General features: G+C 38.9%; 46 protein-coding genes and 1 rRNA gene (1 of these 47 running past the window's edge). 13 read left to right on the forward strand and 34 right to left on the reverse strand.

Annotated features, from left to right (window positions below):
* Both dksA and gluQRS read left to right on the forward strand, forming a co-directional pair.
* Positions 1–441, forward strand: the 3' portion of a protein-coding gene (dksA, locus tag ACG916_RS07700; protein WP_336953641.1) for an RNA polymerase-binding protein DksA. Its footprint begins 84 nt before the window's first position; the window shows 441 of its 525 coding nt (coding positions 85–525); the start codon falls outside the window, past its left edge; it ends in the stop codon at positions 439–441.
* 4 nt (positions 442–445) lie between these two features.
* The gene (gluQRS, locus tag ACG916_RS07705; protein WP_336953640.1) at positions 446–1,360 is read left to right on the forward strand and encodes a tRNA glutamyl-Q(34) synthetase GluQRS; all 915 of its coding nucleotides are present in this window, start codon (positions 446–448) and stop codon (positions 1,358–1,360) included.
* Positions 1,361–1,409: 49 nt separating this feature from the next.
* Here gluQRS and ftsW read toward each other — a convergent pair whose 3' ends face one another.
* The 9 genes from ftsW to glnK form a co-directional block, all read right to left on the reverse strand.
* Positions 1,410–2,606, reverse strand: a complete 1,197-nt coding sequence (gene ftsW, locus ACG916_RS07710) for a putative lipid II flippase FtsW (RefSeq protein WP_419328005.1) — start codon at positions 2,604–2,606, stop codon at positions 1,410–1,412.
* A gap of 23 nt (positions 2,607–2,629) precedes the next feature.
* Positions 2,630–3,976 carry a UDP-N-acetylmuramoyl-L-alanine--D-glutamate ligase gene (murD, locus tag ACG916_RS07715; protein WP_336953638.1) on the reverse strand — a complete coding sequence of 449 codons (1,347 nt, stop codon included), beginning with the start codon at positions 3,974–3,976 and terminating at the stop codon, positions 2,630–2,632.
* 259 nt (positions 3,977–4,235) lie between these two features.
* Positions 4,236–4,781 carry a VTT domain-containing protein gene (locus ACG916_RS07720; RefSeq protein WP_004725292.1) on the reverse strand — a complete coding sequence of 182 codons (546 nt, stop codon included), beginning with the start codon at positions 4,779–4,781 and terminating at the stop codon, positions 4,236–4,238.
* 108 nt (positions 4,782–4,889) lie between these two features.
* Entirely contained in the window at positions 4,890–5,549 is a 660-nt protein-coding gene (locus tag ACG916_RS07725; RefSeq protein WP_336953637.1) for a riboflavin synthase, read from the reverse strand.
* A 92-nt stretch (positions 5,550–5,641) separates the two neighbouring features.
* Complete coding sequence (locus ACG916_RS07730; protein WP_419328006.1) at positions 5,642–6,946, reverse strand: DNA adenine methylase; 1,305 nt, start codon at positions 6,944–6,946, stop codon at positions 5,642–5,644.
* A complete protein-coding gene (gene ribD / locus ACG916_RS07735; protein WP_336953635.1) occupies positions 6,943–8,055 on the reverse strand; it encodes a bifunctional diaminohydroxyphosphoribosylaminopyrimidine deaminase/5-amino-6-(5-phosphoribosylamino)uracil reductase RibD in 1,113 nt (370 codons plus the stop codon). The genes ACG916_RS07730 and ribD overlap by 4 nt, the downstream gene beginning before the upstream one ends.
* Before the next feature lie 34 nt (positions 8,056–8,089).
* The gene (nrdR, locus tag ACG916_RS07740; RefSeq protein WP_004725286.1) at positions 8,090–8,554 is read right to left on the reverse strand and encodes a transcriptional regulator NrdR; all 465 of its coding nucleotides are present in this window, start codon (positions 8,552–8,554) and stop codon (positions 8,090–8,092) included.
* Positions 8,555–8,698: 144 nt separating this feature from the next.
* A complete protein-coding gene (locus tag ACG916_RS07745; RefSeq protein WP_419328007.1) occupies positions 8,699–10,105 on the reverse strand; it encodes an ammonium transporter in 1,407 nt (468 codons plus the stop codon).
* Positions 10,106–10,172: 67 nt separating this feature from the next.
* A complete protein-coding gene (glnK, locus tag ACG916_RS07750) occupies positions 10,173–10,511 on the reverse strand; it encodes a P-II family nitrogen regulator (protein ID WP_004725283.1) in 339 nt (112 codons plus the stop codon).
* Positions 10,512–10,802: 291 nt separating this feature from the next.
* Here glnK and ACG916_RS07755 point away from each other — a divergent pair, with 291 nt between their 5' ends.
* The 3 genes from ACG916_RS07755 to ACG916_RS07765 all read left to right on the forward strand — a co-directional run bounded on the left by ACG916_RS07755 (position 10,803) and on the right by ACG916_RS07765 (position 13,132).
* Positions 10,803–11,030: an accessory factor UbiK family protein gene (locus tag ACG916_RS07755; protein WP_419328008.1), complete on the forward strand. Its 228-nt coding sequence runs from the start codon at positions 10,803–10,805 to the stop codon at positions 11,028–11,030.
* 71 nt (positions 11,031–11,101) lie between these two features.
* Complete coding sequence (locus ACG916_RS07760) at positions 11,102–12,589, forward strand: YifB family Mg chelatase-like AAA ATPase (protein ID WP_419328009.1); 1,488 nt, start codon at positions 11,102–11,104, stop codon at positions 12,587–12,589.
* 33 nt (positions 12,590–12,622) lie between these two features.
* Positions 12,623–13,132 carry a GNAT family N-acetyltransferase gene (locus tag ACG916_RS07765; RefSeq protein ID WP_419328010.1) on the forward strand — a complete coding sequence of 170 codons (510 nt, stop codon included), beginning with the start codon at positions 12,623–12,625 and terminating at the stop codon, positions 13,130–13,132.
* A gap of 64 nt (positions 13,133–13,196) precedes the next feature.
* On the opposite strand, the gene ACG916_RS07770 is transcribed toward ACG916_RS07765, so the two are convergent.
* The 3 genes from ACG916_RS07770 to ACG916_RS07780 form a co-directional block, all read right to left on the reverse strand.
* Entirely contained in the window at positions 13,197–13,967 is a 771-nt protein-coding gene (locus ACG916_RS07770) for a TorF family putative porin (RefSeq protein ID WP_419330333.1), read from the reverse strand.
* Positions 13,964–14,203 (reverse strand): hypothetical protein, encoded by a 240-nt coding sequence (locus ACG916_RS07775; RefSeq protein ID WP_336953630.1) that lies wholly within the window; start codon positions 14,201–14,203, stop codon positions 13,964–13,966. Before ACG916_RS07775 ends, ACG916_RS07770 begins: the two co-directional genes overlap by 4 nt.
* 286 nt (positions 14,204–14,489) lie before the next feature.
* The gene (locus tag ACG916_RS07780) at positions 14,490–15,260 is read right to left on the reverse strand and encodes a TorF family putative porin (RefSeq protein ID WP_419330331.1); all 771 of its coding nucleotides are present in this window, start codon (positions 15,258–15,260) and stop codon (positions 14,490–14,492) included.
* Between the two features lie 311 nt (positions 15,261–15,571).
* Between ACG916_RS07780 and ACG916_RS07785 the strand changes: the two genes are divergently transcribed.
* Positions 15,572–16,897, forward strand: coding sequence for an OprD family outer membrane porin (locus ACG916_RS07785; RefSeq protein WP_336953628.1), 1,326 nt, complete (start codon positions 15,572–15,574; stop codon positions 16,895–16,897).
* Between the two features lie 100 nt (positions 16,898–16,997).
* Here the strand turns inward: ACG916_RS07785 and ppa are convergent, their stop codons facing one another.
* Together ppa and ACG916_RS07795 are read right to left on the reverse strand one after the other, a co-directional pair.
* On the reverse strand, positions 16,998–17,522 hold the full coding sequence (ppa, locus tag ACG916_RS07790) for an inorganic diphosphatase (RefSeq protein WP_151801800.1): 525 nt from the start codon (positions 17,520–17,522) through the stop codon (positions 16,998–17,000).
* Positions 17,523–17,643: 121 nt separating this feature from the next.
* Positions 17,644–18,042 (reverse strand): MAPEG family protein, encoded by a 399-nt coding sequence (locus ACG916_RS07795; RefSeq protein WP_419328013.1) that lies wholly within the window; start codon positions 18,040–18,042, stop codon positions 17,644–17,646.
* A 106-nt stretch (positions 18,043–18,148) separates the two neighbouring features.
* Between ACG916_RS07795 and ACG916_RS07800 the strand changes: the two genes are divergently transcribed.
* Positions 18,149–18,535, forward strand: coding sequence for a hypothetical protein (locus ACG916_RS07800; RefSeq protein WP_419328014.1), 387 nt, complete (start codon positions 18,149–18,151; stop codon positions 18,533–18,535).
* Between the two features lie 91 nt (positions 18,536–18,626).
* Here the strand turns inward: ACG916_RS07800 and ACG916_RS07805 are convergent, their stop codons facing one another.
* The 7 genes from ACG916_RS07805 to ACG916_RS07835 all read right to left on the reverse strand — a co-directional run bounded on the left by ACG916_RS07805 (position 18,627) and on the right by ACG916_RS07835 (position 28,279).
* Complete coding sequence (locus ACG916_RS07805) at positions 18,627–20,300, reverse strand: long-chain-fatty-acid--CoA ligase (protein WP_336953625.1); 1,674 nt, start codon at positions 20,298–20,300, stop codon at positions 18,627–18,629.
* Positions 20,301–20,449: 149 nt separating this feature from the next.
* A complete protein-coding gene (gene parC, locus ACG916_RS07810) occupies positions 20,450–22,669 on the reverse strand; it encodes a DNA topoisomerase IV subunit A (RefSeq protein ID WP_419328015.1) in 2,220 nt (739 codons plus the stop codon).
* A 731-nt stretch (positions 22,670–23,400) separates the two neighbouring features.
* Positions 23,401–24,720: a niacin transporter NiaP gene (niaP, locus tag ACG916_RS07815; RefSeq protein WP_419328016.1), complete on the reverse strand. Its 1,320-nt coding sequence runs from the start codon at positions 24,718–24,720 to the stop codon at positions 23,401–23,403.
* A 54-nt stretch (positions 24,721–24,774) separates the two neighbouring features.
* Positions 24,775–25,278, reverse strand: a complete 504-nt coding sequence (locus ACG916_RS07820) for a GNAT family N-acetyltransferase (protein ID WP_336953622.1) — start codon at positions 25,276–25,278, stop codon at positions 24,775–24,777.
* 61 nt (positions 25,279–25,339) lie between these two features.
* Entirely contained in the window at positions 25,340–25,984 is a 645-nt protein-coding gene (locus ACG916_RS07825; protein WP_004725253.1) for a trimeric intracellular cation channel family protein, read from the reverse strand.
* A gap of 61 nt (positions 25,985–26,045) precedes the next feature.
* On the reverse strand, positions 26,046–26,513 hold the full coding sequence (locus ACG916_RS07830) for a YchJ family protein (RefSeq protein WP_336953621.1): 468 nt from the start codon (positions 26,511–26,513) through the stop codon (positions 26,046–26,048).
* A gap of 182 nt (positions 26,514–26,695) precedes the next feature.
* Entirely contained in the window at positions 26,696–28,279 is a 1,584-nt protein-coding gene (locus ACG916_RS07835) for a TerC family protein (protein ID WP_419328017.1), read from the reverse strand.
* A gap of 373 nt (positions 28,280–28,652) precedes the next feature.
* Between ACG916_RS07835 and ACG916_RS07840 the strand changes: the two genes are divergently transcribed.
* Positions 28,653–29,285 (forward strand): LOG family protein, encoded by a 633-nt coding sequence (locus ACG916_RS07840; RefSeq protein WP_336953619.1) that lies wholly within the window; start codon positions 28,653–28,655, stop codon positions 29,283–29,285.
* 111 nt (positions 29,286–29,396) lie between these two features.
* On the opposite strand, the gene ACG916_RS07845 is transcribed toward ACG916_RS07840, so the two are convergent.
* Positions 29,397–29,750, reverse strand: coding sequence for a GlpM family protein (locus ACG916_RS07845; RefSeq protein WP_151801796.1), 354 nt, complete (start codon positions 29,748–29,750; stop codon positions 29,397–29,399).
* 100 nt (positions 29,751–29,850) lie between these two features.
* Entirely contained in the window at positions 29,851–30,615 is a 765-nt protein-coding gene (locus tag ACG916_RS07850; protein ID WP_419328018.1) for a hypothetical protein, read from the reverse strand.
* 479 nt (positions 30,616–31,094) lie between these two features.
* On the opposite strand from ACG916_RS07850, the gene uvrA reads away from it, so the two are divergent.
* Both uvrA and ACG916_RS07860 read left to right on the forward strand, forming a co-directional pair.
* A complete protein-coding gene (gene uvrA, locus ACG916_RS07855) occupies positions 31,095–33,926 on the forward strand; it encodes an excinuclease ABC subunit UvrA (protein WP_336953617.1) in 2,832 nt (943 codons plus the stop codon).
* Positions 33,927–34,180: 254 nt separating this feature from the next.
* Entirely contained in the window at positions 34,181–34,750 is a 570-nt protein-coding gene (locus tag ACG916_RS07860) for a hypothetical protein (protein ID WP_419330329.1), read from the forward strand.
* A gap of 71 nt (positions 34,751–34,821) precedes the next feature.
* Here the strand turns inward: ACG916_RS07860 and ACG916_RS07865 are convergent, their stop codons facing one another.
* The 3 genes from ACG916_RS07865 to ACG916_RS07875 form a co-directional block, all read right to left on the reverse strand.
* Positions 34,822–36,600, reverse strand: a complete 1,779-nt coding sequence (locus ACG916_RS07865; protein WP_419330327.1) for a P-loop NTPase fold protein — start codon at positions 36,598–36,600, stop codon at positions 34,822–34,824.
* A 26-nt stretch (positions 36,601–36,626) separates the two neighbouring features.
* Complete coding sequence (locus ACG916_RS07870; protein ID WP_004816502.1) at positions 36,627–38,339, reverse strand: GGDEF domain-containing protein; 1,713 nt, start codon at positions 38,337–38,339, stop codon at positions 36,627–36,629.
* 286 nt (positions 38,340–38,625) lie between these two features.
* A complete protein-coding gene (locus ACG916_RS07875) occupies positions 38,626–39,471 on the reverse strand; it encodes an OXA-274 family carbapenem-hydrolyzing class D beta-lactamase OXA-1474 (RefSeq protein ID WP_419330326.1) in 846 nt (281 codons plus the stop codon).
* Positions 39,472–40,349: 878 nt separating this feature from the next.
* On the opposite strand from ACG916_RS07875, the gene omp33-36 reads away from it, so the two are divergent.
* Positions 40,350–41,234 (forward strand): porin Omp33-36, encoded by an 885-nt coding sequence (gene omp33-36 / locus ACG916_RS07880; protein ID WP_034612715.1) that lies wholly within the window; start codon positions 40,350–40,352, stop codon positions 41,232–41,234.
* A 74-nt stretch (positions 41,235–41,308) separates the two neighbouring features.
* Here the strand turns inward: omp33-36 and ACG916_RS07885 are convergent, their stop codons facing one another.
* From ACG916_RS07885 to ACG916_RS07900, 4 genes are all read right to left on the reverse strand, one after another.
* Positions 41,309–43,276 (reverse strand): glycine betaine transporter, encoded by a 1,968-nt coding sequence (locus ACG916_RS07885; protein ID WP_056517627.1) that lies wholly within the window; start codon positions 43,274–43,276, stop codon positions 41,309–41,311.
* Between the two features lie 167 nt (positions 43,277–43,443).
* Positions 43,444–44,124, reverse strand: a complete 681-nt coding sequence (locus ACG916_RS07890; protein WP_105713783.1) for an ion channel — start codon at positions 44,122–44,124, stop codon at positions 43,444–43,446.
* A 218-nt stretch (positions 44,125–44,342) separates the two neighbouring features.
* A complete protein-coding gene (locus ACG916_RS07895; protein ID WP_004816490.1) occupies positions 44,343–46,058 on the reverse strand; it encodes a cation acetate symporter in 1,716 nt (571 codons plus the stop codon).
* Position 46,059: 1 nt separating this feature from the next.
* On the reverse strand, positions 46,060–46,392 hold the full coding sequence (locus tag ACG916_RS07900; protein WP_004725226.1) for a DUF485 domain-containing protein: 333 nt from the start codon (positions 46,390–46,392) through the stop codon (positions 46,060–46,062).
* Between the two features lie 185 nt (positions 46,393–46,577).
* On the opposite strand from ACG916_RS07900, the gene ACG916_RS07905 reads away from it, so the two are divergent.
* Positions 46,578–50,069, forward strand: a complete 3,492-nt coding sequence (locus ACG916_RS07905; RefSeq protein WP_034612729.1) for a PAS domain-containing hybrid sensor histidine kinase/response regulator — start codon at positions 46,578–46,580, stop codon at positions 50,067–50,069.
* A 441-nt stretch (positions 50,070–50,510) separates the two neighbouring features.
* Positions 50,511–51,278, forward strand: coding sequence for a hypothetical protein (locus tag ACG916_RS07910; RefSeq protein ID WP_034612732.1), 768 nt, complete (start codon positions 50,511–50,513; stop codon positions 51,276–51,278).
* Between the two features lie 278 nt (positions 51,279–51,556).
* On the opposite strand, the gene ACG916_RS07915 is transcribed toward ACG916_RS07910, so the two are convergent.
* From ACG916_RS07915 to rrf, 4 genes are all read right to left on the reverse strand, one after another.
* Positions 51,557–52,801: an esterase-like activity of phytase family protein gene (locus tag ACG916_RS07915; protein ID WP_151803310.1), complete on the reverse strand. Its 1,245-nt coding sequence runs from the start codon at positions 52,799–52,801 to the stop codon at positions 51,557–51,559.
* A gap of 227 nt (positions 52,802–53,028) precedes the next feature.
* Complete coding sequence (locus ACG916_RS07920) at positions 53,029–53,424, reverse strand: tautomerase family protein (RefSeq protein WP_419330323.1); 396 nt, start codon at positions 53,422–53,424, stop codon at positions 53,029–53,031.
* A gap of 138 nt (positions 53,425–53,562) precedes the next feature.
* A complete protein-coding gene (locus tag ACG916_RS07925) occupies positions 53,563–54,705 on the reverse strand; it encodes a PQQ-dependent sugar dehydrogenase (protein ID WP_419368155.1) in 1,143 nt (380 codons plus the stop codon).
* 451 nt (positions 54,706–55,156) lie between these two features.
* Positions 55,157–55,233: ribosomal RNA gene (gene rrf, locus ACG916_RS21770) — 5S ribosomal RNA — on the reverse strand; the annotation flags it as partial.

Genomic DNA, 55,233 nt, shown 5'->3' on the forward strand with positions numbered 1-55,233 from the left:
CCGAAGACCAATGAAAACGGTACTACAGCAAGTCTATTCGGTATCGAGCCTTATCAGCCAAAGAAAAATGAAGAATACATGTCTGAGGGGCAGCTCGAACATTTTCGTAAAATTTTGCTGGCATGGAAAGCTGAATTGATGTCGGAAGTGGATCGCACCCTAAATACAATGCAAGATGAATCTTCTTCTTTACCTGATGTAAATGACCGTGCTACGCAAGAAGAAGAGTTTGCCATTGAGTTACGTACCCGTGACCGTGAACGTAAACTTATTCGCAAAATAGAGCAATCTATTGAAGCGATTAAAAATGACGACTATGGTTTCTGTGAAACGTGTGGTATCGAAATTGGTTTACGCCGTTTAGAAGCACGACCAACCGCAACTTTATGTATCGATTGCAAAACCCTTGCTGAGATCAAAGAGAAGCAAAATAACGGTTAACGCTGTGTCAAATTCCTCCCCACCCCTCTCTTTTCCAAAGGGAGGGAGGAAGAATACTGTATACAAAGGACGGTTTGCACCTTCACCCACAGGGCCGTTACATTTTGGCTCCTTGGTGACTGCTGTTGCGAGTTATTGCGATGCTAAAGCTCATCATGGGCAATGGATCGTCCGAATAGAAGATACGGATATTCCACGTATTTATCCAGATAGTGAACAGCACATTTTAAAGTGTCTAGACGCTTTTGGTTTCCAATCTGATGTTGAAATCGTTTATCAAAGACATCGCTTAGACATTTACCAGTCAGTAATCGAACAACTCAAACAAAACAATTTAGTTTATGCTTGTGAATGTACCCGAAAAATATTAGGGTCAAATCATATCTACGCTGGAACTTGCCGAGACAAACAGCTCGACTTCGAAAACCAAGCCATTCGTTTAAAAGTGTCTGATCAAAATATTTGTTTCAATGATCGATTACAAGGGCAACATTGCGCTAATTTACACCACGATTTAGGTGATTTTGTTCTCACACGTCGTGACGGCATTATCAACTATCAATTGGCAGTCGTTGTCGATGATTATTTACAAGAGATCAGCCATGTGGTACGTGGTGCGGATTTATTGGATAATACTGAACGTCAAATTTGGCTAGGGCAGCTTTTAGGCTATCCCGCTCTTGAATATATGCACTTGCCGCTTGCAATGAATCATCTAGGGCAAAAACTCTCTAAACAGAACCATGCTCAAGCCCTTGATGTCAAACATGCGTCTGAATTGCTTTTAGAGGCGATTATAGCGCTTGGACAAGCGCCAGTGGACTTAGATCAGCCAGATAAAATGTTGGTTCAAGCCATCACTCAGTGGGATATTACAAGTATTCCCAAAGGAACAGAGATAAAAGCCATTTACCAATAAAAAAGCCACTTTTGATCAAATGGCTTTTTTATTCAAATTAAATAAATTGCTAAAAACTGGACTCTTCTCGCGCTGGATTAGCATCTTTGGTGGTTGCATCAATTTTAAGAATTAAACTGATCATCACCGCACACATAATTAAAGATGAACCACCATAACTAATAAATGGAAGCGTCAGCCCCTTGGTCGGTAACATTCCCATATTCATGCCTGCATTCACTAAGATCTGTAATAAGAAAATAATGCTAATCCCATAAGCCAAATAACCTGCTCGCAAATATTGATGATTGAGCGCACGTTGACCAATACGAATACAGCAAATCAACATCACAAACGAGAGCAACAAAACAGTCGAAATACCAAAGAAACCGAATTCTTCACCTAAAATTGCCAACATAAAGTCGGTATGTGCTTCTGGTAGATAAGACATTTTTTGAATACTATGTCCTAAGCCTACCCCAAACCATTCACCACGACCAAACGCCATCAATGCATTCGACAATTGATAACCTGAGCCTAAAGGATCAGCCCAAGGGTTTGAGAATGACATTAAGCGCTCATAACGATAAGGTTCAAACACGATCAATGATACAAATGCCACCAGAATCGCACCAAATGCAAAGCCAAACTGGATCATAGGCGCACCAGCCAAGAAGAATACACCCAGCATCGAAACTGCAATAACCACAGTTGCACCTAAATCAGGTTCTGCAATAATCAGTCCGACCGTCAGCAACATCACCACACCAAGACGTACCAAGCCCTTAATATTATTACGGACTTCTTCAGCACGGCGGACCACATAGTCCGCCGTGAATATCGCCATCATCACCTTGGCGACTTCGGTTGCCTGCAAGGTAAATCCCCCGACACGAATCCATCGTGTTGAGCCATTAACCTCAGTACCCACAACTAAAACGGCGAGCAATAAAGCAATGGTGATCAACCACAATGGAAAGGTATTTTTAAACCAAAGGTTGAGTGAAACTCGATAGGTAATTGCGGCCGCAACAAAAGCCACCACAATCGAAATTGCATGGCGAATCACATAGTGAAATTCGTTTTCATGCATTCTTTCTGCGTAAGGCATTGAAGCCGAAGCCACCATCACCGTTCCAATACATAACAATGATATGACGCAAAATATCAGTACATTACGTGGTGTAATCTCTGCCGGCAATTTTGGCATCCAACGATCATACACTTGGTTAATCTTACTTATAGTCGTCTGAGCTAACCCAGCCATACTTTATTTCCTTATGATTCTTTTTAGTTTAGAGCATTTACATATTCAACAAAGCGATGACCACGCTCAGGATAGCCTGTAAACATATCAAAGCTTGCACATGCAGGTGATAATAGCACTACATCTTGCGCATGCGTATGTTGTTGACAAAGTTCTACAGCTTGTTGCAAAGATGCTGCATGTAGAAGTTCTGTTGTCCCTGTAATGGCGTTTTCAATAATTGAGCTGTCTTCACCAATCAGTACTGCAACTTTGGCATATTTTTGCAGAGACTCACGTAGTGCAGTAAAATCCTGTCCTTTGCCCTGACCACCCAGAATAATCGCAACCTGACCATCTTGTGCTTCAATTGCAGCACCTAAGCCATCCAATGCAGCCAAAGTTGCACCGATATTGGTGCCTTTAGAATCATTATAATAACGCACACCATCGACTTCTTTAACGAATTCGCAACGATGCTCTAAACCTTTAAATGTTTTTAAGGTTTCAAGCATTTTGTCTATAGGCAAACCAATCGCTTCACCTAGAGCTAAACATGCCAAAGCATTGGCAACATTATGTGTCCCTTGAATATACATCTCTGAACTTTTGAGTAGACGTTCACGACCTCGCGCTAACCAAATCGTACCGTTATCTTCTCTTAGGATACCGTATTGTTTTAAATCAGGTGCATTGAGCCCAAAGCTTTGCATCGGTGTAACATCTGGCACCAATGGACGCGTCAATGAATCGTCACGGTTATATACGACTTTTTTCACACCTTGGAAAATACGATGTTTTGCCGCATGGTAACCTGCCATATCCCCATGACGGTCCAAGTGGTCTTCACTCATGTTCAAGACCACAGCCACTTCGGCATTTAAACTCGAGGTTGCTTCCAATTGAAAGCTGGAAAGCTCAAGGATATAAACATCTGGATCATCATGGGTTAAATCTAAAGCTGGGCGACCCAAGTTACCCCCTACCGCAACCTTTACTCCTGCTTCTTGCGCCATTAGGCCAATCAAAGTGGTCACGGTACTTTTTGCATTTGAGCCAGTAATCGCCACAATCGGTTTATCTGTAGCACGGCGGAGAATTTGAATTTCACTGATGACTGGAATGCCTTTTGCAATCGCAGCTTGAATTGCTGGTAACTGAGGATCTAACCCGGGACTAATGACGATCTCTTCAGCTTGCAAAAGTAAATCTTGATCGAGTTGACCAAAGCTGGTTTGAACTGCTGCTGGAATTTGCTCATGTCCTGGTGGAACTTCACGAGAATCTGTGACTGCAACACGGTAGCCATTTTCATGAAGAAAATTTACTGCTGAAACGCCTGAAATTCCAAGCCCAGCCACAACTTTTAACCCACCACGTTGTATTAACATTTTTGCTCACCAGCATTAAGATTTTAAAACTTGCAAAATGTTAGCACTTTGGCGATTTGAAAGCTTTTTCTGTTTTCACTTTCTAGATATTTTTTTGTGTCAGTGCGTAAAAATAGCAGCAAATTATTTTGATAAATACATCTGATTTTTTAAATAAAACCCCTCGTGATTTTATTCTATTCTCAACATGAATAAGCCGAATGTTGAGGATCCATATTCGGCTTATTCATCGGGGCAGTTTACGACTGTCTAAATCTGATTAAAATGAATCGAGCAGTAAAGATAATAAGTTACCCGCGCCATAACCCGCACCAAGCAATAGCGCAATCCAAATCCATCCACCTAAAATGTTATACAACATGAATACAGGCATTTTCATATGCCCTGCACCTGCTGCAAAAGGAGCAAAAGAACGAACAAAAGGCACAAAACGGGCAACGAGAATGGTTTTCCCGCCATGCTTTTCAAAATAATGATTGGTCTTTTTAATATATTCAGGCTTAAACCAACGTGAATGCGCATGGAAAAACTTAAAACCTAGCGCACGCCCAGTATAATAGTTAACCATATAACCCAAAATTGAAGCAATAATCAGCAACACACCCATATAGTGCAAATGCACAGATTCAGCGGTAGAACATAAAGCACCGACAGCAATCAATAAACTATCGCCAGGGAGAAAAAACATAAAGACTGAGCCAGTTTCTGCAAAAATGATTAGAAACAAAATGGCATAAATCCACAACCCGTAATTCTCTAAAAAAGTGGGCAATAATTGTTCTAAATGCAATAAAAATTCAAGCAATACTCAACTCTCTTACAGAAGAATTCACGATATATTAGCCTAATTTAATCATGTATATATTAAAAGGCCTAAATAAATTAGGCTTTTTTAATCGGGTTTTGTTTTTATTTATTTTAAAAAACCATTGGCTGCCAGAAATTCCATACTGAGTTTAGACTCTGCTTTTGGCTCAGCAGCTTTATCACCAAGTAACAATCTTTCTATATAACGTGCCAATACATCCACTTCTAAATTCACTTGAGAACCCACTTTCCACGTTCCAATATTGGTCCGTTCAGCAGTATGTGGAATTAAATTTAAACTTAATATATTTCCACGTAAATGGTTGATAGTAAGGCTAATCCCATCTACAGTCACAGAACCTTTTTCAGCCAAATATTTAGCAATTTCAACAGGTGCAGTGACTTCGAAATACAGTGAGCGAGCATCTGAACGTACTACGGTGATTTCACCCACAGCATCGACATGCCCACTGACGATATGTCCACCGAAGCGTGTTGTTGGCAACATTGCTTTTTCTACATTGACCGCCTGCCCCGCTTTCCAACTTGCTAAAGTCGAACGATTTAAACTTTCACGGGATACATCAGCAGCATACCAGTTGTTACCCCAGTCGATCACAGTTAAGCAGATCCCATTGGTCGCAATAGAGTCGCCCAAATGCACATCAGACATATCCAAGTCAGTCTGAATACGTAAGCGCACATCACCACCTACATTTTGTAAACTTTCGACTTTACCCAAACTTTCAATGATACCTGTGAACATAATTCTACCTACTGCTGCAGTGAGAGAAACTGATGAAGTTCAATCTTGTTTATTTTGCACTTGCTACATATTTTAAAGGCAAAGGCGAGTTGTTACCATAAGGCCAATTGCGTACTGACACCTGATGTATCCACACCACCCAATTCTGCAAAATGATAGAGTTGACCCAACAGCTGACGCAATGGTGGTCCGGACTTGGAATGAGTATCGGTGATCACAATAAACTCAAGAACACGTGCGCGCTCAGACTGACGTTGTTTACTGACACGATAGCGAGGCACATCCTGAGTCAATAAGGTGACTTTGCCACGTTTCAGATTAGCTGCCAATAAGTCTTTGGCTTCAATATTGCCATCAGTGGAGTAACTGGTGAGAATATAACGCGCATTAATGGTTTCCAGTAAATTCTCATAGGCTTCTTGTGCATACTTAGAGGAGTTATAAGGACTTGGACGTTCTTTACGCCATGCACGGTCAATCCCGCTTTTAAAACCTTTTGTATCCGGTGTAGGTAAATCAGTTTGATCCCAAAGTGTTAGCGAGTTGAGCACATGATAATTGCTACTATAGGCATGTTGGTTATACGGTGGATCTAGATAAGCCACATCAACTTCAAAACCACTCATCTGATTCGCCAAATGCTGTGCATCCACACACCACACTTCTGCCATAGGGGTTTTCTGTTGATTATGTCCTACTTCACTAAAGCGGCTGGGTGTTAGCCATAATAAAGATTCAATACGTTCTAACGCAGTTTGGGTTTTTCCACCCCAACCATGATGGAAGCTTTTAAATACACCGCTGGTATTGCTGACAAAACTTGCCGAATAGAGCAAAGGTGCCAATAACGCACTCATTTCTACATCGTCAATTGCACCCTGTGCTTGCCAAGTAGCTATTTGCTGGCGAATTGCATCTATGCGCATCCCATTGCGGCGTTTAAAAAATAAACGGTCTCGTGCAGGGTCATAAATTTCATCATTGCGCGGACAAAGGTTATGGGTAACCCATCCTTTCACTTCAGGCAAGCGGTTTAAATAATCGATGGCTTTCTGATACCCACCCAATTCTTTAAATGCAGGTGCATCTGTGCATGCCAAAATGGCATGATTTAATGCATGACTATAAGGTTCCCAGTCATTGGCAATCACCCTATAGCCATTTTGACGAGCTAAGCGCGAAACCACACCACTGCCAGCAAAAAAATCGGCAAAAATTGGGGCGCGTTTACCCTTAGGATTCAAAGTTCCTGTGATTTCAAGCGCTTCAAGAATCAGATGCAACAAACGGCGTTTGTTTCCTAAATAGGGAACTAACTGATGAAAAAGATATTCATCTGTTGTACGCGCAGCATGACGACGTTTATGGTAAACCGATGATGTTGACTCTGGATTCATACTGACTCTTGTGAAGGGATAAGTCTTAAGCGAATGTCATCACCAAACTGATGAACATCTTGTAACTTAAAACGTAATTGTTGTGCCATCGTTTCAAATTCGGCATTGAACATAGCACGTGCTGATTGTCCTAAAAAGGTCGGGGCAACATAACTGATTAATTCATCCACCAGATTTCCCTGCAAAAATGCAGTGGATAATGTCGCACCAGCTTCAACCAACACATCGTAAATTTGGAAATCTTTTAAAGTAGCAAGCAAATCTTTTAAAGATTGAACTTCTAATTGTACCACGCCCAGCTTAGCAAGTTCTTGACGAAATGGCCCCATGACCACCACTGTTTCAGGTGTGTTAAGAATTTGAGCATTGAGTGGCAAGCGACCTTGTCGGTCTAAAATCACGCGCTTAGGCTGTACAATCTTTGCAATATCAATATCGCCCAATGAACGTACATTTAATTGTGGGTCATCTGCCAAAATAGTATCAATCCCAGTAATCACTGCACCTGAAATGGCCCGCCAATGCTGAACATCTTGACGTGATTCGGCCCCAGTAATCCATTTAGACTCACCAGATGCCATTGCAGTACGGCCATCTAAACTGGAAGCAACTTTTAAACGAACATAAGGCAACCCTGTTGCCATTGCCTTTAAAAAGCCTTTATTGAGTTGTGCCGCTTGTTGCTCACAGATACCTGTTTCAACCTTAATCCCTGCCTGACGTAAGATATCAACACCTTTACCAGCCACCAAAGGATTTGGATCAGCACATGCAACAACAACCTTACTTACACCCGCTTCAACCAGCCCTTTGGCACAAGGTGGTGTACGGCCATAATGCGCACAAGGTTCCAATGTAACATAAGCAGTTGCACCTTTCGCAGACTCGCCTGCTTGACGCATTGCAAAAACTTCTGCGTGTGGTTGCCCAGCTCGAGGATGATAACCCTCTCCCACCCATTGTCCATCTTTTACAATGACACAACCGACGTTCGGGTTTGGTCGTGTGGAATATTGTCCAAGCTTCGCAAGCTCAATTGCTTTCTGCATCCAAACCTGATCTATGTTTAAACAATCTTCGGGTTTAGAGTTTGAATCAAACTCAGACATAAAATTCCTAATCAATAACGTTCAAAAAATAAAATTAGTGGTCTTGCCCACGATCTTGCATTTGTTCAATTTGATGACGAAAAGCATCGATATCTTGGAAATCCTGATACACCGATGCAAAACGCACATAAGCCACATGATCCAATGCAAACAAAGATTTCATGACGATTTCACCAATGGTGCGTGAACGTACATCACGTTCACCCAAACGGCGAATTTGTAATTGAATATCACTAATGACGGTTTCAATCTGTTCTTGAGTCACAGGTCTTTTTTGTAAGGCGTGCATTAAAGAACGTCGTAATTTTGCTTCATCAAATGGTTCATTTTTACCATCTGACTTGGTCACACGTGGCATCACCACCTCATAACTCTCAAATGTCGTAAAACGTTCGCCACAGCTGATACATTCACGACGTCGACGAATCTGGCTACCTTCAGCAGCCAAACGAGAGTCGATTACTTTACTATCTGCAGCATTGCAAAATGGACAGTGCATAGTGGTTTTATTGAACAAAATTCATGATTTCAGCTAGTGTAGCAAAAAAACCTGATTTTGTTGAGCCTTTCGCAAGATATGGAAAAAAAACAGCCCTTACGGACTGTTTTATACTATATATAGTTATTATTCAGATCTTATTAATTATTCGATACGTTCGCCATGTTGGCTTAAATCGAGCCCCATACGTTCATCATCAGATTCAACACGGATCCCAATCACAACATCGATGATTTTAAGCAAGATAAAAGTCACAATTGCTGAGTATGCGATGGTTGCTAACACACCTTCAACTTGCACCCATAATTGATGCATTACATCCGTTGGTGCTTTATCACCCATAATGAATGAGCTTGCAAATACAGCTGTTAAAATCGCACCAACAATACCGCCTACACCGTGTAAACCAAACGCATCCAATGAGTCGTCTGCTTTAAGGATACGTTTAAGACCAGAGATCCCCCAGAAGCATACTACACCACCGATTAAGCCCATGATCAACGCACCACTTACAGTCACAAAACCTGCCGCTGGCGTAATCACAACCAGACCAGCAACTGCACCCGATGCTGCACCCAATACTGAACCTTTACCACGAACAATTTTTTCAACCACTAACCAAGCAATTGCTGCAGCTGCTGCTGCAATTTGAGTCGTTACTAAAGCATACGCTGCTGAACCATTTGCACCCAAAGCAGAACCACCATTGAAACCAAACCAACCGACCCATACCAAGCTTGCACCCAATACAGTTAAGGTTAAGTTGTGTGGCGCCATAGATTCTTTGCCCAAGCCCATACGTTTACCCAGCAAATACGCAGCAACTAAACCTGCAACACCAGAGTTAATATGAACAACAGTACCACCCGCGAAATCAAGCGCACCATCATTCATTAACCAGCCACCGCCCCATACCCAGTGAGCAATTGGTGCATAAACAATAATGACCCAAATTGTAATGAACGTGATCCAAGCACTAAATTTCATACGATCAGCCACAGAACCACTGATGATGGCAACGGTAATGATCGCAAAAGTCATTTGGAAAATAACGAAAAGAATTTCTGGAATTGTGCCACTCAGCGCATCTGTTGTAATCCCAGATAACATGATTTTATCGAAACCACCAATAAAAGCATTACCAGAACCAAATGCAAGTGAATAACCAATGACCACCCATACGATGCTGACCACTGCTGCAGCAGTAAAGCTTTGCGCCATAGTAGCAAGCACATTTTTCTTACGCACCATACCGCCGTAGAATAATGCTAAACCGGGAATTGTCATCAGCAATACAAGTGCTGTAGATACAAGAATCCACGCTGTATCACCTGTATTTAAAGTTGGTTTTTCTACTTCTGCTGCTGGCGCAGCTGTGGCAGTCACCGTTTCAGGCGCAACGGTTGCCGATGTATCGGCGACTGTTGCAGTCACATCACTTGCCGTTGCAACAGCTGTAGATGCAGGCTCAGCTACGTTTTCTTCTGCCCACGCAACTGATCCGCCAAGAAGTGCGCCAGACAGGCTGAGCGCTAATAGCATTTTTTTCATTCGTATCCCCCAACCTAATTTTGTGAGTTATGTATTGATATACATAACCAGCAATCTTCGTGCCAAATTAAACAGCGTCTGGACCTGTTTCACCTGTACGAATACGAATTACTTGCTCTAAATTAGTCACGAAAATTTTTCCATCACCAATTTTGCCAGTGCTAGCAACGCGTGTAATAGATTCAATCACTGAATCTACCATGTCATCACTGATTGCGATTTCGATTTTCACTTTAGGCAGAAAATCAACAACATACTCAGCGCCACGATAAAGTTCAGTATGCCCCTTTTGACGACCAAAACCTTTAACTTCAGTTACGGTAATCCCTTGAACGCCTATATCAGACAGTGCTTCACGCACGTCATCTAATTTAAACGGTTTTACAATTGCAGTTACGAGCTTCATATTGTTTTCCTTCGGCTTATTTCACCAGTAAGGTTTTATGTTCAATTTTCATGCCAATCTTATTAATGGTTGGGGTGATTAATTCAATCAACATGCATTGCCTTTATAACCTATTGTATATACTTAGGTGAAGTTGCAACTTTAAAAAACACATAATATTGCGTGTTTTTTTAGATTTCATTGCTAAATTATAGGAGACATTATGCTTTAAGCAGCGGATAAAAAATTACTTAAATAAAATGAATACGCGATGTTACACTAGGCGAAGAGCATTACTAATTTGGATTCCTCATGATTGAAACATTATTACAAGCAATTTTAGAACAGGTCGATCAGCCTAAAAAAGATATAGAACATAATTTGCGCGCTTTGCTAAACGAAGCCATTTCTAAAATGGATATCGTTTCAAAAGACGAAATTGAACGCCAAAAGACTGCACTAAATAATGCCAATTTACGATTGACCGATTTACAAGAAAAGGTCAAAGCACTTGAGGTGCTGATTCAGGATAAAAAATAAACTAAATTTGCACTTTGTTGGTGCAAAAAATATAATAATGATTAAAAATAAAGCACCAGTGGAAAACAACAATGTCTTTAGCCAAAATTTATACCCGAGGCTTGCTCGGGCTGCATGCACCTTTAATTGAAGTTGAGGTCCATGTTAGTGCAGGGCTTCCTTCTTTAACAATTGTTGGCTTAGCTGAAGCAGCAGTTCGTGAAAGTAAGGATCGCGTTCGATCAGCCATCATTAACAGTGGCTATCAATTCCCAACCAAGCGCTTGACCATCAATCTCGCACCTGCGGACCTTCCCAAAGATGGCTCTCGTCTAGATCTGCCCATTGCACTGGGTATCTTAATTGCCACGGGACAACTTCCTGAAAATGTCACAGATCATTTTGAGTTTATTGGTGAATTAGCACTAGATGGACACTTAAGACCAATCACAGGGACCTTAACTATTGCGATGGCATGTCAGATGGCCAAACATCAATTGATGCTGCCACAGGAAAATGCCGCTGAAGCAGCGCAATTGCCTGAATTTCAAGTTTTTGCTGCTCAGCACTTAAAACAGGTATGTGAGCATTTCTTAAATCTACACAAAATTGAGGTCACTGCTACACAAAAAATACAGCAAAATAATGCCTACAAATTTGATTTATCGGATGTTAAAGGGCAATTACGCCCACGGCGTGCTTTAGAAATCTCAGCCGCAGGTGGACATTCTATTTTATTTAAAGGCCCGCCAGGTACCGGTAAAACCCTTTTAGCTTCTCGCTTACCGAGTATTTTGCCAGCCTTAAATCCACAAGAAAATCTTGAGGTTGCCAGTATTTATTCAATTGCAAAGGCAAAACATCATTTTGGACAACGTCCATTTCGCGCCCCTCACCATACTGCATCAGCGATCGCCCTCGTCGGTGGTGGTTCAAATCCAAAACCAGGAGAGATTACCCTGGCGCATTTAGGTGTGCTATTTTTAGATGAGTTGCCTGAGTTTGATAAAAAAGTACTCGAAGTTTTAAGACAACCACTTGAATCTAAAGAAATCGTTATTTCTAGAGCATCACGCCAAATTACATTTCCTGCAAACTTTCAATTGATTGCAGCAATGAATCCCTGTCCTTGTGGTTATGCTTTTAATCAGGACAGTCGATGCCAGTGTTCTGCTGAAGCAATTAAACGCTATCAAAATAGAATCTCAGGTCCATTATTAGATCGTATTGATTTACATATCGATGTGCCACCATTAAAGGCACAAGAGCTACAAGATCAGACACCTGTAGAAGATTCTACTACAGTACGAGAACGGGTGATTGATGCTTTTGACTTCCAAATCAAAAGACAAGGTCATTTAAATCACAGCTTATCGCCAAAAGACTTAGAAAAATATGCGGTTTTAGATGAAAAATCCAAGCAAATGCTCGAAATGGCACAACAACGTTTAAATTTATCTGCACGGGCGTATCATCGTATTTTACGTGTCTCAAGGACTATTGCAGATTTGGCTCAAAGTGAGCAAATCCAAAGTGCGCATTTAACTGAAGCCTTGTCATATCGTGGAACTCAATCTTAGAATCTAACCTATGACATTTAGAAAATATATAGCATGCTAAATTTAAGCCTACGCAACGAACATGCAGAAGACATTGAAAATATTTTCAATCTCACTCAACTGGCTTTTCTAAATGCAACGCATACCGACCATACTGAACACTTGATCGTCAATGCACTCAGGGATGCAAATCAATTAACTATTTCAGTTGTTGCTGAATTGGATCGACAGATTATTGGGCATGTGGCGATTTCACCTGTTGAAATTTCTTCTGGCGCACAACATTGGTATGGCTTAGGCCCAATTTCAGTTGCACCAGAATATCAACAACAAGGTGTTGGTAAAGCTTTAATCCAACACGCATTACAGCAGTTACAACAACTCAATGCAGCAGGATGTGTTGTGCTTGGAGATCCTGCCTATTATTCCAAATTTGGCTTTCAGCCACACGCCAGTTTGATTCTTGACGATGTGCCTGCTGAATATTTTCAAGTCCTTGCTTTTAACCAAAGCATTCCACATGGAACGGTAAAATATCATCCAGCATTTGAAGTGAAAGCCTAACTGATTTCAAAATCGCAAAAAATAAAGGTGACTCATGGTCACCTTTATTTATTTTAATTTGCTCTTAGAAAGCTTTAGTTAAAGTAAACACGGCACCTGTTTCAACACCACGTTTCACAGAATTAGTGAATCCATCAGTATCAATATTGGTTCCGACTGCAGCAAGTTCCGCAGTTACCCCAGGAATAGATTTAACCGCATAATTCACCCCAACTTTCCAGTCGACATAATTGTCTTTACCATCAGGTAATGCTTTTTCATCCATTGTAGTATAGCCAACATTAGCAAGCCCACCGAAACCAATATCACCAAATGGAGCTGAATAGCCAACGTTAAAATTCCAACTGTTGCCACCGACTGCTGCCCAGTCATTGGTATAGTTCACATTGGTCAATAGACTACTGCCTTTAATCAAGACGTCTGCAAATATTAATTTTGCATAAAACTCAGTCCAGTTAAAATCACTGCTTGCACTTGGATAATTATATTCAACAACACCAACATCCAAAGTTGGTTTAAAGGTTGGAGATAGCGCCAAGGCTGTTGTATAACCAATAGAAGGATCTAATTCTAAATGTGGATCAGATGAACCAAAATTCACATTTGAACCCCAAAGACCCGCATATAAACCAGAACTATGCGATAAGGTAAAACCCGCTTGTACTGCTGGGTCGCTTAATGTTTGAGTCATACCGCGGAAACGATAGTCACTCGTTACGGCAGCACTACCTGCAAAGCTTAAACCTAATTTTGACAGTGCGTTGTCTTCCGCCATTGCCATTGTTGCTGTAGACGATAGAACTGCCAATGTTAGTGCTTTAGTTGAGAATTTCATCTTGAGTGCTCCCCCATCATACGATGTTTATTTGTTATGCTAAAATTTGATGAACTCCCTAAGCAATTAGCAATTGCCATGCCAAAATGAAACTCAAGCTTTTTATAAAATTCAGAAATACATATTAATATTTTTATAATCAATGTTTTAGAATTAAAATATTGTGGATAATTTTTTTTATTCTTCAGCTGTTGAACATATGCTATTTCAAGCATCACTTGATGGAGCTGATTCATATTGACCTACTTTAAGCATGGTTTTAATGCAAAATAGTATGAAAAATCTGAGCGTAAATTTTCTATAAGGTGCTTTATTGTTGTCATAAAAAACGTATAAATATTACTTTATGCTTTTCATATCAGTTTATTGTAATGGTGCATATTGTTCTTTTGCTCAAAAAAAGCACACAGTTTTAAAAACGCCTAAAAAAAGTGCATTCCTTATCTTCGGTCATACACTTTGATAAAATAAGGAAGGCTAATTCTCAGGCATATTCTTCTTATTAAAAACTATAAGTTAATCTTAAAAACTATAAGCCAAACCAAATAACATATTGTCCTTATAACCTTCACCCAAACGATCTTTACCACCGATCACATAGTCTAATGAAGCAGTAACACCTGTATTGGCAATGGTTTTACTAAGCCCCAAGCGCATTTCGCTCAATGTGAAATCCTGTTCTGTCTGCACAATACTGTCATCACGATGACTGTTATAAAGAGATGCACCAATAGAAGTGTTAAAAATAAAATCTTGAGCCAAAGCATGACGATACGCAATGCTTAGATAAATATCACCAGCATTGGCAGAGGATGCATCAGCCAACATCACTGAAGCACCTGCGGTTAAATTTTTATAACTCAGTTCAGCAGATAGATCTGTATATGTAGTTTTACGATGATCTGCTTGATCTGCATAAATAGTACCGCCTTTATGATAAACATATGCGGTGGTTCTTAAGTTATAGCTCCAATTTTGCGCAACTTCCTGAGCATAAGCCAAATAAAAATTATTTTCAAAACCATGATCTTGCATAACATCTGTAGGATTATAGCTCAGTGTAGAACCCCAATAGCCAAACGTGATGCCACTTTTATGTGCATAACTTAAACCACCTTGAACAGCGACATCATCATTTTCAATTCCTCCTCGATAGATATACTTAGATACCAATCCCACATTTCCAGAAATCATGCCATTTTTAACCAAAACATTTGCTTGTTGAGCAAATGCTGGGCACGACGCTATACAGATAGGGATTGCCCATAATAGTTTAGAAATAAGTGAATTCATGATAACAAATGGGTGGGAGTATAAAAATAAAAGCGAATTTTACTGTGTTTTTAAATTTTTGGTAAAAAACATGGAGATAAATTCAGCATATTTTCCAATTTATTTCATATTTCACACAAAATTAGTATTTTAATAACTCTTTAGAAATTTTTTTCATAAGAAAAGAAATTAATATTGTGTAAAAGATTACAGAAATGTAATATTTTTAAGCAAAAGAGATTCCCTTTTTATAGATTAAATATACAATTCATCCACAATCTGTTCTGAATTCGATCAGTCAGTGCAATCTATTCTCGTTCACGAGGCAATTCATGTTGAATGCTCCAAAACTTACTTTAGCTGTATTAATTAACGCGGTTCTAATATCCCCTACATTTGCTAGCGAACAAAGTGATGCAAAAGGGTTCGTTGAAGATGCCAAAGGTTCTGTATTGTTTCGTACAGGCTATATCCTTCGTGATAAAAAACATGGTATTGACGATCAAAGCTCATTTGCACAAACTGCAATTGTCGACTTAGATTCAGGCTTCACTCAAGGTATCGTCGGTTTCGGTGTTGGTGTGGTTGGCGATGGTTCTTTTAAAATCGGTCCAAACAACCATGCTGGCAATAACATGATTGCACTCAAAAATAATGGTGCAAGAGATGCAAATGGACGAGTTGATCCATATGATCATTGGGCACGTGGTGGAGCAAATGTAAAAGCTCGTTTCTCAAATACGACTGTACGTTATGGTACTCAAGTTTTAGACCTCCCTGTACTTGCAAGTAATACAACACGTCTTGTCCCTGAATATTTCACAGGGACATTATTAACCAGCCATGAAATTAAAAATTTAGAACTAGTTGCGGGTAAATTCACCAAAGACCAAATGTCTGATCAGATCAAAACAGATGGTAATAAATTGGATGATGCGATTGTTTGGGGTGCCAAATACAAATTTGATGACCAGCTTACTGCATCTTATTATGGTTTAGACTCTAAAAATGCCTTAGAACGTCATTATATTAATGCCAATTATAAATACCCATTAGCAAATCAAAGTTCTTTAACTTTTGATTTCAGTGGTTATCACACCAAGTTTGATAAAAATGCCAACACCTATTCTGCAACTGGTCCTGTCGATGTTGATTACTCAAGCACAGGTAAAGCAGGCGTAGAAAAAACCAATAATATTTGGGCATTGTCTTCTACTTATAACCAAGGTCCACATACTGTTATGTTGGCTTATCAACAAAATACAGGTGATGTCGGTTATGACTATGGTCAAAATGCTGATGGTTTCCAAAGTATTTATCTACCAAACTCTTATATGTCTGATTTTATTGGTAATCATGAAAAATCAGCTCAAGTTCAATACAACCTAGATTTTAGCAATTATGGTGTTCCTGGCTTAAATTGGACCACAGCATTTGTGTATGGTTGGGATATTAAAGTCCGCAATGTCACTGATGATGCACAAGAACGTGAATTCTTTAATCAGGTGAAATACACCATGCAAAGTGGTTTTGCAAAAGATGCGAGCTTACGTCTACGTCACTCTTACTACCGTGCAAGTGAAGCGTATAATCCTGTCTACATTGGTGATACCAATGAATGGCGTATTTTCTTAGATATTCCTGTGAAATTTTTCTAATTTAGAATAAATCCAAAGAAACAAAAAACCTGCATTTAATAATGCAGGTTTTTTATGGGTTTAAAGATTATTTTATCTTTAAACTTCGCTTAAATCAGGATTATTTCGCAGCTTCAATTGCTTTCAATACTTCAGCTTTTGCAACTTCTGAACCTTCCCAACCTGTCAATTTAACCCATTTACCAGGCTCTAAATCTTTATAATGTGCAAAGAAATGCTCAATTTGGTTAATTAACAAAGCTGGAAGATCTGAATATTCTTTCACATCTTTATAAAGTGGAGTCAATTTGTCATGTGGAACTGCGATAAGCTTCGCATCAATACCACCATCATCTTCCATATTTAATTTACCAACAGGACGACAACGAATCACTGAACCATGTACCAATGGGTGTGGAGTTACAACCAATACGTCTAATGGGTCACCATCTTCAGACAAAGTATTTGGTACATAACCATAGTTCGCTGGGTAGAACATCGCTGTACCCATGAAACGATCTACAAATAAAGCGTCTGAATCTTTATCTACTTCATATTTAATCGGTGCAGCATTTGCTGGGATTTCGATAATTACATAGATGTCATTTGGTGCATCTTTACCAGCAGGAATATTGCTATAGCTCATAGGATACTCTTTCAAGTGAGGTCTTATTTAAAATCTTGTCGATTATAACGCTAAATTGCGCAAACAGATGCGGATTATACATTTTGCATCATCAAAATGAATGAATTTTATCGAAAACTACTTAGACCATTCGAATAACCAATAACAATAAAATAATTGGGCAAGCTAAGGACAAAGCCCAAATGATGGTCCGTAGTGCTGAAATATTAGCAAGATAGCAAATCCCATAAATAATGCGTAAAACAATATAGGCGATCCCTAACATCATAATCAAATGTTGTGAGACCACCATGTATTCAGCCATCAAAATCGCAGCAATAAATAAAGGTAGGCTCTCAAAACTATTCTGCTGTACTGCATTGGCACGTGCAGCTAAACCCGTGGTTTTTGCTAAAAATTCACGCGGATTCTGATTATCAGCAGCTTTAAAGCCACCAGATGCTTTCGCAATAATGGTAAAAACATAAGGAAGTAAACAGGCAATTAGAATTAAATATATGATGCCATCTATCCCAGACATGATTTTTTCTCATGAAGTGTTAATGCGAGTTATCATAGCATGGCATGAACAGAATATTTTTTGTTAAATGCAGAGTTTTGCAAAATTGTGTAGTGAGGACAATAACGTGCAACCAGATCAAAATGAATTGTTTGAGGTTTTAGAAAAGCAGCGCCATCAACAAGCTGAGATTGATCGTATTCTTAAAATTGTATTGCCAATTTTGGCTTTTCTATTATGCGTGATTTGTGCAAATTATAATTGGCAATCTACCTTGGGAACGCTCGTCGTTCTGGTGGCGGCCTTTTTTGCCGTCGGCATAAAGCGTATGAATCTATATTTTTGGTTAGCCATTATTATCGTGTACTGTTTAATTGATATCTATTTTAGCTATGGCAGTATTAACCCCTCAGCACTAGGTCGTCAAATGGGAACCATGCTGACATTTACAGGGATTGTTGGCTTAAGCCGCCCCTATATCGATGGTTGGTATATTCGTTCTCATAAAAATTAGATTTTGAATTGAACAAATATACCTAGCTATTATTTTCGATAGAACATAAAAAAGCACCACGATTGGCGCTTTTTTATGTTTAATTTTTCAATTACTTACGTAAATCTTTACGGAGAATTTTACCTACATTAGATTTTGGTAAATCATCCATAAACTCAACATAACGCGGGCGTTTATACCCTGTTAAGTTTTCTTTTGCATATTCGAGCACTTCTTCTGTGGTTAAAGATGGATCTTTTTTCACCACAAATAATTTTGGCACTTCACCAGATTTTTCATCAGGTACACCAATTGCTGCCACTTCAAGAACTTTCGGATGTTGAGCTATCACTTCTTCAATTTCAGAAGGATAAACGTTAAAGCCAGATACTAAAATCATATCTTTCTTACGATCTACAATTTTAAAATAACCACGTGTGTCCATGAAACCAATATCACCTGTACGGAAATAACCGTCAGCTGTCATAACTTTTTCAGTTTCATCTGGACGATTCCAATAACCTTTCATCACTTGAGGACCACGAATCGAAATTTCACCCTGCTCACCTTGTGACAAATGATTGCCATCATCATCTAAAATTGCGACATCAGTCAATGGTAACGGAATACCAATTGTGCCACTAAACTCAGTCGTTGCAGGCGGGTTCGCAGTTGCGACTGGAGAAGTTTCAGATAACCCATAACCTTCAATAATGATGGTTCCAGTAACTTTTTTCCATTCTTCAGCAGTTGACGGTAACACGGCCATACCGCCGCCCATCGCCATTTTTAACTTACTGAAGTCAAGCTGTCTAAATTCTTCATTATGTACCAGTGCATTGAACAAGGTATTTACCGCAGGGAAGAAACCCGGTTGGTATTTACGTAATTCTTTAATCACCGCTGGTAAATCACGTGGATTTGGAATCAGAATATTTGCCTGACCTTTATACATACCATACATCGCACACACCATGAATGCGAAGATGTGATAAAGCGGTAAAGCACAGAAGATACGATCGTCTTTCGCACCATCACCTTGACCAAATTTACTTTGGAAAATACCATCACATTGCAACAAGTTTGCAACTAAGTTACGGTGCGTCAGCTCCGCCCCTTTGGAAACACCCGTAGTACCACCTGTGTATTGAAGTACAGCAGTATCACTGAGGGTCATGGTTGGACGTTTATAATTGCTTGGGCTTACTTTTGCCAATGCTGCATTAAACTTAATATGTCCTGGAATATTCCAGTCTGGAATTTGTTTACGCACTTTACGTAAAACAAAATTCACCAAAGTACCTTTTAAAGTACCCAACATATCGCCAACGGATGCAACAACAACATGTTTTACAGGTGTTTTGCCAATAATCGCTTGATAAACAGTCGCAAAGTTTTCAACAATGACCAATGCTTCAGCACCTGAATCATTAAGTTGGTGTTCTAATTCTCGTGCTGTATAAAGTGGATTCACATTCACAAGTACCAAACCTGCACGGAATACACCTAAAGCGACAACTGGATACTGAAGGACGTTAGGCATCATCACAGCAACACGTGAACCTTTTGCCAAACCTAAGCTTTGCAGATACGTTGCAAATTTACGGCTTGCCAATTCAAGGTCACTGAATGACATCACTTTATCCATGAAGATAAAGGCATCACGTGAACCAAACTTTTGGAAATTACGCTCAAAAATATCAATAAGAGAGCTATTTTCCTGTGGCAATTCTACTGTTTCTGGAATTCCAGTCTTTTGATATTCAGTGAACCAAATTTTTTCCATAATGCCATAATCTCCAATCAGTAATCCTTAGTTTTAAACTGTTTTTCTCAATATTGAACATAATTTTTTGGCTTCTTTGTGCTCAATATTGCATCCATTTTCACGAACACTTTGCATATATAACGTATTTCAATCCCAGGATGCTAGTTTTATCTTTGAATCAACAGTTTATTTGCTTTTTGATATCCACGCGGTAACAATTGACCTTTTGAGGCGCGTTTACCGATATATTTCTGCAAATCATCCCCTTTTAATTTTAATTGTTGCTGCCCTGCAAGCACTTGTATTACCTCATCTAAATTCAAAGTTAACATAAACTGAATAGACTCTTTGGTTTCAAGTTGTATCAACTTATTTCCTTTACCTTTATTGAGCGTTGGCAACTCTGATAACTCAATTAAAAGTAGGCGTCCTGCTGAACTGAGTATAGCCAAATGAGTATGATTTTCAATGACTTCGATTGGCATTACTGTCGCATTTTCAGCAACGGTCAGGAATGTTTTACCCGCTTTAGCGTTTGTATCCAATTGTTTAGCGTGTGATTTAAAGCCATAACCCTTTGAACTTACAGCAACTATTTCCTTTTCTTCATTTTCAATGAGAACTTGCATAAAGCCCACACCATTGGCAGGAGAAAGTTTTGAACTCAACGGTTCTCCTAAACCACGAGCCGATGGCAAACTATTAATGGCCAAAGCGTAACTTCGTCCTTTTTCATCTAAAATATATACTTTCTGGTTAGACTTACCTTGTGCTGAACTTAGGTACCGGTCACCAGCCCGGAAGCTTAATTTTTCAATATCAATATCATGACCTTTTGCTGCACGAACCCAACCCGCTTCAGAAAGGATCACTGTTACCGCTTCAGCAGGCATTAAATCTTGTTCACTAATTGCTTGTGATTCCTCACGCTGTACAATTGGTGAACGGCGATCATCACCAAACTTTTTCGCATCATCTTTGAGCTCTTCGATAATCAAAGATTTTAATGACTCAGGATTTGCAAGTTGTTCACGAATCACAGCTGCTCTCGCCTCAAGTTCTTCTTGTTCACGGCGCATTTCCATTTCTTCAAGTTTTGCCAAATGGCGTAACTTGAGCTCTAAAATTGCTTCTGCTTGAACTTCATCAATATTAAAACGCAGCATCAACACCGGTTTAGGCTGATCTTCTTCACGAATAATCTTGATCACTTCATCAATGTTCAAATAAGCAATGATCAAACCACCGAGAATATGTAGCCGCTTTTCAATTTTATTCAAATGATATTGCAGACGACGTGTGACAGTACTCTTACGAATTTCAATCCATTCTAATAAAATTCTACGAATTGATTTGACTTGTGGGCGACCATCTGCACCAATCATGTTCATATTGACACGATAACTCGATTCTAAATCGGTTGTCGCGAACAAATGACTCATTACTGCATCGGCATCAATGCGGTTTGAACGTAATACAATTACCAAACGGGTTGGATTTTTATGGTCTGACTCATCGCGTAAATCACTGACCAATGGCAGTTTTTTAGCTTGCATCTGATCAGCAATTTGGGTGATGACTTTCGAGCCAGAAACTTGATATGGTAGCTCAGTGATAATAATTTCATTTTTTTCAATAGTATATACTGCACGGGTTCGATAACTACCGCGTCCAGTCATTTGAATTTTTAATAATTCATCACGTGGTGTAATAATTTCTGCTTTGGTCGGTAAGTCAGGTGCAGGAATATATTCTGCAATTTTTTCATCTGTTAAGTTTGGATTACGGATTAAAGCAATCGTACCTTTAATCACTTCACGTAAATTGTGTGGCGGAATATCCGTTGCCATTCCCACTGCAATACCAGTGGTACCATTGAGTAAAATATTTGGTACACGCGCTGGTAAATTGACTGGCTCTTTCATTGAACCATCAAAGTTATCTTGCCAATCACAGGTCCCTTGACCTAATTCAGAAAGTAACAAATCACTATAAGGAGAAAGTTTAGCTTCGGTATAACGCATGGCTGCGAATGATTTAGGATCATCAGGCGAACCCCAGTTCCCTTGCCCTTCAATAAATGGGTAACGGTAACTAAATGGCTGTGCCATCAAGACCATGGCCTCATAACAGGCTGAGTCACCATGCGGATGGTATTTACCCAATACATCACCGACTGTACGTGCAGACTTTTTCGGCTTACCGCTTGGTTTTAATCCCAATTCGCTCATCGCATAAACGATACGGCGTTGTACAGGTTTTAAACCATCACTGATGTGTGGCAATGCACGATCCATAATCACGTACATGGCATAGTTGAGGTAAGCTTGTTCAGTAAATTCTGCTACGGAACGATTTTCTGTCGCATGATGCGCAAGGCTTGTCATAACAACCTTTTATCCTAAATAAGTGCGTTCTAAATAAATGTTTTGTATCTACGTTCTTATGCTAAGTCGCAGGGTCTGACTACACAAGTGCAAGTGTACCCTACAACGACAAATTGCGTCTTAAGATCTTTCTAATGAGGTAAAATTATCCATTTTTTAAGAAATGAGCAACTTTTATTTAAACTGCTATTTTTAAATTGGGGTATGCGCTTTATTTCAAATGAAATTTATAAATGCTGAAACTTATTGAAGTGACCCATTTCGCGTTTTTATAGAATGGGTGCTCGAACTCAACAACCACCCGATCCCATATAGAAGCAGCAAAGTAACAGGAACTACAAAACTGTACGCTTGCGTCCAAGACAGCCGATCGAATAAAGGGCCTAAGCCAATTGCATTAAGTGCTGACACTTGAAAACCTATGGGTAATTGTAAGAAAACAAAGTTTCCTTTGTTATCCGTCATTGGATCTAACGCGATATAAAGACAAAATGCGGTAAGTAAAAGATAAACAATACAAAAGCTTAATCCTATTTTACTTTTCATTATTCCGCCCTCAATACTGGTCTGATCTATTTGATAATATCTCTATAAATGATTGGTTTTTTTAATTTTAACATTAGAGAAATTAAAATGGCTGAGAGGTAAGATTAACCCTATATCAGCCATTGTATACTTTTTCTTTGTTATCATTTTTTTAGCGCTATGTTTTTATATATTTCAATAAACAACTATAACCCAATCTCTTCTAAGGTCTTACCTTTGGTTTCTTCACCCAAGATCAAAACCACAGCGGCAACAGCGAAAAGTACAATCGTAAACATCATAAAGACTGAACTAAACCCATCACTTGCCACCATCATATGGGTCACCACCAACGGTGCGACAATCCCCCCCATACGACCGATTGCAGATGCCCAGCCTGAGCCAAAAGCACGAATATTGGTTGGATATTGTTCAGGCGTATAAGTATATAAAACCCCCCATGCACCCAAATTAAAGAACGACATTAAGCATCCCCACAACATAATCATATTGACTGAGGTCGCTTGGCCAAAGAAGTAAGCAGAAAGCGCACACAGACCAATAAAACCAGCGAGGGTTGCTTTACGTCCAAGCTTTTCAACCAACCAAGCCGCAGCCACATAACCCGGTAATTGTGCCAAAATCATTCCAAGTACATATTCAAATGACTGCACAATGGTATAACCCTGCTTGACCAGCAGACTTGGTAGCCATGTAAAAATACCATAATAAGAATAAACAATCCCAAACCAAATCAACCACAACATCAAAGTTCGGCGAGCAAAACTACCAGACCAAAGTTGTGAAAATGTAATTGTTTGTTTTGCTGAAACAGATTTGACTTCAATGGTTTCAATCACTTCCACACCACATTGCCGTTCCAGTTTCTGTACCAATGCATGAGCTTCTTCAATTCGTCCACGATTAATCAGATAGGGAACAGACTCTGGCACTTTTTTGAGAATCATAAAAACATAAATGGCAGGTAAACCACCAATCAAAAATGCAATATGCCAACCATACTCAGGAATCACAAAATAAGAAATAAGTGCAGCAACAAGCCAGCCAAGTCCCCAGAAACTTTCTAAAAGTACAATAAATCGACCACGTACTTGAGCGGGGATATATTCACTGACCAAAGTCACAGCCACAGGAAGTTGGCCACCCAGCCCTAATCCGACAATAAAACGGAATACCAATAACCAAGTCAGATTCGGCGCAAAAGCACATAATGCGGTTGCAATGCTATAGGTCACTAAGGTAATCGCAAAGACTGTTCTACGACCAATTCGATCGGCCAACCCACCTGAAAATACAGCACCAATTGCCATACCCACAAAGCCTATGGAGACCACCCAACCTTTTTCAGTAGGTGTCATTTGCCATTCTTCTGCCATTTTGGTGAGAATAAAGGAAATGAGTCCTGTATCCATGGCATCAAACATCCAGCCCAGTCCAATTACCCAGAGTAAGGTATAGTGAAATTTCCCTATGGGTAAGCGTTGTACACGTGATACTAAATCCATAATGCACTCAACAAATATGTAAAAGCAGAAATAACTTTGGCACGCTGTCTAACTTTAAAGACTTAACAGGAGAATTTCTCCTGCTAGTCCGTCAAAATCTTTAAATTCTTTAGAATGGAAACCATTATTTATCAATATTTTTCTTGAAGGTATATTTTCAGGATCAATAATAGCCATGAGATGTGTTAAATGGGGTTGTTTTTTTGCATGGTCAATTAAAAATGCTACAACCTGACTGGCAATGCCTTTCCCCCAGTATTCGGGTAAAAGCATATAGCCCAATTCCGCTGTTCGTGCTATTGGTTGATCCAACTCAATTTTGGCTAAACCCATAAATTCATGTGTTTGAGCATCAAGAATTTTATAATTTCCCAATGCCACATCATAGGCATTCTTAGATAAAATCTTACTAAATTCTGAATGTGCTTCCTCAAGCGTTAATGCTCTTTCGGTAATCATTTGCATGACTTTAATATTTTTGACCAATTCAAAATACACAGCAAAATCTATGTCTGTAAATTTTTCAAGTTTAATATTTTGATGAATCCGATATGACATACCAAGCTCAAAGTTAAATGCAGGAATTCACAATCAATAGTTGCTCTTCAAGCATTCATCATTAGGACTCATCTTTAGAAGATGCCGATTGTTCATCATCATCTTTATAGATAAATTTCGGCATTTCCAAACCAAAATAAATCGCCACACAACGTAATGCAAAACCAAAAACTAAAGTAGAAACCACAGTAATTTCAAGCGATAAACCAAAATCAATACAGAACCAATAGAAAATCACTGCAACAAAGGAAATCGACGCATACAATTCACGACGGAATACCAATGGAACATCATTACACAGAATATCTCGTAGAATACCACCAGATACCCCTGTTAATACTCCAGCAACGGCGGAAACCACAAAACCATGGCCCATTTGCAAGGCAATTTGACAGCCAATAATGGTAAAACCAATTAAGCCTAAAGCATCCAATAATAAGAAAATGGAATGTAAGTGCTTCATCCATTTGGCAATAATAATGGTGACAAAGGCAGCACAGCACGTCAGGACAAGGTATTCAGGATGTTTGACCCAAGTCAGTGGATAATGTCCGAGTAAAACATCTCGCACAGAACCGCCACCGAGTGCAGTGACACAGGCAATCAGTATCACCCCAAACCAGTCCATACTACGTCGTCCTGCGGACAACGCTCCAGTCATGGCTTCTGCTGTAATGGCTATAATATAAATAATCGTCAGTAACATTGCCCTTCATCCACTGATGGGAAAAGATGCGCGCTATTTTAAGTCAAAAACGAACTAAAAGTTATAAAAATTGTGCGCAACATTGCTTAAATTTTTTGGCGGATCCACAAATACATGGCTGTTTCATGGTGATTGGCTGATCTGTGGTTGGATCTAAGAAATACCATACATCATCATGCTGGACAAAGTGTGAAACTTCATGGTGTATTTGAGCCTGCTGACCATCATGAAAATGTGCTTTAAATTCAACTTGAGCATGATTTTTATCCAGCTTTTCTTGGGCTTGTACCACTTCGAGACTGAGCCATTGATTGGCTTTGCTCCAATCTGAAATCGCTTTAACATCCAAAGCTTGTTGCTGCCCAAGCGCAGTGGTCTGAACAATATAATCAATCTCATGTTTGGCAAAAGCGCTATAACGCGAACGCATCAATTGTGCTGCTGTCTTGGCTTTGTTCTGTCCCAAGTGTAGCGGCTGACAACATTCAGCATAAAGCGCTGAACCACATGGGCAGGATAGATTGGACATGAAAATACTCAAAATCTGAATAGGCTCAATGATAATCCAACCCAGCTGGAAATCGAAAGCTATTCTTTCAATATGAATAATGCCATTCAGCCATCATTTTAACGATATGTTTTAAATCATTATTCGCAATGATAAAATAGCAAGAAGCCAGTCTTTCGACTGGCTTGTTTAGAAGGTATCCATTAGGGTTCAGCATCTTTAGATTTGGTTAATGCTACAATATGCACCTTCTCAATCTTATGCCCATCCATCGTTACCACTTCAAACTCATAACCATCAACTTGAAGTTTCTGACCATTTTCAGGCAAACGTCCGAGATGGAACAAGATGTAACCAGAAAGGGTTGAGTATTGTTCCGACTCATCGACTAAATCACGACCTAACAGCAAAGAAACATGACGAATATCAGTTGAACCTTCAAGGATCAACGAACCGTCTTCAAGACTTTCCGCAGCAGCTTCTAGTTCATCTTCATCGGGGAACTCCCCAGCGATTGCTTCAAGTACATCAATCGGTGTTGCAATCCCTTCAATTGACCCATATTCATTTAATACAATCGCCATTTGTAAAGGTGCCTGACGAAGTTGTTCCATCACCATCAACACTTGCGCATTTTCATGCACAATCACAGGCTCGCGTAAGTGTTTTTCAAAATTTAAAACACCCGTTTCGATATAATCATTTAAAACTTTATGGGTTAAAACAATACCCGCAATATTATCCAATTCACCATGGGCCAAAATTAAACGAGAATGTGACATTGCCATCAAATTTTCTTTAATGCTGGCTTCGTCTTCATCCAAATCTAACCATTCTAATTCAGGGCGCGGTGTCATGACCGATTTTACTGGACGTTCTGATAGTCCCAAGACCCCTTGAACCATAACACTATGGTAAGCACCATTTTCATCATCAAAAATTTCATCTGCCAATGCTTGTGTTGCGATCACATCATCCGCTTTACCATTTTGACTATCGGCACTTTTTCCGCCTAACATTTTCAATACTGCTGAAGCTGTACGGAAACGCAAGTCGGTCGTTGTCACCATTTTCTCTTGGTTTTTACGCATGGTTTGGTTCATAAACTCGATCAGCACAGAAAAACCAATCGCTGCATATAAGTAACCTTTTGGAATGTGATAACCAAAACCTTCAACGATCAATGAGAAACCAATCATCATCAAAAAGCCAAGACATAGAATCACTACTGTCGGGTGCTTATTGACAAAGTCCATCAAGGCTTTTGATGCCCACAGCATAATAGCTACAGCAATCACCACAGCAATCATCATCACTGAAAGTTCTTTCACCATTCCCACAGCGGTGATCACACTATCGAGGGAGAATACTGCATCTAAAACAACAATTTGGACAATGACCATCCAAAATACAGCATGAACAGGATTTTCTTCTTTAAGATCCTGACCACCTTCAAGGCGTTCATGTAGTTCCATTGTGCCTTTGAACAATAAGAACACACCACCAAACAGCAAGATCAAATCACGCCCAGAAAAAGCATGCTCAAAGAGATGGAATAATGGTTCGGTTAATGTCACCACCCATGCAATGGATGCCAGTAACACCATTCGCATACAGAGGGCAAGTAAAAGCCCAATAATCCTTGCTTTATCACGTTGTTCAGGCGGAAGTTTTTCTGCCAAAATTGCAATAAACACAAGGTTATCAATACCCAAAACGATTTCTAAAACAACTAAAGTTGCAAGACCAATCCATGCAGAAGGATCAGACATCCACTCAAGTATCATTGATCTTGCTCCATTGAAAATGTGCAATAGCTATTTTCAGCATGTGAGAACTGTAAATTTTGGAATTGATAAGAAAACTTTAGTGTATTTTGAACTATTATTTTGTCTAAAGATTGTGCATTTTCGGAGCGACTACAACCACTACCCATGATGATTCATTTGTTGATAAATAAGCGTTAATTATAGGCAATCCAGATAGGAATTTCATCTCATTTATCAGGATTTTTACTGATTTATCTAAAATTAAATACAAAATCAAAGTGATACAAATCATTGCAAAAGCGCCGATAATACAACATGTTTTTGGCACATTTCTTACTTAAAGTAGTAGAAATGTATAAGAACATGATAAGTTAAGGTGAAAAAATAAATTATGAATAGTGTATTGCCTGTAATGATGAATAAACCTTTCGAATTAGATCAACAACAACATAAAGCCACACAATGTTTAATCGCACTCTATTGTGGTTCCCGACCCGGAAATAACCCCACCTATCGAGAAAAAGCCATCCAACTTGCCCAAGGTATCGCAGAACAAGGTTTTGGGATCGTCTATGGCGGTGCAAGTATTGGCTTAATGGGCCAAGTTGCAGATACGGTCACGGAACATGGTGGTGATGTTGTGGGCGTTATTCCCGAATTTATGCTGGATTATGAAATTGCCCATAACCAATTAACAGAATTACATATTGTACAAAACATGCATGAACGTAAGGCTATGATGGCTGAACGCGCGAGTGCTTTTGTCGCTCTACCAGGTGGCTTTGGTACCTTTGAAGAAATTCTAGAAGTCGCGACATGGGGACAATTGAATCAACATCAAAAACCGATGATGTTATATAACGTCAATGGTTTCTATGACCATTTGATTGCGCAATTAGACCATGCTGTTATTGAAGGCTTTTTACCGCCTCAACATCGGGCAAAACTGATTGTGTGTAATCATGCAGATGAAATTTACAATGCCATTAAGAACCTAGAAAGCCCAAAACAGTTTATTGTTTAAATATCTCATTATTAAAATTCATCCCTAAAAAATGAGCCTTGATCAAAGGCTCATGAACTTTACAATCAACTCAAAAGTATTCATTGCAACTCTTTTTATTGATTCAATAAATCATAAAACCGATCCATTCTGAAATAATTGCCATGCATAAATCAACACAGCAGCAGCTACAATCCAGCATAACGTTGCAATCCCTAAACAAGACCACATCGAAAGCTTAGTTGCCAGTAAATAAACCATGAACAAATAAATGAAATACGGTATCAACGACCACAGTCCGAATAAGGCTGTTTGCTTTAAAGCTTCAGCACCTTTTTCCTGCGCCACAATCACATGTGCGATCAATGCAAATGTTGGAAAAAGTGGAACTAAACCTGCAATATAAAATGCCTTACTTTTTGAAAGAATTGAAATCAACAAAACCACTGCTGCACCTAGAATACATTTCAAAAATAAAGACAACATCTAAAATTACTCGAACACATGATCAGTGCAAGAGTTTACGCCAAGCATGTAAATTTGAAATCTAAAATATTAGAAATTTAATGCGCTATAAGTTAAACCTTTAAAAAGCGCGTTTTAATTTGCCTCGGTTAATAAACGCAACCAAACCCATGACAATCGCCATCACAATAAAAAAGATAAATTTTAGCTCACTTCTACTCAAGTGCATCTCAGATTTATTCACTTCCGCTTGAGTAAAATCGGCTGGTACTGGAGGCAAAGGTGAGGCATAAGTAGCTTGAATATTTTTAAAATTTAATTCACTGAGTTCAGCAGGCTTTTCACCTTTGCCCACCAAAACATAAGCCGCAACAATGTCAAAATCCAAAGGATTTTGAATGCCAAATTTCACTTTGGTGGGTTCATAAGTGTTGTATTCAGGGATCCAGTCATTTACTTGACTATAAATACGTATGCTATCAGTTTTTTCCAATATCGGATCTGTAATCAGCTGTTCTGAAGTATCTTCGATGAATGTGTTTAAGCCTTTGAATTGCTTGAGTGAATATTGATTGGTTTGCGTCAAATTTTCTGCGATCAGTGTTTGATATACAGCATGCTCACTGGGATTGGCTTTATTTAACAGGCCATGATTGTCCATGATAAACTCAACTTTTGCAGTAAGTCCTGGATAATTTTGTCGTCCAACCAAATAAACCGCTGTCCAAATCTGATCCCCCGCTTGTACATTTTCTAATTCTAATTCGTATAATTGATTGGGTTTTAAATTGAAAGCTTGATCAAATAAAACTTGTGAAGTCTCGCCTGCCAAGACATTGCAAGAAAATGCAAAACAAACAACTGATATAATTTTTCGTATATTCATTTTCAAGCCCTCCACAAGTGCGATAGCTATCACACATTTTACAATAAAAACAATAGTTAATCACAGAATGTTTGTCTAACAATTCTCTTTTTTAGATAAGTGGTTCTTGATTACATCACATGACCAATCTTAAAGCTGATCTGGTTTATTCGTTCTAACTTATGCAATATCGAAATAAGTATTCAGAAATCAGCACAGCATCAAAAAACTGACTGCATATCTCATTTTTCTTCAATGACTTATTTTAAATAAATTATAGCTTTGATTTTAAATTAGCTGAATGCGACCCTAAAAATTATTGAAAACCATCATAAACATATGAATATTATTATTTTATTCAAAAACTCAAACTCCATCACAGTTTTAAATGGTCAGTTACATGACACAATTTGTCGTTTAAAAACTATTTTTTACAGCTTGAACAAAATTAAATCGCTATCATATACCCCTTTAATTCGCATAATTTCGAGAAAGCTTTTATGAGTCAAAGTCATATCCGTATTCGAGGCGCACGTACCCATAATTTAAAAAATGTGTCACTCGATATTCCACGTGACAAGTTTGTGGTCATCACAGGACTCTCAGGCTCAGGGAAATCATCTCTGGCTTTCGATACCTTATATGCTGAGGGTCAGCGCCGTTATGTCGAATCTTTATCTGCGTATGCACGTCAGTTTCTTTCACAAATGGAAAAGCCTGAAGTTGATTCAATTGAAGGTTTAAGCCCTGCGATTGCGATTGAACAGAAATCTACCAGCCATAACCCCCGTTCAACCGTAGGAACCATTACTGAAATCTACGACTATTTACGTTTACTGTATGCGCGTGTTGGCACACCCTACTGCCCAGAGCATGACTTGCCGATGGTTGCACAGACTGTTTCTGAAATGGTCGATGCCGTGAAAGGACTGGAGGAAGGCACAGCATTGATGCTCCTTGCACCAGTTGTTCGTGAGCGTAAAGGTGAATACAGCAACCTGTTTGAGCAATTACAGAGCCAAGGTTTTGTCCGCGCGCGCGTGGATGGTGAAGTGATTGATATCGATACACCACCAGAACTTGATAAAAAGAAAAAGCACACCATTGAAGTTGTGGTTGACCGTTTTAAAGTCCGTGATGATTTAGGTAACCGAATTGCCGAAAGCTTTGAAACAGCATTACGTTTAGGCAGTGATCTGGCGATTTTATCATGGATGGGTGGTGAACATCCTGACCGTGTATTTTCAGCAAAACATTCCTGCCCTGAATGCGACCGTGCTGTTGCTGAACTAGAGCCACGTCTGTTCTCGTTCAATAACCCATTTGGTGCATGCCCTGTCTGTGACGGTTTAGGTACCCGTAGTCATTTCAGTGCTGAAAAACTGATTCCAAGCCCAGATGTTTCTATTAGCCAAGGTGCAATCCGTGGCTGGGACAGACAACGTCCATACTATTACAGCATGATTCAGAAAGTTGCAGATCATTTTGGGTTTTCTTTAGACACCCCTTGGAATGAACTCGATGCTGATACGAAAAAGAAATTTCTCTATGGTACAGGCAAAGAAAAAATTGATCTTAGTTATATCGATGAGCGTGGTCGTAAACATAATCGGGTACAACCTTTTGAAGGAATTTTGCCTCATTTAGAACGTCGTTATCGTGAAACTGAATCTAATTATGTCCGTGATGATCTGGCGCAGTATTTATCTAATGCCGCTTGTGATGCTTGTGGCGGCTCACGTTTAAATGAAATTTCACGTCATGTCCGTGTTAAAGACAAAACCATTGCCCAAATTACCAAAATGTCGATTGGTGATGCTGAAAGCTACTATCAGGATTTAAATCTTGAAGGTGCCAAAGGTGAAATTGCTGATAAAATTTTTAAAGAAATTCGCGAGCGTTTGCACTTCCTTGTATCAGTCGGTTTAAATTATTTAAGCCTGTCTCGTTCTGCTGAAACACTTTCAGGTGGTGAAGCACAACGTATCCGCCTAGCCTCACAAATTGGTGCTGGTCTAATGGGGGTGATGTACGTTTTAGATGAGCCATCCATTGGTTTACACCAACGCGATAATGATCGTTTATTGGAAACACTGGTTCGTTTGCGTGATCTAGGTAATACCGTTTTAGTGGTTGAGCATGATGAAGATGCAATCCGTGCAGCCGACCATATTATTGATATCGGTCCGGGTGCTGGTGTGCATGGCGGTCATATCATTGCCGAAGGAACCTATGATGAACTTGCAGCCAATGAGAACTCTCTAACAGGAAAATACCTCTCTGGTAAGTTAAAAATTGCAGTGCCCAAAGAGCGAGTTAAACCGCCTAAGCCTGAAGAACAAATTAAACTGATGGGTGCATCAGGGCATAACTTACAAAATGTTGATTTGACGATTCCTTTAGGTGTAATGACTTGTGTGACAGGTGTTTCAGGTTCAGGTAAATCCACCTTAATTAACCGTACCCTGTTACCACTTGCAGCGACGCAATTAAATGGTGCAACCACCTTAACTGCTGAAAAGTTTGATTCGATTGATGGCTTACAGTTCCTTGATAAAGTGGTAGACATTGACCAAAGTCCGATTGGGCGTACTCCACGTTCTAACCCAGCAACATATACTGGTTTGTTTACCCCGATTCGTGAATTGTTTGCGCAAACCCCTGAAGCTAAAGCCCGTGGTTATGCTGCAGGTCGTTTCTCGTTTAACGTCAAAGGCGGGCGCTGTGAGGTGTGTGAGGGGGATGGTATGATCAAAGTTGCCATGCACTTCTTACCCGATATGTACGTGCCTTGTGATAACTGTCATGGTCAGCGTTATAACCGTGAAACCTTAGAAGTTGGTTATAAAGGCAAGAATATTTCTGACGTATTGGAAATGACCGTCGAAGATGCGATGCATTTCTTTGATGCAATCCCTGTGATTCACCGTCGTTTGGAAACCTTAAACCAAGTCGGGTTAGGCTATATCCGCTTAGGTCAGTCTGCAACAACGCTATCTGGTGGTGAAGCGCAAAGGGTCAAACTGGCGCGTGAGCTAGCAAAGCGTGATACAGGTAAAACCCTGTACGTACTGGATGAACCAACCACTGGTTTGCATTTCCATGATATTGCCAAACTGCTCGATATTCTTCATGAACTACGCAATAAGGGCAATACCATTGTGGTGATTGAGCATAATCTCGATGTGATTAAGACGGCGGACTGGGTGATTGATTTAGGCCCTGAAGGTGGCGCAGGGGGTGGTCAGATTATTGCGGAAGGTACCCCAGAACAAGTGGTGAAATCTAAAGTTTCACATACAGCGAAGTTCTTAAAACCGTTGTTGAAGTAATTCCCTGCATCTTCCCCTCCCTCCTTTAAATAAGGAGGGAGTTTCTCTCTTTATCCCATAGGGCTTAGGGGGAGATTAATCATCTAAGCTCGAAATTAAATAGCTCATATAATTTTTATAAAACTCAGATTCTCAGCCTTTTTTCATCCTATATTTCAATAACCATCTGCTTAATTTTGGGATTTTTTAAAGCAAATTTTGCATTTCTAATTTAAACAAGGCAAGATCAATACATAGCACAGGATATTTTCCTTATGAAGCTTCTTTACTTATGCTTTTTAGTCCCAAGTATCTGTTTACTCAGCAGTTGTAGCATAAACATTGCGGGTGGTAATGGCAGACCCGACAATCCTTATTTTATCACCACCCAACCATTACTGATTAAAAAAATACAGCTTCCTGCTGGCTCAACTTTGACCTATGAAAAACAGGGCTTTAAAACAGGCAGACAAAGTCAGTTAATGAATGAAAGTAAACTGAAAGGCATCTCATTGCCGAGTGGACAAACCATTATATGGGCCGGTGTGCCAATCAGTACGATCAACAAATTCAGCAACTCAGAAATGCGCGGCTTTAGCCTTAACGCAGAATTTAAGCAGCTTGCTCCCAATCAAAACTCTGGCTTCTCCAAACAGTGGCAACGTTGTGGTGATGATCTAGGGATTAGTATTAAAAATACAGAGGATTGGTCATTTAATCCAAGTAATATTGTTGATGTCGAAAGCTGTAGTGTACTGTATCAACGCTACTTTAAAGACAATGCCGAACAGCAACGATTTTTAAATCAATTGTATGCTGAGTTGCTTAAAGTCACTGCAAAATAATTCAGTATTTTTATCACTTCTTGGTTCTCTTAGTTTAATTTTAGCAGGTATCAACTTCATTGAGGAAAAGATCATAAGAGCCCATTTTTTTTAAAATTATCAATCATAAATTCAATATTTTTTATTTGGTTTATATTTGTCGAATTTTTTAATTTATCTAAAAGAATTTTTTCAATAGTCTTCTTTATTAATGGCATAGCATTTTTATCTATATTCTGCTTAAGAATTTCTTGCAACAATTCTCCTTTAGTAAACTCTTTTAATTCGGAGTCGACTGATGACTGTATGAAAATAAATTCTTCCCAATCTTTTAAAGTGGCGCCCTGTAATACTAGAGCAGCTCTATGCTTAACACCACCATCTAAAATATATACTTTTAATACATCAAATAATGAATATAACCCTAATAATGGATTATTCAATTTCCAACGTTTAATGTACCAATGAAATATATTTTCTTTTTTATATCCAAAATTAAAAGCATTCTCAAAATTTTTAGTTATATTCCCCCTTAATGATGAATCTAACCAAATGATGATCTCTTTTTTTAAGGTTTTAGAAAGATCATTTCGGCCAAATCTTTTAAGCAGAAAACAATGAAAATCTAAGCTTTCCAAATCATTAAACGCTATAGAATCATAAGATTTTTGAAAAAGGTTTTCACAATAATCTTGATCAACCTGTAAATTTCTCCATTGTTTCATTAATTTTCTTAACTCTTCTTTCACATTATTATTATTTTCCGAAATTAGTTCAGAATTTGCTAATTCATGAAAAATGGATATATCTATAATTTCTTTTTGTTCAAACCACTTTTTAAACTCTTCTCCCCATTTATCCATTTGTATAAAATAAAAATGAAAATTCTCTAAAAATTTGTGTGTTTTTAATTTAGTTACTGACCAATCCGTTCTTCTTTCCTCTACTGTATAATTTATATCCTGCCAAGAATATTCATATTTTGATCCAAAATCCGTAATAAAATATCCCTGTAATACTCGAATTAAAATAACTTCCTTTGTAGAATAAGCAACTTCATTTGGTAATTGATCCCTAAACTCTCTATATAACTTAATCACTTTATGAAAAAATCTAAAATTATGAATTTCTAAACCATCAGCAAATACTGCCATTAATTCGATCAATTGCTCTTCTATATCTTTTGCATTTTCACGAATTAAAGGTTCAACCGAATTAATAATAATGGTGTCATCAATCAACTTCTCTTTATATTTAGCGTATTTTTCCTTATTTTCACTTTCTGCTTTATCTTCATCTAAAATCAAAATGATCTGACAATTTTTCTCTAGCTTTAACTGATTTGCCAACCCCATAACATCTTTAATGTCTAATTTATTTGAAATTCGCTCAAAATCATCAAAGCAGATAATGGCATCTTTAACTTGTAAAAAAAGTAATGACTCTAATATTTTTGCTGATGCAATTACGCCATATTGAGATACCTTTATATCTCTAAATTGCGCAACTGTATTTTTAATAATCTGAGAAAACTCCCATTTACTAGTATCTGATTTGGCATATGGGTTAAGTGCTAATTTTGTGCAAATTGCATTTTTCAAATCACTTAAATTTTCAATTCCAAAAAGAGAGATATACGCATACTTTCGACAATCAAAAATACTTTTATAATCCACCCTACTCGCTTCATAGTATAAATTTTTCTTATCTTCTAATTCTTTATGCGTCACATCCTTTAAAAACTCATTCCAAAAATAAGTCTTCCCCACACCCCATGACCCTGTAATCGCAATTGCAATCCCCACATTCTCATGTTTAATATTCTTTTCCAAAGCATCTTTAAGGCGTTTTTGCTTTTCTTCTATATTCATATCACCCCCAAATAGCTCAAAATCAATCATCCCACGACTTTATTTCGACCTTGTGCTTTGGCCTTAAATAACGATGCATCTGCCCGATTAAATAAGGCTTCCCAACTTTCTGCCCCAGTTGCCACGCCAATACTGACAGAAACATTGAGCTGTTCGTTAGACATAGAACTGTTAAAATTTAACCGTGAGACATCAGCCAAAATGCTTTCAGAAATTTGCAACGCCCAATCCCATTGAATACGATCAATCAAAATCAAAAATTCATCGCCACCAAAACGTACAATCAAATCAGATTGCGCAATATTTGCTTTTAAACATCGAGCAATTTCAACAATAACCGAATCACCTAAAATATGTCCAAAGCGATCATTCACATATTTAAAATTATCAATATCCACCATGATCAAGGTCAACTCTTGAAACCGCTCGGTTTGTGTCGCAATATTTTTTAAATAAACATCTAAAGCCAATCGATTTGAGACACCGGTTAAACTGTCAGTGTTGGCGCTATTTTGTAATTGAAATTCAAAAGCATCACGTTGCTTGAGCATTTCTTTTAATTTATCAAGCGCATCAGTTAGGGTATGCACCTCTTTGGTTTGTATCGAAGCATCCCCTAGATAATCACGTTCTTGTACTTGTGACAGTTCCAAAATCATATTTCTTGCATATATCAAGGGTTCAAATAACTTTTTACGTGTATATAACATCGTAAAAACTGCGACCGACAATGACAAAAGAGAAATAAATAGCGTGATAAAAAATTGACGTTGCTCCGATTCCATTCGATGACGTGCGCTTAAGGCATGGGTTTCAAGTAGATATTTTTGTAAATTTACCACCGTGGTAAACTTATCCACGATTGCATCTGTCAGTTGGTTTGCCGTTAAAAAATAAGGCTGCTGATTTCTACTCTCTTGCACCAAACGATTTACGATGGGTAAGCCTTGGTCAATAAATTGAGTTTTCACCTGACCATATAAATAAAGATACTCAGGGGTTTTTAAAGACTCTATTTGCATGGTATCCATCAAACGCCATAAATATTTAACCTGTTCTTGCGTTTGTAATGAGCGTGCTTTGTTATATTCAGGCAGGGGTTCGGAAAAGCTCAGGGGTGCCATGATGTTAGACGCAACTCGTCCAGATTGATCTCGTAAATCAGCCAATATCAGCACAATTGAAGCATAATCTGTCACATCGCTATTATTCTTTTTTGAATGGTTAATTAATTGCTGCAACATGGCTCTACAACTGTCCCATGCCCGAAACATTCCCTGAATCACTTGATCCATTTGCACTGAATTACGTTCTTTTAACGGTAAGGCTAAATAAGCATCGACTTGTTTGCGGGCGATGTTCAAATCATGTCTTAACTGAACATCAACTTGATCCGCCAAACTGCTAAACCCCGCTTTGTTTAAGGTTTCGACGGTTAAATTAATCTGCTGATCTACGTCCTTACGATAGTCCTGCAATTCTTTTATTCTGTCTGGAAAATTTGCTGTCGTGCTCGACATTGCTTTATTTGTTGGCGCTCTTTCCCGTGAAATTTTATTGGATGTTTCAGCAAAAACTTGCAAAGCTTGAATATTGACTAAAGCTCGATTTGCTCGACTATACTCTCGATAATTACTGATGATTTGTGGAACAGCAATTAACAAAACAGACAAAATGATGACTGACATGAGGATAAGCAAACGCGTGCTTATTTGTTCTGATCTGAGTTCATGCACCATCACCATGGTCCTGTGGGAAGTTATATCGCAATAAAGCTAAAGAAATTTTGTTTATATTATAGAATATATACACATAAACTACTCCACATAATCAAGTTTAATCTACAGCATTCAACGCCTTTATATTATCGTTTTTATAGATGAGTAATATTCAAAATTCACATTTTACATATAAATAGAATTTGCATAAAATTGAACTTAGATAGAAATTCTCATGATTTGAAAATTTACCTTTTTTATTGCCCAGTTTCCCCCAATAAACTGGGCATTTTTTTATCTACTGCATTTATCTCAAATAAAAGAATAAGCCTAATTTATCCAAGATACTTAATGTCAGTTGCTTGCGTTCAGCAGGATCATCCCCTGTCTGCATGTGCATATTTAAAGCAAAAGCGGTGATCTGACCATTCGGCTGTTCCACCCATCCCGTATACCAACCCACTTGTGGCTCCACATCCATTCCCCATCCACTTTTGGCATAAAGCTTGGAATCACCCCGTCTTTCGACATAGAGCATATCTTTAACTTGTTGCTGTACAGCATCATCAAAAGGCAATGTTTTGTTTGCCAATTGATAAGCAAGTTTAGCTTCTTGCTCTGGGGTGATTTTCAATGGGCCGACTAGCCAGAAATTATCTACCTGTTGACCAATTTGTGTATTGCCAAAACCAACACGCTTGACTTCTTTACTCATCAAATCCAAGCCAATACGTCGTGCCAACTCCTGATATACAGGTACGGCTGAAGCCTGCATTGCTTGTGCCAAGGTCATATCTTTTTCCCATGCAGGAAAAGATCTTTTTTCTCCATTCCACTTAAATACTTCTGTATTTGTCGCTTTCGCATGTTGCAAACCAATTAAGGCATTCAACATTTTAAAAGTAGAGGCTGGAATATAGGCAGTCTTGGCTCTATTTAAATCATTCCCATAACGTTTAAATTGAGTTCCATCATAAGTCACAAAGACGGCTTGAGTTTGCGCATAATTAAACAACAACGGGATTTCACTTGTTCTTTGTGATGACGCTGGATCATGCAAATTGGCATTAGAAACACAACCTGAAAATGCCACACTACTCAGAATGACCAATACACTGCTTTTTATTTTAGATTTAAATCGGTAATTACTCATAAACGTTACTTAGCCATCGACTCAATCTGAAATAGTGTAGATGAGCCCATGAATTATTTTTTAAATTGAATGTAAGAAAATATTTACAGGTGCAATATATTGGTGCATAATGCACTCCATTAGGGCAATTTATTGATATTCCTCAGCAGAATTTATTGATTTGCTCCAGATTTTGGCGAAAAATCCCAGTTTTCTTTGAAAATTGGGATTTTTTTTGGCAAGAATCATGCCAACACAATTCATCTTTTGCTTAATTATGCTACATATTGGTGCAATACTTTTATTGTCTGTTTAATGCGATTTGCTTTGAATTTTTAAATAAAAAAAAGCCCAACCTTGGGGAAAGCTGGGCATATAAACTCAAAATCTCAAAAAATTCATTTAAAATGAATGAACTTTATTGACTCATTATTCAAAATATCTTTTACTTTGTAAAACCTATTAAATTGATCGGATATAAATGAATTATCGTTTTTATGAATAATTGAGAATAAAACAACAATATTCACATGAAATGATTATAAAATCACAAATTAATTCTAAAAATAAGCAGAATTTAATGACATTTTCTTGACATTGATCGCAAAACAACCATCGGTAATATCGATCAAAAAACACAAATAAACAATAAAATGAATGTATTAATTTAACAATTTGATATCTGTTTTATATGAAATAAAACTTTTGTCTGAATTTAGTCTGTTGTTCTAATTAAGTTTTTTTCTAGGTTGACGTAAAGCTGTTCAAATGTACGTTTTTTAAACAATGTAAATTTCATGTATCTACTTTGTAAACAGTGGCCTTAAACGTCATTGACTTAATATCTTGTTACAATACAATGCCGTCTGTTTCACCAATTTCTCCTATTGGAAAAGATTATGAAAAAACTCGGTTTAGCCACTGCTTTATTATTAGCCATGACCGGCGCTCAAGCATACCAATTTGAAATTCAAGGTCAATCAGAGTATATCGATACAACTGAAAATGACAAAGATTTCACTGGTGGTTTGCAAGGTACTTACTACTTCAAAAATGTTGACTCTTCAAAAGGTCCATTGGCTGAAGCAGCGTTCTTAAACCAAGCATCAAATGTTTCTTTAGCATATAACTATGGCGAATTAGACGCTGGTGTAGTTGCACATAACTACGGCGCTAAAGCTGAACTTTATGTTCCTACTCCATATGTACCTGCATACGCAAGTGCTTCTTATAGCCACACAATCCTTGACGGTAAAAATGGCTTGCCAAATGATCAAGGCGATCGTTTTGCATTAGAAGTGGGTGCTCTTCCTACTCAAAACTTCTTAGTTGCTGTTGGTTATACTAACGTTGCTGACCAAGTTGCTTTAGATGCATTCAATGTTATGGGTAACGGCGTTGCTAAAGCGACTGCTGAAGCTGCAACAATTGGTGAAGACCAAGATGCAATCACTGCACGTGCTAAATACGTTGGCGGTATTGACGGTACAAATATGTCTTTAGCGTTTGAATCAGGCATCATCTATGGTGATGCGACTGCATACCAGTTCAAAACTGATTTCTATTTGAACCCACAATTAAGCGTTGGTGCTTCTTACGCAGCGTCTAGCTACGAAGGTACGCCTGATTCAGCTTGGGGTGCAAACGTAAACTACTTCATCACGCCTGCGATTGCAGTTGGTGCAAGCTACGTAAATGCAAACTACGAAAACAATAAAGGCCAAGCAATTTCGTATGTTGGTGATACGCAAACTGTTGGCTTAAACGCTAAATTCCGTTTCTAAGTTGCTTAGAAATTGAATCAAAAAAGGACTCATACGAGTCCTTTTTTATTGCCTTTGTTTTTTAAATAAACAACTTAGTTTCTCAGTACATTTAAGAAATGTAGATGGCGTTCATATTGGTCAATGATGTCTTGAATCAAGTCTTCTTGCGTCCACTCCATCACATCATAGTTTTGACCACCTTCTCTTAAAAATATTTCAGCTTGATAAAAATCATCGGTTTCCTGATGTTCTTCATTCATCATAAAGCTTGGCGCAACCATTTTGCGTGCAATGACTTTATAGATAAAATTGAACTCATCATGATGATCCACACTCAGTTGAACACCGTCTTCGGTTTCTTTAATCACCACATTTAAATCACGGCGTTTAAACTCAAAACGAATACTTTCAAAAGCCTTAATCACATCAACCTGAATATAATGTTGTACTTCAGCCAACGTATGCGGATAGTGCATGATTAAGCCCAAACGTTGCTGCCAACTACGTGGGTTTTGCACAGCTCTCGGCGTGATTCTTGCCACTTGCAAAGCCTGCATTTTGGTGACATCTAAGCGCAATGCTTTGACTAAGCCCCAACACAACAACAGCATAATAAAGGTGAATGGTAAGGCACTCATCATGGTGGCCGATTGTAGTGCGCCTAGCCCACCAACCATTAATAGAATGATCGACAAGACCGCCATTAAAACAGTCCAGAACAAGCGTTGCCATATCGGCGAATTTTCTGTTTTCGCGGTGAGATAATCGGTCACCAATGCACCAGAATCCGCAGAGGTAACAAAGAACAACACCACCAGCAGTGTCGCAATAAGACTAAACACACCTGAGAAAGGCAGGTGGGTTAAAAACTCAAACAATGCAACTGATGAATCTTTTTGTACCGCAGAAATCAGCCCCGTCTGCCCTTGTTCCATAATACTAAACAAGGCAGCATTGCCAATAAATCCCATCCAGATCAAGGTAAAGCCTGTCGGAATAAGTAGTACACCGACAATAAACTCTCGAATGGTTCGACCTTTTGAAACACGCGCAATAAACATACCGACAAATGGTGACCAAGAAATCCACCATGCCCAATACATAATGGTCCACCCCCCAATCCAGCCATTCGATTGATAAGCATATAAATTAAAGGTCATGCTAAATAAATTCGAAATATACTGCCCAGCGTTTTGAATGGTTGCTTGCAGGATATAAATACTGGAACTGGCAAGGAATACAAAGCCCAGTAATACCAAGGCTAAAATTAGATTCAGTTCAGAAAGTCGTTTGATTCCCTTATCTAATCCAAGGAAAACCGACAATGAAGCCAGCGTACTCACCACAATAATCAAAAAGATTTGGGTGCTAATATTACTTTCCCAGCCAAATAAATAATTTAAGCCAGAGTTAATTTGCGTTACCCCAAATCCTAACGTGGTAGCTACACCAAATACGGTACCAATGGTGGCAAAAGTATCGACCGCATCTCCGATTGGACCATGAATTCGTTGGCCAATAATCGGAAATAAACCCGAACGAACTTTGAGTGGCAAGTTATAGCGAAAAGCAAAATAAGCCAGCGTTAAACCCACAACCGCATAGATAGCCCAAGCATGTAAGCCCCAATGGAAAAAGGTAATTCTCATTGCTTCTTGGGCAGATTCAATGGTTTGTGGATCACCGGCAGGTGGATTGACATAATGCATGACAGGTTCTGCAACACTGAAGAACATTAACCCGATCCCCATACCCGCAGTAAATAGCATGGCAAACCATGACCCATTACTATACTCAGGCTGGCTATGATCAGGTCCAAGCTTGATTTTACCCATGTCAGAAAAGGCAATAAAAATCAGCACAATTAAAAATATTGCGACAGATAAAACATAGAACCAACTAAATGAATCGGTGATCCAGCGGTTCATCCTTTGAGTAATCAGCTCAAAGGCATTTGGTGCAAAGACAACAACGGCTAAAAAAAGCGCAATAATTCCAACAGTGCTCAAGAAAACATTTGGATTGACATTGTCAAACCAAGTGATTTTTTTGGAAGGCATATTTCCCCCAGGTTTTTATACTCAATGGACAGACTTTTTAAAGTCAAAAAAAGGCATTCACAGGTGTGAAAAAAGACGAATCCTGTAGAACAGCGATTGGATTCAGGCCACATTATAATTTAAATTAACATTTTCAACAATTTACTAAATGTAACAAGATCATTAGTTCATGATTTTGGTTTATTTTCAATATATTGCAGGGCTATCATCCGTGAGACGATCAGGGCAAAATACATCACGCCACAGAACATTTGCAACATTGAAATCACCCGTGCAGCAGGCGCAACAGGAATCAAATCGGACAATCCTGTTGCCGATTGCAGACTAAAACTAATGAACAATAAATCCAGCCAAGATTGGTAGTCTGCAACATGATTTGGGTTTTGAAAGCTCTGTGGAACCATCAATTGACAGATACTGTATAAGAAGGCAAATCCCCATGCGATCAGGGTAAATACCGCACCCGCAGCAAACAGTTCATCTTTGGTTAAATAACGATCTGCAAACATATAGCGGATTAGGCCATATGCTGCACAAAAATAAGCAGCTGCTTCAAATGAATGTGCAAAGATTTGCAAAGTAACAGAATGAAAGCCAATTAGCATCAGAAAGGACAATACAAATGCCCCCGTGACAAAAGTTAAGCCCAACAGTGTAAATGTCGGTGTTTGTCGAATCACTTTGGCAATAATCAGTAATGCAGAGACACCGAGTAACCAAGTTAAAATTTGATAACTTCTGCTGGCATTGGTATAGACAGATAAAACTAAAATAAGCAGTTGGACCAACAATAACCATGCTGACGGTAATTGTTTAAAACCTTTCCAAAATTCGATCATTGAACGCATATTTTCTGATTCTGATTGTTCTTTTAAACATTCAAATTAACATATTCATGGGGTTTCTTAAATCCTTTCAATTTTTCGTGATCATTCAACTGATCAATCAGCATCAAACAAGCTTTATATCGCTTAAAGGCTGAAACTGGGATGATGGAGTTCTGGCTTTGCATCACCCATAAAAAAACACCTTCGAGAAGGTGTTTTTTAAGCTGATCTCAAATCACTTAGTGATCTGAAGCACCAGAGATACCAATACCTGTTTGCGAACGTACAAACTGTGCATCAAATGCTTTACGCTCTGCTTCTGCACGTGCAGATTTATCTGTCACAGAGAACAACCAGCAGCAGATGAATGCTAATGGCATAGCAAAGATTGCAGGACCATTGAATGAGTTGATCGGAGTATCAGAGATTTTTAATGTGTCTACCCAAACTGCTTTAGATAAGATAATTAAAGTCACCGCTGTCACTAGACCGACAACACCACCTACAACAGCACCACGTGTAGTTAATCCTTTCCAGAACATTGAAAGAACCAATACTGGGAAGTTTGCACACGCCGCTACAGAGAATGCTAAACCCACCATGAAGGCAACGTTTTGTTTCTCGAACAAAATACCTAAGATCATCGCAAAGATCGCAAGACCAAGTGTTGCAATCTTCGACATACGTAATTCAGATTCAGGGGTTGTTTGACCTTTTTTCAATACGTTTGCGTACAAGTCATGTGAAATTGCTGAAGCACCTGACAATGTCAAACCTGCAACTACCGCAAGAATCGTTGCGAATGCAACTGCTGAAATAAAGCCCATGAACAGATCGCCACCCACTGCATCTGCAAGGTGTACCGCTGCCATGTTGTTACCGCCAACTAATTCTAGTTTGCCAGTCACAGCCATTTTAGCAACATCAATAAATTGTGGGTTGTTTGATACGAAAAGGATCGCACCGAAACCGATAATGAAAGTTAATAAGTAGAAGTAACCAATGAAGCCTGTTGCAACAACCACAGATTTACGTGCTTCTTTAGCATCTTTAACCGTAAAGAAACGCATAAGAATGTGTGGCAAACCTGCTGTACCAAACATGAGTGCTAAACCAAGCGATAAAGCATCGAGTGGGTTTTTCGCCAAACTGCCTGGTCCCATAATTTTGGTTGCATCATCAAGACTGACATCATGTACTTTTGCAAATACATCAATAGACTGTCTGAACATTTCAGAGAAGCTATAACCGACAGAATGCATCACCATGAACGCCATGAATGTTGCACCTGAAAGTAACATCACTGCTTTAATGATCTGTACCCAAGTTGTTGCCAACATGCCACCGAAGATTACATAAGCCATCATCAGAAGACCAACAATCACAACTGCGATGTTATAGTTCAAACCAAATAACAGTTTGATCAGCTGACCTGCACCCACCATTTGAGCAATCAAATAGAAAGCCACAACAACAAGCGAACTGATTGCTGCAAGTGTACGTACTGGTTTTTCTTCTAAACGGAACGAAACCACGTCAGACAGGTTATATTTACCTAAGTTACGTAGGCGCTCAGCAACCAAGAACAATACGATTGGCCAGCCAACCATGAAACCCAGTGAATAAAGCAAGCCATCAAAGCCTGAGCTAAACACCAATGCAGAAATACCCAAGAACGATGCAGCAGACATATAGTCACCCGCAATCGCTAAACCATTTTGGAAACCAGAGATACCACCACCAGCGGTATAGAAGTCTGCGGTATTGGTGGTTTGTTTTGCAGCCCATTTGGTAATAAATAAGGTTAAACCAACAAAAATTGCAAACATAATGATTGCATGCCAGTTGGTCGCTTGCTGCTGAGCTTCACCTAAATCTGGGCCTGCTTGTGCAACAGTAGAAAGCAGTGCAGTAGATGCAAGAGCTGCTTTAGTCTTTAAAGAGTTCCATTTCATCTTAGTGCAGTCCTTTTTCGTGGGCGATTGCTTCGACTTCTTTCATTGCATCTGCATTCAATTGATCCAATTTATTGTTGGCAATATATGAGTACACACCACACAATACGAAAGATAAAACAATAATTCCTAGACCTAAAGGAATTCCCCAAGTGGTGATGCCACCACTAAATGAACTCATTAAAAATTCTTTGTTATAGCCAACTAAAAGCATAAATCCAACATAAACGAACAACATAATTGCAGTTAATGTCCAGCTTAATTTACTTTTTTTAGCAACCATTTCCTTGAATTTTGGATTTTGTAGAATCGCCTCTACCTGTCTCTCATCCATAACCATGCTCCTTGATAAGCGACCAGAACGCTGGTTGCTTTTTTTAGTCTTTTTTTACATGGTCAAAATTAACAATATTGTGGGGTTCTCGTAACTTAGACTTTGGTCGTTAAATTTTGAGCAAAATAAACGAGACAGTTCATGTATGCGTTATTATAGGCGCAGCTTTTTATACTGTAGTCCTTATGAACAGTTGGTTAATTATAGGGGTTCTGGCCCTTTACATCCTCATTCTATTCGTTTGTGCCTTCTTTGGTGAGAAGCATGCGAGTCGATTAAGCACGCGCGGCAGGATGCTTCTCTTTAGTCTAACATTGGGGGTATATTGCTCATCTTGGACGTTTTATGGAGCAACAGGTGCTGCAGTACGTGAGGGGATTATTTTCCTGCCGATTTATTTAGGACCTTTATTATTTGTCTGGCTAGGTTATGACATTTGGCGTCGTTTAGGTCGCGTTCGACAACATCATGCGATTTCTTCGATTGCCGACTTTGTCGCAGCACGTTATGGTAAAAGTGGAACATTAGCCTCCTTAGTGACCATCTTGGCTGTAATCGCCATTATTCCTTACTTAGCACTACAATTACGCGCCATTGCGCTTAGCGCTTCCGTCATGCTCGATCACAATACCCAAGTGGTCTCCACCACCACCAATGGTGTGCTTGGTCTTACCGCAGTATTGGCGATCTTGGCCATGATGTTTGGCACAAGACAAATTGCCAATACCGAACAACATGGCGGTTTAATGCTTGCCGTTGCTTTTGAATCATTTGTAAAACTATTTGCCCTGCTCTGCGTGGCATTTTTCTTTATTTTTGATCATCCACAAAATATTGTACAAATCTCACAGGATGTGCAAAAAACTTTTCATGAAGTACAACTGTTTGGTGTGCCAGATACCTTCTGGGTTCAAACATTACTCGCTTCATTGGCGATTATCTGTTTACCGCGTCAGTTCCATGTGGCCGTGGTTGAATTACGCGATGAAAAACATATACGTGGTGCAAGACGGTGGTTTGCGGCATATTTGATTCTGACCATTATTGCCATTATTCCAATTGCCAGTTGGGCACTGCATGCAGCACCTAAGTATCTGACCATTCCTGATGTTGCAGTACTCTCATTACCGATTAGTTATAACCAAGACTGGTTATCTTTACTGGCATTTTTAGGCGGTTTTTCAGCATCAACAGGGATGCTACTAGTCTCTTCTGTGGCACTGTCCATTATGCTCAGTAATGACTTGATTATGCCTTCTCTATGGAAGTTTGGCATTCTTTCTCGTCATGACAAACGCTTACCACAGGTACTTAAATTTACCCGTCGTGTGTGTATTTTAGCGGTAATGTTACTCGGATTTTTATTCTTCCACTTCTTTAATGATATTGACCAATTATCTACCTTTGGGTTATTGGCTTTTAGTGCGGTTGCACAATTTTCGCCGGCTTTAATTGGTGGTTTATACTGGCGTGGCGGAAGTCGCCAAGGGGTTTATGCAGGCTTGGTTGTAGGCTTTATCCTTTGGTCATATACCTTATTATTGCCAACGATTTTACGTAGCTTACCTGTTGAATATAGCCAGTTTGCACATCAATTTTTGATGTTTGGACCTTTGAATATTGAATGGTTAAGACCAGAAGCCTTATTTGGTTTTGAATCTTTTGCCCCGCTTACTCATGGTGTAATCTGGGCACTTGGTTTAAATATTACCTTATATATTTGGGTCTCTCGTATTTATCGTCCTAGTATTGCTGAACAAATACAGGCAGAAAGCTTTTTCTATTATGAAACCAAGCCCTTACCTGCACAAAATACCTCTACCGATATTAATTATTTACACCATGATGTCGCTAAACTTAAAGTTGGTGATCTGATTGCACTAGCCAAACGGATTACTGGTGAAGGGCCAGCAACCCATGCCTTTCAGCAATTTTGTACCATGAACAATGTGGTGCTCAATGAAAATAGCAGTGCCAATGGGATGTGGTGGCGGTTCACTGAACAATACCTCGCAGGCACAATCGGGGCAGCCTCTGCACGGACATTACTCACCACGGCTATGGTCAATAATGGCTTGGCATTGGGCCAAGTGGCAAATATTCTCGACCAAGCGTCACAATGGCAACGCTTTAACCAAAATCTTATCATGACCATGATTGACCACATGACCCAAGGCGTGAGTGTGGTTGATGAAAACATGTGTTTGGTCGCGTGGAACAATCAATATTTAAAGCTGTTTGATTATCCAAAAGATTTAGTCTATGTCGGCTGCCCAATTGCCGATTTGATTCGTTATAACGCAGAGCGTGGCGAATGTGGTCCAGGCTCGGTAGAAGAACATGTACGTAAGCGAATTCATTGGATGAAAGTTGGTAGCGCACATGAGTTTGAACGGATTCGTAAAGATGGCCGTGTGATTCAAATGCGTGGTAATCCCATTGAAGGTGGTGGTTTTGTTACGACCTTTGCAGACATTACTGCATTCCGTGAAAATGAAGCGGTACTTGAAGCACGCGTGTCTGATCGTACTCAACAGCTTGCAAATGCCTTATCTGAACAACAACTGGCACGTGAGCAAGCCGATAAAGCCAATATGTCAAAAAGCCGCTTTATTGCAGCAGCCAGCCACGATTTGCTTCAACCGATGCACGCAGCACGCTTATTCAGTACCGCTTTAGAACAAAGCGTACAATCGGATGAAGATCGTAAAACCTTACAACAACTTGATCGTGCCTTACATGGTGCTGAAAGTATGTTGTCTGCCCTTTTAGACATTGCACGGCTGGAAGGTGGTTCAATCCAACCAAAACGCCAAGCTTATCCACTGCATGATTTATTAAGTGATTTAGAACTGCAATTTAAATCAATCGCCGCACAACGCAATATCCAATTGCGTGTCCATGATGCTCAATTCTGGATTGATACCGACCCACAATGGATCCGTCGTATCATCCAAAATTTTGTCAGCAATGCCTTACGTTATACTGCTCGCGGACGTGTGATTGTTGGTGTATTACGCGCGTCTAATCGCCCAAATCATATCCGTATTGGCGTCTGGGATACTGGCCCAGGGATTGCAGAAGAGCAACGCATTAAGCTGTTTCAAGAATTTGAGCGTTGTGGACATACCTCACCATGGGGTGAGCAAGGTCTAGGACTTGGTCTGGCAATCGTCCAACGTATGACCAGTTTGCTTGATTATCCTGTGCATGTTTACTCTGAACTAGGTAAAGGCTCATGCTTTATGATTGATGTGCCAATGGTAGCAGCACCTAAACTGGTTTCATCACCTGTACAAGCGGTACCATTAAAAGCCAAAGCTTATAAAATCTTATGTTTGGACAATGATGATACGATTTTGGAGGGTATGGCAACGCTACTGACCAAATGGGGTTATCAAGTCTTTAAAGCCACTGAACCTGAACAAGCGTTGGAAATTATTCAAAAAGAAAATATTCAAGTCTGGTTGGTTGATCAGCATTTAAATCACGGCAAAATTGGCTTAGATTTTATTGTCGAAAACCGTCAGGAAAATGTTCCTTCAGCACTGATTACTGCAGATTCTGATCCTGAATTACCAGAGCGTGTTAAAGACCTCAACGTGGTGTTGTTGAAGAAACCATTGAAGCCTGCTTCTCTACGTGCATGGTTATCTGGCTTGAAGATTTCTAAATAATCTTCCACTACGTTCAACCCTTTTCAGTTTATTGATCACGTTCTTCTTTAATGTTTTGAAACATTTACAACCTCTAGACCATTGCGTTCTAGAGGTTTTGTAACGCAATTTTTTAAGTGGAATAGCAATTTTTTTTAAGCTTTGTGCAAAAGCATTCAAAAAAAAGCAAAACTCGAACCCATTTATTGACTAAAAACTTCAAAGCCCTCTTTTCTATGGCAAATAACATCAAAATATTAAATATACACTTGTATAGTTAGTTACAATTTTCTATTTATATGATTTTAAAAAATAAAAAACTACTTTTCACCCTATCTACAACTTTAGTCGTATTCCTATTGCATCTCAGATAAATCAAAAATTACTTCAAGACAAAACTACGCTCATGTTTAGGAAAACAAAAACAGCGTTTGAATTCAATTTTAAATAGGATTTTTAACCATGAATATTTCAGAAACTGTTCCACATGGGCTACACCAAGCTCAACAATTTCATCGTCAATATGGTGCAAATGCAATCCTGCCTGAAATTGATTGGCAAGATCTGTTTAAACACAGCAAACTCCACGACACACAAATACAAGCACTCAACACGATTTATCAAGCAGCTGTGCCTTTAGCACTTCAAGTGTTTGAGGAATTAAAATTTGATGTATTTACCCCTGTTGCTTACCATCCTCAAGGCTTAGGTCTGTTTGATAAATTAGCGCAACAAGAAGAAAAACTGGTTCAACGTCTCGAAGATGAATGCGAATGCTTAAATGATGAAGTTCGTCATCAAGTGTGGAGCATGTTACTGCGTGGCGGTGCGGTACTGGTCTTTAAAGCATGGTTAGGTAAAGTAAAAACCGGCGAAAATATCTTAGATATGACCCAATTTGATGAATTATCAGATTTGCTTTTTATCAAAACCTCACCAACAACATTGGCAGCTCGTTTAAAAATCGATGCACATGCGGATTACGACCATGTTTTCCTAATGTATGGCAATGATGTGTTTCTAGACCGTTTTAATAGCTTAGAAGCAGCTGCTTTATTTGTAGATTTAGGTGTTTATGATGCAGCATTCTTAAGCCTACGTGATGACCGAGTTGCAGATTACCTAAAATCTAAAGGCTATGTCACCCATGAACAAATTGAAGATTTAAAATGTGCTTTAAATCCATTGGGCTGCCCTGATCAAGTTTCGAAACAAGACTGTTTAGCTTAATCCTCATGCTTGAATGATGTATAAAGAAAGCCAGTCAATTGACTGGCTTTCTGCGATTTAGCTTAAAGATTACTTCGCACTTTAAAATAATAATATCTGCTCAGCTAATTTAAGGTATGTACTGATGCTTTACCCTCAATAAAAAGTCAGGTATTTCACTTAATATTGATCAGTTTAAGTTTTAATCCTCCCCAGCCCTCCTTTTAAAAAGGAGGGCGTTTTCCCTTGCTAAGATTAATTTAGCTTCGGGTCATGGAGGCTAAGCATTTTATCGCGTATTAATACAATGCTTTAGGCAATTTAATCTGAATAATTTCATTATCATCCGCACGCTTTGCATTTCGTCCTGATGAACCTGGAAAGTTATTGTCATTTAAAACAGTTAAGGTATTTTTATTTTCAATAATCACATCTTCAATGGTTTCAAATGGAAAAGCAAAAGTTGTTGCTGTACCAATATCTCCATCTCGCGCTGTCCCATATAAATTATTTGGGTTGGCAATATTCATAAGATCAACTAAGTCAGAACGTTTTACCGCTTTCCCAGAATCCCCTAATTCAATTTGAATCAGCTTCTTATAACCATCTAACTTGTTTTGACTCGCATCACGCTCAATGATAATGCCAGACTTATCATCAAACATTTGGAAGTCACCAATATTGGTCGCCTTGGCATTTAAGGTAAAATAATAATATCGCCCAGTATACGCTTTCTTCTTCACATCAAATTGTGAGATAAGCAACTGTTGTGTGGTCTCGCCTTTTAACGGTTTTTCTAACAAAGGATATAAATATTGACCATCCTTAGACAATGCCATTCCTTCAAAGCCACCGCTTTGCTGAACCAAAGGCTCTACATAATTTATGTTGGCTTTATTGAATTGATTTTGCGGAGAACGCAATTCCACACCAGCTTTCAATGGATGAGGTAATGCAATCGGCGCATCAAGCAGTATTCCATCTTTATCAAAATGCAGTAAATATGGTCCAAATTCATCCCCAATCCAATAGGTACCATCCGCAGTACGTTGAATCGATTCAGGATCAAAATCTGCCCCAGTGAGTAAACGATCAGTACTGTTTTGATTGATGATTGAAAATGGTATTAATTTATTGGGATCACGAAGCTGAATAAAGCTCATCACTTGAACTTTTGCAGATCCTGCTGATTTCGTCCGAAAATCAGGTTTTACTTGATAAACACGGAGTAAAAAGTCAGATGAATTGTCTTGTGTACCAAAGCCATTGTCTGCCATGACCATATAAGTGCCATCACCGTTCTTTACAGCACCCGAAAAGCCTTGAACTGGCTGACCTTTAAAAGGTGGGAATATGCCATTGGCGCCCTTTACAAAGGCACCTGAGTTTGGACCAGCTGCATAAGTTTCGACATCAAGTTTGGCAAATGAAACCAAGGTTGGTACAGTGACAGATGGTTCAAATGAGAAATCATTGTCATCATCATTGCATGCGGTTAAAGCCAATACGCCTAACGCTAAAACAGAGTAAGCAATTTTTTTCATAAAGGTCTTTTTTATTGATTTAAATGAGCTTTATTAAAAACCAATAGCATGACATTTTGAGGTCATTTCAATGACAATATTGCGTCAGTTTGATGATACGTAGATATGCTTCACGCAGCATATACTCCACCTTATAAGCGCGCACAAGCTGAATTAACATATTGAATTTAAATAATATTACCAACAGGGTAATCTATTCCATCTACTTTGATTCATATTAGGTTGAGCTAGACTTGAATATCGAAACCCAAATCCACATCACAGGCAGCTTGACCACCACGGATTCCCCAATTTTCAGTGGGAATTTCTCTTAATAAAATTTTGATATGATCTTTGGGAATCCCTAATACAGATAGATTCTCTACAATACTGCGATACAAATTTCGCTTGGTATCCAGTGTACGCCCAGCAAAACAATCAATACGAATCAGGGTAAATTTTTCAGGATAAAGCTTATTCGGTGGGCATTGAAAGCGATGTGGTTCATGTACCAATAAACGAATATCACGATCATATTCAGGAATTTTAAAAGCGCTCACCAATGCATGATGAACAGCATCGATTAAGCCCACTTCTTGTGCTACAGAATATTGATAGCGAACTTCAATTGTAGTTGCTGGCATTATTGTTCTCGATTTATATTATTTTAAATCGAAAGAATAGCATAATTTATAGACAACCCTAACAATTCAACTGATATCAATTCAGCTGCTTCCACATCTTTTCAATAATATAATAATCCATTGAATTAAATTAATTTTTTACTTAGGTAACAATCTTAATAGCCCCGCATTTTTCCCATCTTCCAAAACCCAAATCGAACCATTATGGGCGGGATGGATATCTCGAATGCGTTGCTGCATGTTTAAACGCTGTACCTCACGGACAGGCTTCGATTCAGTATCAACCACAATAATCGCTTCTGAAGATAACCCACCAATCAAGGCTTTATGATTCCATTTCGGGAATAATTCATCTTGATAAAAGACCAAACTGGAGGGTGATATTACTGGTGTCCAACTGATTTCTGGTGCCTTAAATTCAGGACGTGTCGCATGATCGGGAATGGATTTTCCTGAATAATGATCACCATTGGAAACAATCGGATAACCATAATTTTCGCCCTTCTTAATCAGATTTAACTCATCTCCTCCTTTAGGCCCCATTTCAACCACCCACAATTGATCCTTCACATCTAAAGCCATACCTAATGGATTACGATGACCCAACGACCACACTTGTTTTGCAATCTCACCTTGCTGAGTAAATGGATGATCTGCAACAACAGTACCATCATCATTCAGTCTTAAAACTTTTCCTAAGTTTGAATTCATATCTTGAGCAGGATCAAATTTCTGGCGTTCACCAGAACTAATCCAGAGCTTGCCATCCTTTGCAAAAATCATTCGATGTGCATAATGCCCTTGTCCTGAAACTTTAGGAACTTGTTCCCAAATTCTTTTGATATTGATTATTCGGGGATTTTTTTCTTGTAGATTTAATTCACCACGAATCACAACCGCACCATATCCCCCTTTTCCTGTTTCGGCATAACTTAAATAAATTTGATGATTGTTTGCAAAATCAGGATGTAGAACAATATCGCCTAAGCCCCCTTGCCCACCATAAGCCACTTCGGGAACTCCTAAAATTTCTATACTTTTTAATGTGGAAGGATCAAACAGTTTTAACTTCCCTTTCCTTTCGCTAATCAGTAAACGACCATCAGCCAACTCAGCCATTGCCCAAGGTTCATCAAATGTCGCTACTTTTTGGATCTGATAGCTCTGGTTAATCAAAGAATTAGCCGTAGTGGTTTGATTATTTTGAGCATTACATGCACTCAACAAGTTACAGCTGAGCAATAGGGGTAAATAGATTAAGCACTGTCGAAAAGCCTTCATTTTAGATTCCCTCAATATTGTTATGACTTATCGATTTATTTTAAACAAAAGTATCCATCTCACCATTTCATATTGGTAACTGAGCGAATTGGGTCTTAATTTTTAATTGGATCATCTTGTAAGCTTTAACCTACAACAATCGTAGTGATTAGCGAATATACTGATTTAGACATTACGCTTATGATAGCAAACATAAAGAGACAGGACGTCTCATTGAGAATAAGAAAACACACAGGACGTGAGATTCGACAGGAGTCAAATCTAACACACCAATACGAAGAAAACCCCATTAGGATGATGGGGTTTTCTTTTTGCACCTACAAAAAACTATTTATTTTCAGTTGCTTATGCACTTAAATTCTTCTACAGATTTCTTTTCATTTCGCTAATAAACACCACACATAAAAAAACACCCCGCTCTCGTTAAAGATCGGGGTGTTTTAGATTTAAAAGCTGGCGATGACTTACTCTCACATGGGTAACCCCACACTACCATCAGCGCTAAGAGGTTTCACTTCTGAGTTCGGG

It is taken from the genome of Acinetobacter legionensis, from assembly GCF_048552295.1.
Lineage (GTDB): Bacteria > Pseudomonadota > Gammaproteobacteria > Pseudomonadales > Moraxellaceae > Acinetobacter.

What these genes read in the sequence shown, in the direction of transcription:
- ftsW (WP_419328005.1), bottom strand. Translation starts at nt 2,606, where the DNA reads ATGGCTGGGTTAGCTCAGACGACTATAAGTAAGATTAACCAAGTGTAT.
- murD (WP_336953638.1), bottom strand. Translation starts at nt 3,976, where the DNA reads ATGTTAATACAACGTGGTGGGTTAAAAGTTGTGGCTGGGCTTGGAATT.
- ACG916_RS07725 (WP_336953637.1), bottom strand. Translation starts at nt 5,549, where the DNA reads ATGTTCACAGGTATCATTGAAAGTTTGGGTAAAGTCGAAAGTTTACAA.
- ACG916_RS07730 (WP_419328006.1), bottom strand. Translation starts at nt 6,946, where the DNA reads ATGAATCCAGAGTCAACATCATCGGTTTACCATAAACGTCGTCATGCT.
- ribD (WP_336953635.1), bottom strand. Translation starts at nt 8,055, where the DNA reads ATGTCTGAGTTTGATTCAAACTCTAAACCCGAAGATTGTTTAAACATA.
- nrdR (WP_004725286.1), bottom strand. Translation starts at nt 8,554, where the DNA reads ATGCACTGTCCATTTTGCAATGCTGCAGATAGTAAAGTAATCGACTCT.
- ACG916_RS07745 (WP_419328007.1), bottom strand. Translation starts at nt 10,105, where the DNA reads ATGAAAAAAATGCTATTAGCGCTCAGCCTGTCTGGCGCACTTCTTGGC.
- glnK (WP_004725283.1), bottom strand. Translation starts at nt 10,511, where the DNA reads ATGAAGCTCGTAACTGCAATTGTAAAACCGTTTAAATTAGATGACGTG.
- ACG916_RS07755 (WP_419328008.1), top strand. Translation starts at nt 10,803, where the DNA reads ATGATTGAAACATTATTACAAGCAATTTTAGAACAGGTCGATCAGCCT.
- ACG916_RS07760 (WP_419328009.1), top strand. Translation starts at nt 11,102, where the DNA reads ATGTCTTTAGCCAAAATTTATACCCGAGGCTTGCTCGGGCTGCATGCA.
- ACG916_RS07765 (WP_419328010.1), top strand. Translation starts at nt 12,623, where the DNA reads ATGCTAAATTTAAGCCTACGCAACGAACATGCAGAAGACATTGAAAAT.
- ACG916_RS07770 (WP_419330333.1), bottom strand. Translation starts at nt 13,967, where the DNA reads ATGAAATTCTCAACTAAAGCACTAACATTGGCAGTTCTATCGTCTACA.
- ACG916_RS07775 (WP_336953630.1), bottom strand. Translation starts at nt 14,203, where the DNA reads ATGAATCAGCTCCATCAAGTGATGCTTGAAATAGCATATGTTCAACAG.
- ACG916_RS07780 (WP_419330331.1), bottom strand. Translation starts at nt 15,260, where the DNA reads ATGAATTCACTTATTTCTAAACTATTATGGGCAATCCCTATCTGTATA.
- ACG916_RS07785 (WP_336953628.1), top strand. Translation starts at nt 15,572, where the DNA reads ATGTTGAATGCTCCAAAACTTACTTTAGCTGTATTAATTAACGCGGTT.
- ppa (WP_151801800.1), bottom strand. Translation starts at nt 17,522, where the DNA reads ATGAGCTATAGCAATATTCCTGCTGGTAAAGATGCACCAAATGACATC.
- ACG916_RS07795 (WP_419328013.1), bottom strand. Translation starts at nt 18,042, where the DNA reads ATGTCTGGGATAGATGGCATCATATATTTAATTCTAATTGCCTGTTTA.
- ACG916_RS07805 (WP_336953625.1), bottom strand. Translation starts at nt 20,300, where the DNA reads ATGGAAAAAATTTGGTTCACTGAATATCAAAAGACTGGAATTCCAGAA.
- parC (WP_419328015.1), bottom strand. Translation starts at nt 22,669, where the DNA reads ATGACAAGCCTTGCGCATCATGCGACAGAAAATCGTTCCGTAGCAGAA.
- niaP (WP_419328016.1), bottom strand. Translation starts at nt 24,720, where the DNA reads ATGGATTTAGTATCACGTGTACAACGCTTACCCATAGGGAAATTTCAC.
- ACG916_RS07820 (WP_336953622.1), bottom strand. Translation starts at nt 25,278, where the DNA reads ATGTCATATCGGATTCATCAAAATATTAAACTTGAAAAATTTACAGAC.
- ACG916_RS07825 (WP_004725253.1), bottom strand. Translation starts at nt 25,984, where the DNA reads ATGTTACTGACGATTATTTATATTATAGCCATTACAGCAGAAGCCATG.
- ACG916_RS07830 (WP_336953621.1), bottom strand. Translation starts at nt 26,513, where the DNA reads ATGTCCAATCTATCCTGCCCATGTGGTTCAGCGCTTTATGCTGAATGT.
- ACG916_RS07835 (WP_419328017.1), bottom strand. Translation starts at nt 28,279, where the DNA reads ATGATACTTGAGTGGATGTCTGATCCTTCTGCATGGATTGGTCTTGCA.
- ACG916_RS07840 (WP_336953619.1), top strand. Translation starts at nt 28,653, where the DNA reads ATGAATAGTGTATTGCCTGTAATGATGAATAAACCTTTCGAATTAGAT.
- ACG916_RS07845 (WP_151801796.1), bottom strand. Translation starts at nt 29,750, where the DNA reads ATGTTGTCTTTATTTTTGAAATGTATTCTAGGTGCAGCAGTGGTTTTG.
- ACG916_RS07850 (WP_419328018.1), bottom strand. Translation starts at nt 30,615, where the DNA reads ATGAATATACGAAAAATTATATCAGTTGTTTGTTTTGCATTTTCTTGC.
- uvrA (WP_336953617.1), top strand. Translation starts at nt 31,095, where the DNA reads ATGAGTCAAAGTCATATCCGTATTCGAGGCGCACGTACCCATAATTTA.
- ACG916_RS07860 (WP_419330329.1), top strand. Translation starts at nt 34,181, where the DNA reads ATGAAGCTTCTTTACTTATGCTTTTTAGTCCCAAGTATCTGTTTACTC.
- ACG916_RS07865 (WP_419330327.1), bottom strand. Translation starts at nt 36,600, where the DNA reads ATGAATATAGAAGAAAAGCAAAAACGCCTTAAAGATGCTTTGGAAAAG.
- ACG916_RS07870 (WP_004816502.1), bottom strand. Translation starts at nt 38,339, where the DNA reads ATGGTGCATGAACTCAGATCAGAACAAATAAGCACGCGTTTGCTTATC.
- ACG916_RS07875 (WP_419330326.1), bottom strand. Translation starts at nt 39,471, where the DNA reads ATGAGTAATTACCGATTTAAATCTAAAATAAAAAGCAGTGTATTGGTC.
- omp33-36 (WP_034612715.1), top strand. Translation starts at nt 40,350, where the DNA reads ATGAAAAAACTCGGTTTAGCCACTGCTTTATTATTAGCCATGACCGGC.
- ACG916_RS07885 (WP_056517627.1), bottom strand. Translation starts at nt 43,276, where the DNA reads ATGCCTTCCAAAAAAATCACTTGGTTTGACAATGTCAATCCAAATGTT.
- ACG916_RS07890 (WP_105713783.1), bottom strand. Translation starts at nt 44,124, where the DNA reads ATGCGTTCAATGATCGAATTTTGGAAAGGTTTTAAACAATTACCGTCA.
- ACG916_RS07895 (WP_004816490.1), bottom strand. Translation starts at nt 46,058, where the DNA reads ATGAAATGGAACTCTTTAAAGACTAAAGCAGCTCTTGCATCTACTGCA.
- ACG916_RS07900 (WP_004725226.1), bottom strand. Translation starts at nt 46,392, where the DNA reads ATGGATGAGAGACAGGTAGAGGCGATTCTACAAAATCCAAAATTCAAG.
- ACG916_RS07905 (WP_034612729.1), top strand. Translation starts at nt 46,578, where the DNA reads ATGAACAGTTGGTTAATTATAGGGGTTCTGGCCCTTTACATCCTCATT.
- ACG916_RS07910 (WP_034612732.1), top strand. Translation starts at nt 50,511, where the DNA reads ATGAATATTTCAGAAACTGTTCCACATGGGCTACACCAAGCTCAACAA.
- ACG916_RS07915 (WP_151803310.1), bottom strand. Translation starts at nt 52,801, where the DNA reads ATGAAAAAAATTGCTTACTCTGTTTTAGCGTTAGGCGTATTGGCTTTA.
- ACG916_RS07920 (WP_419330323.1), bottom strand. Translation starts at nt 53,424, where the DNA reads ATGCCAGCAACTACAATTGAAGTTCGCTATCAATATTCTGTAGCACAA.
- ACG916_RS07925 (WP_419368155.1), bottom strand. Translation starts at nt 54,705, where the DNA reads ATGAAGGCTTTTCGACAGTGCTTAATCTATTTACCCCTATTGCTCAGC.